General features: G+C 40.2%; 34 protein-coding genes, 5 rRNA genes, 1 pseudogene and 4 riboswitches (2 of these 44 running past the window's edge). Of the genes and pseudogenes, 10 read left to right on the top strand and 30 right to left on the bottom strand.

Features of this window, described 5'->3' with window-relative positions; translation table 11 throughout:
- The 12 genes from JFV29_RS29945 to JFV29_RS29890 all read right to left on the bottom strand — a co-directional run.
- Nucleotides 1-1,405, bottom strand: a 23S ribosomal RNA gene (locus tag JFV29_RS29945) (it extends 1,527 nt beyond the left edge of the window).
- 175 nt (nt 1,406-1,580) lie between these two features.
- Nucleotides 1,581-3,132 (bottom strand): 16S ribosomal RNA (locus JFV29_RS29940).
- Between the two features lie 654 nt (nt 3,133-3,786).
- A 5S ribosomal RNA gene (gene rrf, locus JFV29_RS29935) occupies nt 3,787-3,902 on the bottom strand.
- Nucleotides 3,903-3,963: 61 nt separating this feature from the next.
- A 23S ribosomal RNA gene (locus JFV29_RS29930) occupies nt 3,964-6,894 on the bottom strand.
- A 175-nt stretch (nt 6,895-7,069) separates the two neighbouring features.
- Nucleotides 7,070-8,620 (bottom strand): 16S ribosomal RNA (locus JFV29_RS29925).
- The 16S, 23S and 5S rRNA genes sit together here, the layout of an rRNA operon.
- A 452-nt stretch (nt 8,621-9,072) precedes the next feature.
- On the bottom strand, nt 9,073-11,142 hold the full coding sequence (gene ptsG, locus JFV29_RS29920) for a glucose-specific PTS transporter subunit IIBC (protein WP_201188411.1): 2,070 nt from the start codon (nt 11,140-11,142) through the stop codon (nt 9,073-9,075).
- 215 nt (nt 11,143-11,357) lie between these two features.
- Nucleotides 11,358-12,200, bottom strand: a complete 843-nt coding sequence (glcT, locus tag JFV29_RS29915; RefSeq protein ID WP_201188409.1) for a glucose PTS transporter transcription antiterminator GlcT — start codon at nt 12,198-12,200, stop codon at nt 11,358-11,360.
- Nucleotides 12,201-12,346: 146 nt separating this feature from the next.
- Nucleotides 12,347-13,678, bottom strand: coding sequence for an NCS2 family permease (locus JFV29_RS29910; RefSeq protein WP_053348900.1), 1,332 nt, complete (start codon nt 13,676-13,678; stop codon nt 12,347-12,349).
- A gap of 106 nt (nt 13,679-13,784) precedes the next feature.
- Nucleotides 13,785-13,886: riboswitch (purine riboswitch) on the bottom strand.
- Between the two features lie 280 nt (nt 13,887-14,166).
- Nucleotides 14,167-15,687: a glutamine-hydrolyzing GMP synthase gene (guaA, locus tag JFV29_RS29905; protein WP_201188434.1), complete on the bottom strand. Its 1,521-nt coding sequence runs from the start codon at nt 15,685-15,687 to the stop codon at nt 14,167-14,169.
- 178 nt (nt 15,688-15,865) lie between these two features.
- Nucleotides 15,866-15,967: riboswitch (purine riboswitch) on the bottom strand.
- A gap of 26 nt (nt 15,968-15,993) precedes the next feature.
- Nucleotides 15,994-18,198, bottom strand: coding sequence for a DUF4129 domain-containing transglutaminase family protein (locus JFV29_RS29900; RefSeq protein WP_201188407.1), 2,205 nt, complete (start codon nt 18,196-18,198; stop codon nt 15,994-15,996).
- A complete protein-coding gene (locus JFV29_RS29895; RefSeq protein WP_201188405.1) occupies nt 18,195-19,391 on the bottom strand; it encodes a DUF58 domain-containing protein in 1,197 nt (398 codons plus the stop codon). Before JFV29_RS29895 ends, JFV29_RS29900 begins: the two co-directional genes overlap by 4 nt.
- The gene (locus tag JFV29_RS29890; protein WP_053348904.1) at nt 19,391-20,347 is read right to left on the bottom strand and encodes an AAA family ATPase; all 957 of its coding nucleotides are present in this window, start codon (nt 20,345-20,347) and stop codon (nt 19,391-19,393) included. The genes JFV29_RS29895 and JFV29_RS29890 overlap by 1 nt, the downstream gene beginning before the upstream one ends.
- A gap of 201 nt (nt 20,348-20,548) precedes the next feature.
- Nucleotides 20,549-20,768, top strand: a riboswitch (cobalamin riboswitch).
- Between the two features lie 198 nt (nt 20,769-20,966).
- Between JFV29_RS29890 and JFV29_RS29885 the strand changes: the two genes are divergently transcribed.
- Both JFV29_RS29885 and JFV29_RS29880 read left to right on the top strand, forming a co-directional pair.
- The gene (locus JFV29_RS29885; protein ID WP_242486089.1) at nt 20,967-21,473 is read left to right on the top strand and encodes a hypothetical protein; all 507 of its coding nucleotides are present in this window, start codon (nt 20,967-20,969) and stop codon (nt 21,471-21,473) included.
- A gap of 3 nt (nt 21,474-21,476) precedes the next feature.
- The gene (locus JFV29_RS29880; RefSeq protein WP_201188401.1) at nt 21,477-22,427 is read left to right on the top strand and encodes an ABC transporter substrate-binding protein; all 951 of its coding nucleotides are present in this window, start codon (nt 21,477-21,479) and stop codon (nt 22,425-22,427) included.
- A 1,080-nt stretch (nt 22,428-23,507) separates the two neighbouring features.
- Here the strand turns inward: JFV29_RS29880 and JFV29_RS29875 are convergent.
- The gene (locus JFV29_RS29875) at nt 23,508-24,422 is read right to left on the bottom strand and encodes a nucleoside hydrolase (RefSeq protein WP_201188399.1); all 915 of its coding nucleotides are present in this window, start codon (nt 24,420-24,422) and stop codon (nt 23,508-23,510) included.
- A 592-nt stretch (nt 24,423-25,014) separates the two neighbouring features.
- Here JFV29_RS29875 and JFV29_RS29870 point away from each other — a divergent pair.
- Nucleotides 25,015-25,197 carry a hypothetical protein gene (locus JFV29_RS29870; protein ID WP_056523237.1) on the top strand — a complete coding sequence of 61 codons (183 nt, stop codon included), beginning with the start codon at nt 25,015-25,017 and terminating at the stop codon, nt 25,195-25,197.
- Between the two features lie 180 nt (nt 25,198-25,377).
- Here JFV29_RS29870 and JFV29_RS31300 read toward each other — a convergent pair whose 3' ends face one another.
- The 7 genes and pseudogenes from JFV29_RS31300 to hutP form a co-directional block, all read right to left on the bottom strand.
- A complete protein-coding gene (locus tag JFV29_RS31300; RefSeq protein ID WP_201188397.1) occupies nt 25,378-27,105 on the bottom strand; it encodes a glycine betaine ABC transporter substrate-binding protein in 1,728 nt (575 codons plus the stop codon).
- A 4-nt stretch (nt 27,106-27,109) separates the two neighbouring features.
- The gene (locus JFV29_RS29860) at nt 27,110-28,315 is read right to left on the bottom strand and encodes a quaternary amine ABC transporter ATP-binding protein (protein WP_201188395.1); all 1,206 of its coding nucleotides are present in this window, start codon (nt 28,313-28,315) and stop codon (nt 27,110-27,112) included.
- A 1,231-nt stretch (nt 28,316-29,546) separates the two neighbouring features.
- Nucleotides 29,547-29,657, bottom strand: a pseudogene (locus JFV29_RS31510) (hypothetical protein); the annotation flags it as partial.
- A gap of 119 nt (nt 29,658-29,776) precedes the next feature.
- Complete coding sequence (gene hutI, locus JFV29_RS29850; protein ID WP_201188432.1) at nt 29,777-31,075, bottom strand: imidazolonepropionase; 1,299 nt, start codon at nt 31,073-31,075, stop codon at nt 29,777-29,779.
- A 13-nt stretch (nt 31,076-31,088) separates the two neighbouring features.
- Entirely contained in the window at nt 31,089-32,747 is a 1,659-nt protein-coding gene (gene hutU, locus JFV29_RS29845) for a urocanate hydratase (protein WP_201188391.1), read from the bottom strand.
- Nucleotides 32,748-32,940: 193 nt separating this feature from the next.
- Entirely contained in the window at nt 32,941-34,452 is a 1,512-nt protein-coding gene (hutH, locus tag JFV29_RS29840) for a histidine ammonia-lyase (RefSeq protein ID WP_201188389.1), read from the bottom strand.
- Between the two features lie 317 nt (nt 34,453-34,769).
- Nucleotides 34,770-35,234 carry a hut operon transcriptional regulator HutP gene (gene hutP, locus JFV29_RS29835; protein WP_053348919.1) on the bottom strand — a complete coding sequence of 155 codons (465 nt, stop codon included), beginning with the start codon at nt 35,232-35,234 and terminating at the stop codon, nt 34,770-34,772.
- Nucleotides 35,235-35,916: 682 nt separating this feature from the next.
- Between hutP and JFV29_RS29830 the strand changes: the two genes are divergently transcribed.
- Nucleotides 35,917-36,237, top strand: coding sequence for a hypothetical protein (locus tag JFV29_RS29830; protein ID WP_201188387.1), 321 nt, complete (start codon nt 35,917-35,919; stop codon nt 36,235-36,237).
- Between the two features lie 512 nt (nt 36,238-36,749).
- Here the strand turns inward: JFV29_RS29830 and JFV29_RS29825 are convergent.
- A complete protein-coding gene (locus tag JFV29_RS29825) occupies nt 36,750-38,789 on the bottom strand; it encodes a sigma 54-interacting transcriptional regulator (RefSeq protein WP_201188385.1) in 2,040 nt (679 codons plus the stop codon).
- Between the two features lie 274 nt (nt 38,790-39,063).
- On the opposite strand from JFV29_RS29825, the gene JFV29_RS29820 reads away from it, so the two are divergent.
- Both JFV29_RS29820 and iadA read left to right on the top strand, forming a co-directional pair.
- Nucleotides 39,064-40,485: a YfcC family protein gene (locus tag JFV29_RS29820; RefSeq protein WP_201188383.1), complete on the top strand. Its 1,422-nt coding sequence runs from the start codon at nt 39,064-39,066 to the stop codon at nt 40,483-40,485.
- Between the two features lie 48 nt (nt 40,486-40,533).
- Nucleotides 40,534-41,706, top strand: coding sequence for a beta-aspartyl-peptidase (gene iadA, locus JFV29_RS29815; protein WP_201188381.1), 1,173 nt, complete (start codon nt 40,534-40,536; stop codon nt 41,704-41,706).
- A gap of 280 nt (nt 41,707-41,986) precedes the next feature.
- Here iadA and JFV29_RS29810 read toward each other — a convergent pair whose 3' ends face one another.
- Nucleotides 41,987-42,154: a hypothetical protein gene (locus tag JFV29_RS29810; protein ID WP_162878727.1), complete on the bottom strand. Its 168-nt coding sequence runs from the start codon at nt 42,152-42,154 to the stop codon at nt 41,987-41,989.
- A gap of 698 nt (nt 42,155-42,852) precedes the next feature.
- Here JFV29_RS29810 and JFV29_RS29805 point away from each other — a divergent pair.
- Nucleotides 42,853-44,487 (top strand): acetolactate synthase large subunit, encoded by a 1,635-nt coding sequence (locus JFV29_RS29805; RefSeq protein ID WP_201188379.1) that lies wholly within the window; start codon nt 42,853-42,855, stop codon nt 44,485-44,487.
- Between the two features lie 27 nt (nt 44,488-44,514).
- Complete coding sequence (locus JFV29_RS29800) at nt 44,515-45,948, top strand: aldehyde dehydrogenase family protein (RefSeq protein ID WP_201188377.1); 1,434 nt, start codon at nt 44,515-44,517, stop codon at nt 45,946-45,948.
- A gap of 328 nt (nt 45,949-46,276) precedes the next feature.
- Here JFV29_RS29800 and JFV29_RS29795 read toward each other — a convergent pair whose 3' ends face one another.
- From JFV29_RS29795 to JFV29_RS29765, 7 genes are all read right to left on the bottom strand, one after another.
- Nucleotides 46,277-47,458 (bottom strand): D-alanyl-D-alanine carboxypeptidase family protein, encoded by a 1,182-nt coding sequence (locus JFV29_RS29795; RefSeq protein WP_201188375.1) that lies wholly within the window; start codon nt 47,456-47,458, stop codon nt 46,277-46,279.
- Between the two features lie 536 nt (nt 47,459-47,994).
- Nucleotides 47,995-49,203 (bottom strand): M20 family metallopeptidase, encoded by a 1,209-nt coding sequence (locus tag JFV29_RS29790; RefSeq protein WP_201188373.1) that lies wholly within the window; start codon nt 49,201-49,203, stop codon nt 47,995-47,997.
- Nucleotides 49,204-49,283: 80 nt separating this feature from the next.
- Nucleotides 49,284-50,156, bottom strand: a complete 873-nt coding sequence (locus JFV29_RS29785; RefSeq protein WP_201188371.1) for a MetQ/NlpA family ABC transporter substrate-binding protein — start codon at nt 50,154-50,156, stop codon at nt 49,284-49,286.
- A 21-nt stretch (nt 50,157-50,177) separates the two neighbouring features.
- On the bottom strand, nt 50,178-50,828 hold the full coding sequence (locus JFV29_RS29780; RefSeq protein WP_098175930.1) for a methionine ABC transporter permease: 651 nt from the start codon (nt 50,826-50,828) through the stop codon (nt 50,178-50,180).
- Nucleotides 50,829-50,841: 13 nt separating this feature from the next.
- Nucleotides 50,842-51,864, bottom strand: coding sequence for a methionine ABC transporter ATP-binding protein (locus JFV29_RS29775; protein ID WP_201188370.1), 1,023 nt, complete (start codon nt 51,862-51,864; stop codon nt 50,842-50,844).
- A gap of 361 nt (nt 51,865-52,225) precedes the next feature.
- Nucleotides 52,226-52,337: riboswitch (SAM riboswitch) on the bottom strand.
- A 1,946-nt stretch (nt 52,338-54,283) separates the two neighbouring features.
- A complete protein-coding gene (locus tag JFV29_RS29770) occupies nt 54,284-54,535 on the bottom strand; it encodes a hypothetical protein (protein WP_201188368.1) in 252 nt (83 codons plus the stop codon).
- Between the two features lie 659 nt (nt 54,536-55,194).
- A complete protein-coding gene (locus JFV29_RS29765; protein ID WP_201188366.1) occupies nt 55,195-55,905 on the bottom strand; it encodes a hypothetical protein in 711 nt (236 codons plus the stop codon).
- A gap of 269 nt (nt 55,906-56,174) precedes the next feature.
- Here JFV29_RS29765 and JFV29_RS29760 point away from each other — a divergent pair, with 269 nt between their 5' ends.
- Together JFV29_RS29760 and JFV29_RS29755 are read left to right on the top strand one after the other, a co-directional pair.
- Nucleotides 56,175-56,354, top strand: coding sequence for a hypothetical protein (locus JFV29_RS29760; RefSeq protein ID WP_201188363.1), 180 nt, complete (start codon nt 56,175-56,177; stop codon nt 56,352-56,354).
- Between the two features lie 203 nt (nt 56,355-56,557).
- Complete coding sequence (locus JFV29_RS29755) at nt 56,558-56,725, top strand: hypothetical protein (protein ID WP_201188361.1); 168 nt, start codon at nt 56,558-56,560, stop codon at nt 56,723-56,725.
- Nucleotides 56,726-57,230: 505 nt separating this feature from the next.
- Here the strand turns inward: JFV29_RS29755 and gnd are convergent.
- Nucleotides 57,231-57,671: the 3' portion of a decarboxylating NADP(+)-dependent phosphogluconate dehydrogenase gene (gene gnd, locus JFV29_RS29750; RefSeq protein ID WP_201188359.1), read on the bottom strand. It continues 963 nt past the right edge of the window; only the last 441 of its 1,404 coding nucleotides appear in the window; its start codon lies beyond the right edge, outside the window; the stop codon is at nt 57,231-57,233.

Genomic DNA, 57,671 nt, shown 5'->3' with positions numbered 1-57,671 from the left:
GCCTCGGCTTAGGTCCCGACTAACCCTGAGCGGACGAGCCTTCCTCAGGAAACCTTAGGCATTCGGTGGAAGGGATTCTCACCCTTCTTTCGCTACTCATACCGGCATTCTCACTTCTAAGCGCTCCACCAGTCCTTCCGGTCTGACTTCAACGCCCTTAGAACGCTCTCCTACCATCGACACCATACGGTGTCAATCCACAGCTTCGGTGATACGTTTAGCCCCGGTACATTTTCGGCGCGGAGTCACTCGACCAGTGAGCTATTACGCACTCTTTAAATGATGGCTGCTTCTGAGCCAACATCCTGGTTGTCTAAGCAACTCCACATCCTTTTCCACTTAACGTATACTTTGGGACCTTAGCTGGTGGTCTGGGCTGTTTCCCTTTCGACTACGGATCTTATCACTCGCAGTCTGACTCCCAAGAATAAGTATTTGGCATTCGGAGTTTGACTGAATTCGGTAACCCGTTGGGGGCCCCTAGTCCAATCAGTGCTCTACCTCCAATACTCTCATCTTGAGGCTAGCCCTAAAGCTATTTCGGAGAGAACCAGCTATCTCCAGGTTCGATTGGAATTTCTCCGCTACCCACACCTCATCCCCGCACTTTTCAACGTGCGTGGGTTCGGGCCTCCATTCAGTGTTACCTGAACTTCACCCTGGACATGGGTAGATCACCTGGTTTCGGGTCTACGACCTCATACTCATTCGCCCTATTCAGACTCGCTTTCGCTGCGGCTCCGTCTTATCAACTTAACCTCGCATGAAATCGTAACTCGCCGGTTCATTCTACAAAAGGCACGCCATTACCCATTAACGGGCTTTGACTACTTGTAGGCACACGGTTTCAGGATCTATTTCACTCCCCTTCCGGGGTGCTTTTCACCTTTCCCTCACGGTACTGGTTCACTATCGGTCACTAGGTAGTATTTAGCCTTGGGAGATGGTCCTCCCTGCTTCCGACGGGATTTCTCGTGTCCCGCCGTACTCAGGATCCACTCAGGAGGGAACGAAGTTTCAACTACAGGGTTTTTACCTTCTTTGACGGACCTTTCCAGATCACTTCATTTACCCCGTTCCTTTGTAACTCCATGTTGAGTGTCCTACAACCCCAAGAGGCAAGCCTCTTGGTTTGGGCTAATTCCGTTTCGCTCGCCGCTACTCAGGAAATCGCATTTGCTTTCTCTTCCTCCGGGTACTTAGATGTTTCAGTTCCCCGGGTCTGCCTTCAGTACCCTATGTATTCAGGTAAAGATACTGTTCCATTACGAACAGTGGGTTTCCCCATTCGGAAATCTCCGGATCAAAGCTTACTTACAGCTCCCCGAAGCATATCGGTGTTAGTCCCGTCCTTCATCGGCTCCTAGTGCCAAGGCATCCACCGTGCGCCCTTTCTAACTTAACCGTTAAAAAAGATCTTACTGATGCTTTGAAAAAATTAATTGCCTTCTATCTATTATCTAGTTTTCAAGGAACAAAGAAGAAAGAATTCCATCACTACGTGATGAGATCTTTCGAATCTGAATGAATTACTCATTCAAAACTGAACAAAACAAAAGCGCTCTCGTATTTATCCTTAGAAAGGAGGTGATCCAGCCGCACCTTCCGATACGGCTACCTTGTTACGACTTCACCCCAATCATCTGTCCCACCTTAGGCGGCTGGCTCCATAAAGGTTACCTCACCGACTTCGGGTGTTACAAACTCTCGTGGTGTGACGGGCGGTGTGTACAAGGCCCGGGAACGTATTCACCGCGGCATGCTGATCCGCGATTACTAGCGATTCCGGCTTCATGTAGGCGAGTTGCAGCCTACAATCCGAACTGAGAATGGCTTTATGGGATTCGCTTACCTTCGCAGGTTTGCAGCCCTTTGTACCATCCATTGTAGCACGTGTGTAGCCCAGGTCATAAGGGGCATGATGATTTGACGTCATCCCCACCTTCCTCCGGTTTGTCACCGGCAGTCACCTTAGAGTGCCCAACTGAATGCTGGCAACTAAGATCAAGGGTTGCGCTCGTTGCGGGACTTAACCCAACATCTCACGACACGAGCTGACGACAACCATGCACCACCTGTCACTCTGTCCCCCGAAGGGGAACGCCCTATCTCTAGGGTTGTCAGAGGATGTCAAGACCTGGTAAGGTTCTTCGCGTTGCTTCGAATTAAACCACATGCTCCACCGCTTGTGCGGGCCCCCGTCAATTCCTTTGAGTTTCAGCCTTGCGGCCGTACTCCCCAGGCGGAGTGCTTAATGCGTTAGCTGCAGCACTAAAGGGCGGAAACCCTCTAACACTTAGCACTCATCGTTTACGGCGTGGACTACCAGGGTATCTAATCCTGTTTGCTCCCCACGCTTTCGCGCCTCAGTGTCAGTTACAGACCAGAAAGTCGCCTTCGCCACTGGTGTTCCTCCAAATCTCTACGCATTTCACCGCTACACTTGGAATTCCACTTTCCTCTTCTGCACTCAAGTTCCCCAGTTTCCAATGACCCTCCACGGTTGAGCCGTGGGCTTTCACATCAGACTTAAGGAACCACTATGCGCGCGCTTTACGCCCAATAATTCCGGACAACGCTTGCCACCTACGTATTACCGCGGCTGCTGGCACGTAGTTAGCCGTGGCTTTCTGGTTAGGTACCGTCAAGGTACCAGCAGTTACTCTGGTACTTGTTCTTCCCTAACAACAGAACTTTACGACCCGAAGGCCTTCTTCGTTCACGCGGCGTTGCTCCGTCAGACTTTCGTCCATTGCGGAAGATTCCCTACTGCTGCCTCCCGTAGGAGTCTGGGCCGTGTCTCAGTCCCAGTGTGGCCGATCACCCTCTCAGGTCGGCTACGCATCGTCGCCTTGGTGAGCCATTACCTCACCAACTAGCTAATGCGCCGCGGGCCCATCTATAAGTGACAGCCGAAACCGTCTTTCCATCTTCTCTCATGCGAGAAAAGAACGTATCCGGTATTAGCTCCGGTTTCCCGAAGTTATCCCAGTCTTATAGGCAGGTTGCCCACGTGTTACTCACCCGTCCGCCGCTAATCTCAGGGAGCAAGCTCCCATCGATTCGCTCGACTTGCATGTATTAGGCACGCCGCCAGCGTTCGTCCTGAGCCAGGATCAAACTCTCCGAAGAAATGTTTGACTTGCTCATTTTGCTTTTTGATAGTGTGTGCTCACTTAAAAATTAACGTTGGCGCTTTGTTTTGTTCAGTTTTCAAAGAGCAATTTTGTCGTCGTTCTTTCGAACAACTTGTTTATTCATCATAACACGCTATTGATTAGTTGTCAACTTCTGCGAAGTTTTTAACTTATTTTAAATCACTGTGTTTTTCAGCGACCATTTCATCTTAACATTTTTATAATAAGAAGTCAATAGTTATTATTTCTTTTAGTAATCTACCAAAAGTGGATGAAGTTTTTTGTTTGTCGTACTTGGTGCTTATTTATATTAATCCTTTCCTACCTTAAAGTCAACACATTATATATAAAAATTCATTTTTATTTTAAGCTCCATTTAGAATGCCCCTTATTAAGAAGAATCAATACCTATATTAGGTTCGTAAAAGTGTTTATCTATCGTGTTAAGTTAAACTTTTCAGAAACAAGATCAATAAAAAGCCTTCTTATTAAGTTTCATTTGACTGCTACTGAGGTAAGCTAGTCGTGCCCTTATGATACCTACTTGTATTCTGACCTTATAAAAGTCTTTATTTTTTTGCTAGATACTCTTTTCAAATTATATAAACGCAAAAAAAGACCAGCCAGAATGGCTGATCTTTTCAAATTGGCTTGGCGGCGTCCTACTCTCACAGGGGGAAACCCCCAACTACCATCGGCGCTGAAGAGCTTAACTGCCGTGTTCGGAATGGGAACGGGTGTGACCTCTTCGCTATCGTCACCAAACAACAAAGGAACGTTGTTCCTTCAAAACTAGATAATAAGAAGGTATTTCATTTTTTAAAGCGTGGTTAAGTCCTCGATCTATTAGTATCAGTCAGCTCCACATGTCGCCACGCTTCCACCTCTGACCTATCAACCTGATCATCTTTCAGGGATCTTACTAGCTTGCGCTATGGGAAATCTCATCTCGAGGGGGGCTTCATGCTTAGATGCTTTCAGCACTTATCCCGTCCGCACGTAGCTACCCAGCTATGCCTTTGGCAAGACAACTGGTACACCAGCGGTGCGTCCATCCCGGTCCTCTCGTACTAAGGACAGCTCCTCTCAAATTTCCTGCGCCCGCGACGGATAGGGACCGAACTGTCTCACGACGTTCTGAACCCAGCTCGCGTACCGCTTTAATGGGCGAACAGCCCAACCCTTGGGACCGACTACAGCCCCAGGATGCGATGAGCCGACATCGAGGTGCCAAACCTCCCCGTCGATGTGGACTCTTGGGGGAGATAAGCCTGTTATCCCCGGGGTAGCTTTTATCCGTTGAGCGATGGCCCTTCCATGCGGAACCACCGGATCACTAAGCCCGACTTTCGTCCCTGCTCGACTTGTAGGTCTCGCAGTCAAGCTCCCTTGTGCCTTTACACTCTACGAATGATTTCCAACCATTCTGAGGGAACCTTTGGGCGCCTCCGTTACTCTTTAGGAGGCGACCGCCCCAGTCAAACTGCCCACCTGACACTGTCTCCCACCCCGATAAGGGGCGCGGGTTAGAATTTCAATACAGCCAGGGTAGTATCCCACCAACGCCTCCACCGAAGCTAGCGCTCCGGCTTCTCAGGCTCCTACCTATCCTGTACAAGCTGTACCAAAATTCAATATCAGGCTGCAGTAAAGCTCCACGGGGTCTTTCCGTCCTGTCGCGGGTAACCTGCATCTTCACAGGTACTATAATTTCACCGAGTCTCTCGTTGAGACAGTGCCCAGATCGTTACACCTTTCGTGCGGGTCGGAACTTACCCGACAAGGAATTTCGCTACCTTAGGACCGTTATAGTTACGGCCGCCGTTTACTGGGGCTTCGGTTCAAAGCTTCGCTTGCGCTAACCTCTCCCCTTAACCTTCCAGCACCGGGCGGTGTCAGCCCCTATACTTCGCCTTGCGGCTTCGCAGAGACCTGTGTTTTTGCTAAACAGTCGCCTGGGCCTATTCACTGCGGCTTTTCTGGGCTATTCACCCTAAAAGCACCCCTTCTCCCGAAGTTACGGGGTCATTTTGCCGAGTTCCTTAACGAGAGTTCTCTCGCACACCTTAGGATTCTCTCCTCGCCTACCTGTGTCGGTTTGCGGTACGGGCACCTTACATCTCACTAGAGGCTTTTCTTGGCAGCGTGGAATCAGGAACTTCGGTACTATATTTCCCTCGCCATCACAGCTCCGCCTTAATGGAAACGGGATTTGCCTCGTTTCCGGCCTAACTGCTTGGACGCGCATATCCAACAGCGCGCTTACCCTATCCTTCTGCGTCCCCCCATCGTTCAAACGATGTATAGGTGGTACAGGAATATCAACCTGTTGTCCATCGCCTACGCCTTTCGGCCTCGGCTTAGGTCCCGACTAACCCTGAGCGGACGAGCCTTCCTCAGGAAACCTTAGGCATTCGGTGGAAGGGATTCTCACCCTTCTTTCGCTACTCATACCGGCATTCTCACTTCTAAGCGCTCCACCAGTCCTTCCGGTCTGACTTCAACGCCCTTAGAACGCTCTCCTACCATCGACACCATACGGTGTCAATCCACAGCTTCGGTGATACGTTTAGCCCCGGTACATTTTCGGCGCGGAGTCACTCGACCAGTGAGCTATTACGCACTCTTTAAATGATGGCTGCTTCTGAGCCAACATCCTGGTTGTCTAAGCAACTCCACATCCTTTTCCACTTAACGTATACTTTGGGACCTTAGCTGGTGGTCTGGGCTGTTTCCCTTTCGACTACGGATCTTATCACTCGCAGTCTGACTCCCAAGAATAAGTATTTGGCATTCGGAGTTTGACTGAATTCGGTAACCCGTTGGGGGCCCCTAGTCCAATCAGTGCTCTACCTCCAATACTCTCATCTTGAGGCTAGCCCTAAAGCTATTTCGGAGAGAACCAGCTATCTCCAGGTTCGATTGGAATTTCTCCGCTACCCACACCTCATCCCCGCACTTTTCAACGTGCGTGGGTTCGGGCCTCCATTCAGTGTTACCTGAACTTCACCCTGGACATGGGTAGATCACCTGGTTTCGGGTCTACGACCTCATACTCATTCGCCCTATTCAGACTCGCTTTCGCTGCGGCTCCGTCTTATCAACTTAACCTCGCATGAAATCGTAACTCGCCGGTTCATTCTACAAAAGGCACGCCATTACCCATTAACGGGCTTTGACTACTTGTAGGCACACGGTTTCAGGATCTATTTCACTCCCCTTCCGGGGTGCTTTTCACCTTTCCCTCACGGTACTGGTTCACTATCGGTCACTAGGTAGTATTTAGCCTTGGGAGATGGTCCTCCCTGCTTCCGACGGGATTTCTCGTGTCCCGCCGTACTCAGGATCCACTCAGGAGGGAACGAAGTTTCAACTACAGGGTTTTTACCTTCTTTGACGGACCTTTCCAGATCACTTCATTTACCCCGTTCCTTTGTAACTCCATGTTGAGTGTCCTACAACCCCAAGAGGCAAGCCTCTTGGTTTGGGCTAATTCCGTTTCGCTCGCCGCTACTCAGGAAATCGCATTTGCTTTCTCTTCCTCCGGGTACTTAGATGTTTCAGTTCCCCGGGTCTGCCTTCAGTACCCTATGTATTCAGGTAAAGATACTGTTCCATTACGAACAGTGGGTTTCCCCATTCGGAAATCTCCGGATCAAAGCTTACTTACAGCTCCCCGAAGCATATCGGTGTTAGTCCCGTCCTTCATCGGCTCCTAGTGCCAAGGCATCCACCGTGCGCCCTTTCTAACTTAACCGTTAAAAAAGATCTTACTGATGCTTTGAAAAAATTAATTGCCTTCTATCTATTATCTAGTTTTCAAGGAACAAAGAAGAAAGAATTCCATCACTACGTGATGAGATCTTTCGAATCTGAATGAATTACTCATTCAAAACTGAACAAAACAAAAGCGCTCTCGTATTTATCCTTAGAAAGGAGGTGATCCAGCCGCACCTTCCGATACGGCTACCTTGTTACGACTTCACCCCAATCATCTGTCCCACCTTAGGCGGCTGGCTCCATAAAGGTTACCTCACCGACTTCGGGTGTTACAAACTCTCGTGGTGTGACGGGCGGTGTGTACAAGGCCCGGGAACGTATTCACCGCGGCATGCTGATCCGCGATTACTAGCGATTCCGGCTTCATGTAGGCGAGTTGCAGCCTACAATCCGAACTGAGAATGGCTTTATGGGATTCGCTTACCTTCGCAGGTTTGCAGCCCTTTGTACCATCCATTGTAGCACGTGTGTAGCCCAGGTCATAAGGGGCATGATGATTTGACGTCATCCCCACCTTCCTCCGGTTTGTCACCGGCAGTCACCTTAGAGTGCCCAACTGAATGCTGGCAACTAAGATCAAGGGTTGCGCTCGTTGCGGGACTTAACCCAACATCTCACGACACGAGCTGACGACAACCATGCACCACCTGTCACTCTGTCCCCCGAAGGGGAACGCCCTATCTCTAGGGTTGTCAGAGGATGTCAAGACCTGGTAAGGTTCTTCGCGTTGCTTCGAATTAAACCACATGCTCCACCGCTTGTGCGGGCCCCCGTCAATTCCTTTGAGTTTCAGCCTTGCGGCCGTACTCCCCAGGCGGAGTGCTTAATGCGTTAGCTGCAGCACTAAAGGGCGGAAACCCTCTAACACTTAGCACTCATCGTTTACGGCGTGGACTACCAGGGTATCTAATCCTGTTTGCTCCCCACGCTTTCGCGCCTCAGTGTCAGTTACAGACCAGAAAGTCGCCTTCGCCACTGGTGTTCCTCCAAATCTCTACGCATTTCACCGCTACACTTGGAATTCCACTTTCCTCTTCTGCACTCAAGTTCCCCAGTTTCCAATGACCCTCCACGGTTGAGCCGTGGGCTTTCACATCAGACTTAAGGAACCACCTGCGCGCGCTTTACGCCCAATAATTCCGGACAACGCTTGCCACCTACGTATTACCGCGGCTGCTGGCACGTAGTTAGCCGTGGCTTTCTGGTTAGGTACCGTCAAGGTACCAGCAGTTACTCTGGTACTTGTTCTTCCCTAACAACAGAACTTTACGACCCGAAGGCCTTCTTCGTTCACGCGGCGTTGCTCCGTCAGACTTTCGTCCATTGCGGAAGATTCCCTACTGCTGCCTCCCGTAGGAGTCTGGGCCGTGTCTCAGTCCCAGTGTGGCCGATCACCCTCTCAGGTCGGCTACGCATCGTCGCCTTGGTGAGCCATTACCTCACCAACTAGCTAATGCGCCGCGGGCCCATCTATAAGTGACAGCCGAAACCGTCTTTCCATCTTCTCTCATGCGAGAAAAGAACGTATCCGGTATTAGCTCCGGTTTCCCGAAGTTATCCCAGTCTTATAGGCAGGTTGCCCACGTGTTACTCACCCGTCCGCCGCTAATCTCAGGGAGCAAGCTCCCATCGATTCGCTCGACTTGCATGTATTAGGCACGCCGCCAGCGTTCGTCCTGAGCCAGGATCAAACTCTCCGAAGAAATGTTTGACTTGCTCATTTTGCTTTTTTTGATAGTGTGTGCTCACTTTTAAAAATTAACGTTGGCGCTTTGTTTTGTTCAGTTTTCAAAGAGCAATATGTTCGCCGCTCTGTTAGCGACTTTATTATCATAACACCTTTCAAACAACATGTCAACAACAAGTTTCATCTTTTTTCTTTCTTGTCGTCGTTGTCTCAAGCGGTGTATTTAATATACTAGCACCTGCATACAGACAAGTCAATTTAATTTTGGATATTTCTTCATTTTATTTCATTGACTCTCATCTTCTTCTATATATAATGAAAATCCATATCATTCTTTATAGGTAAATAGGTTAAACTATCGGGTTTTTATCTCCTATCTTTCATCTTAACCTTAAAGACTTATCCTGTTAATCTGGATAAATTGAAACAGGGGGCAACTTATTACTGTTGCCCCCTGTTCCATAACCCTTATTTATTGAAAGAAATAATGTTAGCTTCTTCTTTATCTACTTTTCCACTCTTTTCAATCTTCACGCTTTCTCCTTCAGAAAGGTTGGTAAAGACGATTGGCGTGATTATAGAAGTGGCATTATTTTTGACATACTCAATATCCACTTTAAGTAATGGCTGTCCGCTTGTCACCTTATCTCCTTGAGCGACAAGTGCTTCGAAGCCTTTACCTTCTAATTTAACTGTATCTATTCCCACATGTATTAAGATTTCACGTCCCGCATCAGAAACAATGCCTATTGCATGTTTAGTCGGGAACAGATTAACGATCGTTCCATCTACAGGTGAAACAACTAACCCATCCTCCGGTACGATTGCAAAGCCGTCACCCATCATTTTTTCAGCAAAAACCGCGTCAGGCACCTCGGTAATCGGTTTGATTTCTCCTTTAATAGGTGAAATAAAACCCTCAGAACCAGTATCTGGCCGTAATGGTTTTGGAACAATGTCCTCAATTTGATCCTCTACACCCTTTTCAGGAGACACTTCAACTTTACGAGGTCTTTTTCCATCAATTATATCTTTCATTTGTCCTTTAATTGTTTCAGAACGAGGACCGAAGATGGCCTGGATGTTATTCCCTACTTCTAGTACCCCTGCCGCACCAAGTTTCTTCAATCTATTTTTATCAACGTTATCAATGTTATTTACTGACACACGCAGGCGGGTGATACATGCATCTAAGTGAGCGATGTTTTCTTTTCCGCCCATTGCATCTAAGATATCTCCAGGAAGACTTCCAGCTGTACTTGTAGACCCTTCTTCTTCATCCTCTTCTTCCACTTCACGACCAGGAGTTTTAAGATTAAACTTCCGAATCGCAAATCGGAATCCAAAGTAATAGATAAGCGCAAAGACTAATCCAACCGGAATAACAATCCAAGCATTCGTTTGAGGATTAATCAAACCGAACAGTACGTAGTCGATTAAACCACCTGAGAACGTCATCCCGATTTTCACATCTAGTAAATGCATAGTCATGAAAGAAAGACCAGCAAACACACAATGAATACCGAAAAGTATCGGTGCTACAAATAAGAATGCAAATTCAAGTGGTTCTGTAATCCCAGTCAAGAACGATGTAAGTGCAGCCGAAGCCATCAAGCCACCGACTATTTTCCTTCGTTCTGGTCGAGCTTCATGATAAATAGCTAAAGCAGCTGCTGGCAACCCGAACATCATAAATGGATACTTACCAGTCATGAAGGTACCAGCTGTTAAATTCTGTACTCCATCTTTAATTTGAGCCATGAAGATGGCTTGGTCCCCTCTGACTGGATTCCCACCAGCTTGAGGGATATAGCTGCCAAATTCAAACCAGAATGGGGAATAGAAAATATGATGCAATCCAAACGGAATTAACGCCCGTTCTACCACTCCGAACACGAATGCTCCAAGAGTTAGGTTAGCACCCAACATATTTTCCGAAAATGCATTTAACCCTGATTGTATCGTCGGCCAAACCAAAATCATCAACAACCCAAGTACAACTGCGCTTGCAGCTGTTACAATGGGTACAAAACGTTTACCGGCAAAGAATCCTAAATAAGAAGGAAGTTCAATTTCATAAAATTTATTATACATTATTGCAGCCATGACACCGACAATAATACCGCCGAAGACGCCCGTTCCCAAAGTTGGAATTCCAAGAACATTGCTATACACAGCACCATTGTTCTCAATGTCAGCAGCATCAATTCCAAGTACCGTTCCCATTGTTACATTCATAATCAAGAACCCGATGATCGCTGCCAGCCCGGCAACACCATCTCCACCAGCTAACCCAATTGCGACCCCCACAGCAAACAATAGCGGAAGATTTCCAAAAATAATATTTCCGGCATTCTCCATAACCGATGCGACCATTTCTACTCCACCACTTGCAAGAAACGGAGCGATATCCAACAAAGTTTCGTTTTGCAATGCATTACCAAACGCGAGCAAAATTCCGGCCGCTGGTAAAATTGCCACAGGAAGCATCAAAGCTTTTCCGATTTTTTGCAAAACACCAAACAACTTCTTAAACATAGGTTTTCCTCCTCTATACTGTTTTTAGGCTAATAAAAACGTTTACATTATAATGACTGAATTCATCCTCTTATGTGTCTGATTTTGGAATACAAAAAAGGCATAAGCAAAGATAGGATTGAAATGAAAATTCAGGTATATAATACCCTCTTTCAGAACAATCATTCTCCTCACTTATGCCTGATCGAATCAGTAACACGTAAGTTAATGTATTTTTATTTAATTTTCTTTTGCAATCGTTGAATATGCATCGTTAGATAGACAGCTTCCGCATCAAAAACCGGTTTGCCTAATTTCTGTTGCATAATTTTTATTAGCTTCCATGAAATATTGTAACACAATGGATATTCTTCTTTCAATAGCAATGCGATTTTTTCAGGTTCGTCTACCTCTTCCCCTGCCATTACACGGTCTATCATGAACCTTAAATGACGAACCAGACGCGTATAATCAACGCTATCCTTATTAATTTGTACTTCCAACTGTTCTTCAACGACTTGGATAAGATGATAAATTAGTTGCGAGTGCTGATTGACTTCCGAGAGGTCTTTATTCGCTATTGCACTATGAATATGAAGCGTAATAAAACCAATTTCACCTTGTGGCAGTCCTATACCTGTCTTATCTTCGATTAGGTCAATGACATCAACTGCAATATCATGTTCAAAAGGATAGAGGGTTATCGTTTCTTTTAAGAATGGGTTTTTAATAGTCATTCCTTGTGAAACACGCTGAAGGGCGAACAGTAAATGATCGGTTAATCCGACATGTATATGTTCATTAAGTTTCCCTGACACTCGATTGTTAATAAGATGAATGGATTCTATTATTGCTGCTTGCAGATTTTGATCAATCTTTGGCAAAAGCTTTTTGTAGCTTTCCTGTTCTTTCACATTTTTTAAAACAAACGTTTTCTCTGCAAGATCTGGACTTAATTCTTCGCCTTTCTTTCGGTTGAATCCTATGCCCTTTCCAATTGAAACGACTTCACCATACGACGAATGAGTGGCAATTACCACGTTATTGTTCAAAACCTTTTCAACGATAAAACCATTCATTATTCTCCCTCATTTTTTCGAAAAATCATCCATATGTCCTATACCGGATAAAATACTTGGTACTTTTACTATACACGAATTGACCTTTCCCTTACAACATGAAAGAAGGGCCCCATAAACGGGACCCTTCTCACTTGCTCTTATTATTACTTCAAGAAAATAAAGTATAGAAGGAAGACGACTCCAAGACCCCACATAATTGGATGAACTTCTTTCGCTCTCCCTTTCATTGACATCGTGATGGGATAAAAGATAAAACCACAAGCAATCCCTGTTGCAATCGAATATGTCATCGGCATCATGATAACTGTGAAGAAGGCTGGTACTGCCACTTCAAACTTATGCCAGTCAATGTTTTTAAGTGAGGATGCCATTAATACACCCACTATAACCAACGCTGGCGCAGTTACCGCTGATGTCACAACGGAAAGAAGCGGGAAGAAGAAAAGGGATAGGACAAATAGCAAACCTGTAACCACAGCTGCAAAACCGCTTCGGGCACCAGCAGCAACACCCGATGTTGACTCTACATAAGATGTTGTAGTTGATGTTCCTAGAATTGCACCTGAAACGATGGATAGAGAATCAGCAAGCAACCCTTTACCTACTCTCGGAAGAATATTATCCTTCATCAAACCTGCTTGCTGAGCAACAGCCACTAACGTACCTGCTGTATCAAAGAACGCTACAAATAAGAAGGTTAAAATAACGATTAACATTTGACCAGTGAATAGCTCACCTGGATTTCCGAATGCATCAAATGCAACTCCAAATGTTGGTGCAATGCTTGGAACTGCCCCGATTATTTTATCTGGAACCGGCACTTGTCCAAATATCATTCCTGCGATAGCCGTAATGACCATCCCTATGAACACGCCGCTTTTTACGCCTTTTGTCATTAATATAACAGTTACGACAATCCCGAACACAGCTAATAAAGTATTTCCTGATGTTAGGTCACCTAGACCGACAAGCACGCTATCATCATTCGTAATAATTCCTGCATTTTGGAACCCTACAAAGGTAATGAACAAGCCAATACCCGCTCCAACGGCATATTTCAATTCAACTGGAATTGCATTAATAATTTTCTCTCGTATTCCTGATAGAGACAGTAGAACGAAGATTATCCCTGAGATCAAAACTCCTGTTAGAGCTGTCTGCCATGGTATTCCAAAACCAAGTACAACGGTAAAAGCAAAGAATGCATTCAAGCCCATACCTGGAGCAAGAGATATTGGATACCTGGCTATGAGCCCCATCAGTATTGAACCTATCGCAGCGGCTAAGGCTGTCGCGGCAAAAACTGCTCCGTAATCCATTCTTAATTCATCTGGGTAGTCCTCGATGCTTTGTAAAGTTAACATCACAGGGTTTACAACCAGGATATACGCCATAGAAAGGAACGTTGTTAAACCACCCAGTATTTCCCGACGATAATTAGTTCCCAGTTCATTAAACCGAAAGTAATTCTTCATTATGAGTCTCCCCTATCATAGAATCGTAAGCCAAAAGGAAAATGCCCCATTCGCTTCCGAACCGGGCTTGACTACTAATATGTAAAGAAGTGGCAGTTATCCTAACTCACCAATTCATTCACATCGTAGTCAAGCTGTTAACGGCAGCTTGGTAGAAACTTTTGGGCCATATCCCCAATATTATACGACAATTATGTTTTTTATTATTATAGGTATAGTGTACCAGTCACAAAAATAATCGTCAATATCTTAAACGAATATTTTATATGTAATTTTAGACAATGTTCGCTTTTGGTCCTAATTATAATGATTATACACCCATAAACATACGTAAAATGTAAGCATTCAACCTATCCTTCCCCTTTTTCACTAGTCTAGGAAACCTATTTTAATAAACGAATCATGCTAAAACTGGATAAATAGAGCAACTTAACTTAAATAAAAAAATCAGTGAAGGTTAAACCCTTCACTGATCAGATGTTTTTATTCTATTCCCACTCAATTGTTGCAGGTGGCTTAGACGTAATGTCATACACGACGCGGTTTACGTGGTTTACTTCATTAACGATTCTTGTTGAGATGATTTCAAGTACATCCCATGGAATTCTAGCCCAATCTGAAGTCATTCCGTCAATGGATGTAACCGCACGAATACCAATTGTGTAATCATACGTACGAGCATCGCCCATTACCCCTACACTACGGATATTAGGAAGCACCGTGAAGTACTGCCAGATTTCACGTTCCAAACCATTATTTTTAATTTCTTCACGTAAGATATGATCAGATTCACGAACGATTTCAAGTTTTTCATCCGATATTTCCCCTAATACACGAATACCTAAACCTGGTCCAGGGAACGGCTGACGCCAAACGATTTCATCTGGAATCCCCATTTCACTTCCAAGTGCACGCACTTCATCCTTGAATAGAGTATTCAATGGCTCAATCAGTTTAAATTGCATATCTTCCGGCAGACCGCCAACATTATGATGCGATTTAATTGTTTGTGCAGTAGCCGTACCACTTTCAATAATGTCTGTGTAAAGTGTTCCTTGTGCAAGGAAATCAATACCTTCAAGCTTCGTTGCTTCATCATCGAATACGTAGATGAACTCATTACCGATAATTTTCCGTTTTTGTTCCGGATCGGAAACGCCAGCAAGTTTCGAAAGGAAACGCTCAGCTGCATCGACTTTAATTACGTTCATATTAAAGCCTTCACTGAATGTTTTCATTACACCTTCGGCTTCCCCTTTACGCAGCAATCCATGATCAACGAAAATACATGTTAACTGATCGCCAATTGCCTTATGGATCAATACAGCAACAACTGATGAATCCACTCCGCCGCTCAAAGCGCATAGTACTTTTTTATCTCCGACCGTTTGACGGATTTTTTCCATTTCGACTTCAATGAAGTTTTCCATGGACCAGTCGCCTTTGCAGCCACAAACGCCAAATACGAAATTTTTCAAAATATCATTTCCGTATACAGAATGACGTACTTCTGGATGGAATTGTACTGCATACAATTTACGTGACTCATCACTCATAGCTGAGATCGGGCAAGATGGGTTCGTTCCATCGATGGTGAAACCTTCAGGCGTTTCGACAACTAAATCACCATGGCTCATCCAGACAATTTGTTCTTTTGGCAGATCGCCGAATAACTTAGAATCATTTTGAATGGCAAGTGTTGCTTTTCCGTATTCACGGTTTTTAGCTGGCTCCACTTTTCCGCCAAAATGTTTCGTCATTAGCTGCATACCATAACAAATACCGAAAATCGGCAGACCTAATTCGAAAATGCGCTCATCGCACCCAAATGCAGATGCATCATACACACTGTTCGGACCGCCTGAAAAAATAATCCCAGTTGGATTCATTTTTAGAATTTCTTCTGCTGTAATTGTATGAGGATGAAGCTCACTGTACACACCAAATTCACGAATACGACGAGTAATCAATTGATTATATTGGCTTCCGAAATCAAGTACTACGATCATTTCCTGGTTTTTTTGCAATTCTGTTTTCCCCGGCACAAACGTCACCTCTATCAATGTAATTCACCCAAAAAATCGAGTGATAGTTTCTTATAAAAAATATTATCATAAAAAAAGAAAAACTAAAAATCCACCCTCAAAAATACACAAAAAGTACAGACGAAGGCAGATTTTCAGCTTTCCAGTTAAAATCCGCCTTCATAGTCAAATCATTTACGGTGATTCGGTAGAAACTTTCGATCCATATTATCGAGGATATATGAAGGATATATTAGTTTAAGTTATTGTATCAATATAATAAAAAGCTGGTCAAGAGCTAGTTTTTTTCATTAAGCTTTCCCAACCGATTTGTAAGTGCTCCCATTCGCCATTTTCAACGTCTCCACGGTAAATTATTAATTCGTAACGAGCTGTCAACTTCTGCATCTCATCTGTACCGTACACTGCATCCACATATGCGGCGTACTCCCTTAATGTTTGCCCTTCCGGACGTGCTAAACCAGCACGTTTTAATTGTTTCAATAATAATACATAGGCCGTCGTAAAATGAGAGCCAGATTTCTTTTTATAGCGGAGAATCTGCAGGTGCGGAATCCACTTCCTTCTAGAGAAATAACCAATTGTCACAAGCATCAGCAAACTTATGAGAGTGATAGAAGTCCATTTCAAGATTCCTTCCTGGCTTCCCACAAACCTGTCTCTAGATGATTGAGTATCCTTATCAGGGGTATCATGACGTTCACTAGTCTCCATCTTTTTCTGCTCTGCATTAGCTGGAGTGTCCGTCTCCGAATTCTTTATATCATCCTGTTTCAAGTCCGAATTGTAAAATTCAACTTCTCCAGTGAATCCCTTTGTTGGTTCAAAGGGAACCCAGCCAATTCCAGAAAAATAAACTTCTACCCAGGAATGAGCATTATTATTCGTTACCTTATAAACGGATTCACCCTTATAAATTGATTTTTCTCCTTCAGTATAACCCTTTACCCACCTAGCCGGTATATTGGCGGCACGTAGTAAGACGACCATTGCAGTTGAATAGTTGTCGCAATATCCAATCTGGGTCTCGAATAAAAATTGATCGACATAATCTTGATTTGCCTCCGGATACGCAACATCATCCTTTGAATAAACAAAATCAGGACCATCAAAATAATTTTCAATGGCTTTCGCTTTATCGTACCAATTTGTTTCATTAATTGTAAGCTGCGATGCCAATTCATATATTCGATTAGGTAAGCCCTCTGGAAGCTGAGTATTTTTATCCATTAAGACACCCATCGTTTCATCCGGCTCTGTGACCTTCCTTAGCTTAGCCATATCAAACCTCGGCATATCATAGGTCATTTCATATTCTTTCAATAGAAGGCTTTCGCCGTCTTCCTTTTCGGATATGATTTTGTCCATATCCTTATAAAACTTGAACTCTTTTCCTTTTTTACCCTTGACCTTTTTTAAATAACCTGACTGCGGATGAAGAATATGAGAATACAATTCCATCATGGATACTCTCGCTGACATTTCATCTGCTTTTACTATCTCCGGAATATCGTAAGTATTTAACGAAGTCATTTCCTGGCCGTTAGAAAAAGTAAAAAAGTCTATTCCCTCTAAGGAAACCCATCCTTTTCCAGTATAGACATCTTTGTTCTCCACTTTCCAGTAATGACCTGCAGGAGCATTGTTATAAAAGACAATAGAACTATCTGGCTCTATCGATCCGCCAAGTTCCGAATCATCTTCATCATACCCCACCCTTTTGTCTGTGGAACTACTATCTTCTTTCATCACTTTATCTGAATAAGAAGTAATATACGGAACTGGATCCCGCCATTGTGGAGAGAACTTAGGGGCACCAAAACCGAAAAGGACACTTATCAAAATCATCACCGTTAGGATCAAGATCCATTTCTTGATAGGAGCCCTTGAAAACCTAAGCTGCTCCTGAATGGACAGACGCATCAAGGCCAGCAGACCGAGCATTGCAAAACCAATTATGATGATTCTTATCATTGCCTTATCACCATCATAGGGAGTAAATGTATCAAGTATCGATATAAAAATCACCGTTAACATAAAAAAGAAAAAGATACTTTGCTTCACCATCACCCAGTAATGAATCAAATATGTCACAAGCCAAAGAAGCAAGAAAAATAGAAAAGTTCGAAATGGATTTGAAAGTAACTCCCATTTGCCATCGTATATATTTGATAGATTGGCTGTAAAATCAAGCAGATTGCCTTTAAACCATGAAAATTCAAATAAAGCGGTTTTCGAATGAAGAAACTGTACTGAAATCATTATATAAACACTTAAGAGGGTACAGCGGATTAGCCAATGGAAGTGGAAATAATGCAGTAGTAGGGAAAAAATCACAAACAGAACAAAAACAACAATATTCCCTGTATCCGTGAGTTTCTCAACAGGCCTTAACCATTCTGTGATCAACAACAGACCAAAGGTATACAGAAGAACATGCATCCACTTTTCCAACAAGGGGGTTGAAACATTCATTTCATCATCACCTCTCGTCTGTCGTGTTGCAGATACCCCTGTTCAAGAAAGCAAACCTTTATTCCCCGTGATACTGCTGCGGCTCTTGATTTTTTTTCCTCATCTGTAAAGTCTGCTGGGTTTTTCACACAAAACAACGTTAATCCTTGATTAGCGCGGAATGCACTCAATACTTCTACCTTTTCTAATGTTAATTCCGAGACAATGAAAATCACAGCTGCGTTGGCCGGCAGAATTTCCTTCCTTATGATCCCGATCCAAGTGGTTATCCTACTCGGTTTTTCTTTAGCAAGGCGGTAAAAAATCTTTCGTTTCTGGTTATTGCCTCCTCCAGTCGGTAAGATTTGCCTCGATCCCGTACTAGCGAAACCAATCTCTATGCCTTTTTTTAACATGGCATGTACAAAGGAAGCCGTCATTACAATTGCTTCTTCGAAGAAAAGCGATTCCTGATTATCAAGTATGATAAACACATCACGGTTTTTCTGAACTTCAAATTCCTTTGTCATGATTTCACTTGTTCTAGCCGTTGCCTTCCAGTTAATCCAGGATAACTGATCACCTGGCTGATACTCTCTAACTCCAGATACTACTGATTGTTCTCGCTGTGTTTTTTTTGTTGATCCCACTTGTCCCTGATTGAATACACGCTCAAGATCTCTGTAGGTAAGCTCATGATATGAAGGGAAAACAGTGATTTTTAAAGGTGAACTATATGTCGCTTCCTTTTCAAAGACGCCAAAAAAGTCTCCTGTCCTGAAACGGATTGTTTGAAATGTATGCTCACCCCGTGGCAAATTGTTCAAAGTATATGTCATACTGAATGTATGCCTGAAACCAGGAAAGACAAGTGTTTTTCTTTGCATCCCCCTATTTTCCAATTCCTTCGGCAACTCTTCCTCTACCATCAAATATAAAAGAGGCAGCCTGTTTTTACGGGTAACAGTTAAAGCTATTTCTACAGAATCGCCTGCTCGGCATTCTCTTTTACTGACCTTTCTCTCAACGATAATGTTATTAATCGGATAAAAAAGTAGAATCGTAGAGTACACAGCGAACGGCAAAAATGTATAAAAAATAAACCAACTGACAAAACCGCCTTGAAACATCGCAAAAGAAAAGGAAATCGCTATAAGTAATAACAAGCCAATCACACTCATGTTTTCCTTTAAGATGCTGATCAAGTTCCGCATTAGGTCACAGCTCTCTTCACAGGCACTTGAATCGTCGCGACAATCTCGTGAATCACCATGCCAGCATCCACTCCCTCATAATTCGCTTCTGGCTTCAGGATAAGTCTGTGGGCAAACACGAACGGTACTAAATATTGCACATCATCCGGTAGAACATAATCTCTGCCCTGCAAAAGTGCATAAGCTTGGGCCGCCTTCATCAATGCAATCGATCCACGTGGACTCACCCCTAAATATACTCTCTCATGCGTACGAGATCGATTAGCCAAATTAACAATATACCGCTTTATCGTGTCATCCACTATCACTGCTTTAGCCTCTTCCTGTAAAGCTATTAATTCCTCTAAAGTAATAACAGATTCTAACTCTTCAAGTGGTGCGGCATATTGAGCTCGATGCAAAACCTCAATTTCTTCGTCAACACCCGGATAGCCCATTTTCATTTTTAATAGAAAACGATCCAATTGCGCCTCTGGAAGTGGGTATGTTCCTTCGTACTCAATGGGATTTTGTGTTGCCATAACGAAAAAGGGTTTCTCCAATCCCCTTGTAACCCCATCAACCGTCACACTTGCCTCTTCCATTGCTTCAAGCAAGGCAGATTGTGTTTTCGGCGAGGTCCGGTTTATCTCATCGGCTAAAATAATATGGCCCATGATTGGTCCTGGTCTAAAAATAAATTCTTGTTCCTTTGGATTGAAAATTGAAACACCCGTTACATCTGAAGGTAGTAAATCAGGTGTGAATTGTATACGCTTAAAGTTTGCGCCTATCGATCTTGCCAGTGCTCTGACCATGACAGTCTTACCTACACCAGGAACATCCTCCAATAAAACATGCCCCCCAGAAAGAAGTGCTACGATGCTCAGTTCTGCTATATCTCGTTTTCCAATAATCACTTTTTCAATATTCCCTAAAATCTTTTCCAGTTTTTGATTTACCTGCTTATAAATCATACTCTACCTCCTGAGATTACCCTATTACTCTTATATAACACCTATTATATATTCTTTATACTCGATATGCGTTTTACATTAACATCCAATTAAACCTTACATTGTAAGTTTACTAGATAATTCGCAAACCATAAACGAATTTCTCTAAAAATATTCATACTGCTTTAGGAAAAAGGTATGGTAAACTGTTGCTAAGTGAATATAAACCTTGCAGAAAAAGGTGCTGACTTGTCAGCTTAATAGGGAATTTGGTGTAAAACCGAAGCTGTTTCCGCAACTGTAAGTGCTAATGAAATAAGATAAATACCACTGTTTGAGGATAAAGATTCACATCGATAACCATTCATCCTGTTCAAATGGGAAGGTTCTTAGAGTAAAATGACGCACGGGCCAGGAGACCTGCCTTTTTTATCGTATTATGCTCTTCGGAAGATAGGAGGATTGTACGGCAATCTTCCATCTTTTTCTGTTACAGATACATAGGTGATTGATGCCGACCAATGCCCTTGGTCGGCTTTTTCTTTTGCTGAGAAAAGCGATACTGAGGTGATTCATCTAACTATGAAGAGGAGGAAGAGTTATGGCAAAAAAGGATTTTCGTTTTTTATGCTATCCATACATGCGCGAATCCGAGTCTACCGTCGATTATGAAATACGTACCGACTCTTTGACGACACAAATTGGCTTGGCCGCCTCGCTTACAAAGGATGTTCCGGATGTATACCGAGATTTAATGGAATTGTTGCCGATGGCTTATCATTTAAATGGTTCAGTCCGTGGGAAATTGGCCATTACCGACAATGATCTGAAACGTCTAAGTGCCATCTACGACCATTATGTCGCAGAAGTTAAAGAGCATATTGAGACATTCGTGCTTCCGCAAGGTTCAACCGCCGCCTGTGTTCTGCATACTTGCCGTAGTGAAGCCAAAAAGTCGGTCCGTGCTTTACACAAGGTTAGTTTAGAAATAGAAATCCCTGAAATTCTCTTTGATTACGCCCATTTGCTTGCAAATGTTCTATTCGTGATGGCTGTCTACGTCAATAAGCAACATGGTATTGAGGAGATTCCTTTTATCAGTAAATCATACCCAACCAAACCCATGAAGAAGAAAACGGAGGAATAAATAATGAAGAGAAGCATACGATTTAGTTGGATTTCCACCTTGATACTTGCCCTTTTCCTTACCGGATGTGGAGTAACGGATGACCAGACGGCAAAGGAAAAGAAAGACACTAATAAGACAGAAGAAGTCAAAGCCTATACCGTTACCGATGATACTGGAAAGAAAATAAAATTTGATAAAGTTCCGGAAACAGTAGTTTCACTTCAACCAAGTAATACAGAAATTTTATTTGAACTAGGGCTGGGAGATAAGGTCGTTGGCGTGACCGACTTCGATAATTATCCAGAAGAAGCAAAGGATATTGAACATGTTTCCGATTCGGTGAATATCAATGCAGAGAAAATTATTTCCTTAAAACCAGATGCCATTATTGCTTATACCATTGGTGATGAAACGACGATGAAACCACTTGAAGATGCTGGAATCCCAGTATTCATTATTAAATCCGCGACAAATTTTGATGATGTATATGGGGATATTGGGCAAATTGCTGAAGTCATGGGCGTAGCTGAAAAAGGCGAAGAATTGGTGAAAGATATCCAAACCCAAATTACAAGTGTTGAGGAAAAAATTGAAACATTAGATGAAAAGGAACAAACCTATTTTGAAATTAGTCCAGCTCCAGAAATCTATACAACAGGAGCGGAAACCTTCCAACAAGAAATTCTAAAAACTGCAGGCATTGAAAACATCTTTGCCGACCAAAAAGGCTGGGTTAAGGTTTCAGATGAAGAAATTGTCAAACGAAACCCTAATGCTATCATTACAACTGCTACCTTTGCAGATGATGCTGTTGATGAAATTAAATCCCGTAAAGGCTGGGAAGATATCAACGCCGTGAAAAATGATCAAGTCTATCTACTTGATGAAAATATTATGTCACGTCCTGGGCCAAGGATTGGTGAAGCTGTAGAACTCGCAGCAAAGACCATTTATCCAGACTTATTTAAATAATGCGAAAGAAGGATGTTCCAAAGTTCTTGGATCATCCTTTCCTTTTTTACCTCTGCTTCCCTAAGTCCATCACTACAACCACACACTCTCCTGGAGCAGCTGCCCTCCATCGCTAATCCCTTATATTTCTCTTTTAAGGTCTCCCTTTGCAAATAACGAACCACCTGCTCTTCTTTCATCTTTATGCTAAGATGAATGCAATCTAATCATAAAAAATTCGAGGTAATGATCATGTATAAAAAATTCTTTATATGGGTCTTAGCAGTCGCCCTTCTTTTAGGAATTCTTAAAACCTTTCTAGGTATGTAGCAAAAAAACAGCCGTATGGCTGTTTTAAGAACACAGGTATTCACATACCTTTTAAAGCAATGTGAGAACTTCATTGAAAGTAAAAACACAGCTTATAAAAACATTAGTTTTGAAATTTATTTCAAAGGACCATTTAACTTTAGTTAAATGGTTTCCTTTTTATTTAGGCTCCGTTATACTACATTGTTGTTTTTTCCAAAAAAAGAAGACCACCCGAGTGCCAACTATTTTACATGTTTTATAAGTATAAAAACTTTATGCCCATGAATACGTGACTATTATGGAAAATACATTTCTTTTCCCCATAAAATAGTAACCTTAGACTTTCACTAATCCTTCCAATTATTTATTAATCAAACGATTGATTAAATTTTAAAAAAACAAAAAAGCCAATATCGTTTAAGTGTTTTCCCTAAAGAGATTGTAGTATTAAGTTGGACTCCACCCGCACTCTTAAAAATACTGTGCGTTACCTGTAATCAATTCTAGATCATAAAAATGTTTATTTTGAAACTGCTCATGAAAACATTTCAGAAAGAAAATCGAAAAAGGACATCCAAATGAAAGGATGTCCTTTTTCCAGCAAATATAATGCTGATTTATTACCTATAGCCGTTGATTAAAACGATCCTTAGGTGAATATGAAACGTTAAAACCGCTAACTTTGAAAAGTATCAAACGGAGCATATCTCTTAACTAGTAATCCCCATGCAGAGTAATCGATATTCTTTAAAGTTCAAAGCTAGAGCCTCACATCATGAGTCCATGTCCTTATATAACTCGTTCCAAGAAATGTTTCACAAATCGATCTGCATCTACTTTTGTACAGACGCGAATCCTTGCCACACCTTCATGTTGACCGATTGTTCTACCTGTCTCTTCTCCTTCAGTCACAACCTTAACGTTCATCCATTCTGTAGTCACAAAACTTGGATCAATCACAACTCCAACTGCGAGTGGATCATGAAGAGCACAACCTCCAATACCTGGATTGAAAGTTTCATAAGACTTCATATAAAATTCGGTCATTTCTGCAAAGAATTGGGCAGTCCCTTTTCCAGTCGAACGCCATTCATCAAGCTTTGATCTTAGTAAAAACGTTTGATGTGTTACATCAAGTCCCACAACGGTGACTGGTATCCCTGAGGAAAACAAATAATCAGCTGATTCAGGATCAGATACGATATTGGCTTCAGCGTAAGGCGTTACGTTGCCTGGTACTTTTACTGCACCACCCATTATCACTACCTCTTTAACAAGTGAAATAATTTCTGGTGCTTTTTTAATGGCCAAAGCGATGTTAGTTAATGGTCCAACTGCAATAATCGTTATTTCATGAGGGCGACTTTTCACCTGATTGATTATAAAATCGGTTGCATTTCCCGGTGATGCTTGAATAGTTGGTTCATTCTTAAGTGTATTTCCTAAACCGTCTTCTCCATGAACATGCTTTGGATACTTTTTCTTCATTCCACGCACCAATGTTTGATTGGCTCCTTTATAAACAGGAATATTCTTTTCTACCTTTTCCAAAACTGCCAGCGTATTACGAGTCGATTCAGCTACGGACACGTTACCAAAGCAAGTTGTAAAGCCTAGCACGTCCAATTCAGGAGAGTTTAATGCGTATGCCATCGCTAAGGCATCATCAACCCCAGTATCAACATCAAATATTATTGGTTTCATATATTTTCCCACTTTCTTTTTAAACGGATTACGATGATAGTACCGTTGACAAAATTTCTTATACAAACACTGGATCTTACAATACAGTTACTTTGGAAGCACCCTAGTGATTGGATACATCTACATCCGTTACATCCCATTTTTTCTTTTCTTATGTATTAGAGAAACCGGTTTTCCAACTAAATTTTAGCATTCAATTAAAGGTTATTCCACGGAAAGTTTAAGAATATTTATAATAGACAATTAAAAAGAAAAACAGATAATCCCCACAATTTAGCAGTAAATACATGAAAGAAATGATCCAAAATGGTACAACCTTGTTGGGTGATCCAGTTGGTGAACCTCACCTTGCCGGTTTTCATCTGATTTCTTAAAATATTTAAAGATATTTACTTAAATGTATTCTTGACTAGTAAATACTTATATTGGATTATTAATTCAAAGATATTTATTTAAATTCAATATCCGTGATTTCATTTTTAAAATAGGCCAAATAGTTGAAGGCTATAAATAGATAGTTAATATGAGGTTACCAGTATAAAGAAAGTTGTTACATTCTAATTAGTTAATGGATATTCAAGGTGGAAAAAAGATGAAGATGTTAAAGTTAATTGAAGATTATCCTTCTACGTACAAAAAGGGAACAAAGTTCTTTATTATTTCCGATTCAGAGTTCATAGGAGTGAAAAGCTATGTATTACTTTCCGAAGATTTGCGAGGTAAAATCGTGGTATCTGAAGAGGAATTGAAAAATAAATTTGTTTCTATTAATTAGGATTCGTTTATTCTTTTTCTCTTTATACACTTCCCTTTAGCCAGCAATCATTAATTAGTGCATGTAATTATTAAAGTTTAAACTCTTTTAATTCAACATTTTAGGCTCACTTCCTCCCTAAAACATTCTCATCACAAAAAAAACGAGGAATTTTCATGTCCGAAAATCCCTCGTTTTTTCTTATTTCAAATCTTCAATTGAATCAATATCGACATAATCTGGTACGACCAGACCATTTTTTGTTCCTTTTAGATTTGGTCCAAGGTCAACCATGTCATCTTTATACTTATTATAGTATTCAAGATGTGTACCCGGGAGCCATGCAGCCACCATTGCGTCCGCACTTCCGTTTGCAACGCCGGCAAACATTGGTCCGACTTCAACTTGACTTAATGTTACGTCATAACCATTCTGTTCCAGAACCTTGCCAATCACATTTGTGCTGGCAATTTCAGTGTCCCATGCAACATAAACCAGTTTGATTTTTTCACCATTTCCTGATTCAGCACCTTTGGTCCATTCGGATACTTTGTCCTGATTTTCTTTTATCCATTTTTCTGCTGCTTCTGAAGGAGACATACCTTCAGTAACTTTGACCATTACATCTTCCATATCTTTAGTATCCCAGAAGAATTGATCAAGAATTTTATAAGCGCCTGGGGCATCTTGCTCAAGGCCTTTTCTGGCAATCGAATTAATATTTTCAGCCCCGCCAAAGGATTCATTCGGATCTTCGAGATATTTCAAGTCATATTTCGAGAACATCCAATGCGGTGACCATCCTGTAACCACGATTGGTTCTTTTTTATCAATCGCTTTTTTCAATTCAGCAACCATTGCCGCTGAAGACCCTTCAACCAACTTCCAATCATCCAGCTTATAATCATCTATAGCCGTTTTAGTCAACTTCATCAATCCTGCTCCAGGTTCAATTCCGATGATTTCATAATTGGCTTTGGCAGCAAAACTATTTTTATCCCCTTTTACAGCCGTATCTTTTGTAAAAGTACTGAATAGTGCAGTACCCACAACTAGTAGGGCCAGTATTGTAAAAATGATTTTCCGGCTAACGATATGTTCGTAAGCTGGTTTACGAAGGTTTTGCGTGATACGATCGAGTATGATTGCAATGATTACGATGGATAAACCTGCTTCAAATCCTTGCCCAACATTTATTTGGCTAACAGCCCGGTAGACATCCGCCCCAAGTCCGGGTGCTCCAACCAATGAAGCTGTAACTACCATGGATAGTGCCAGCATGATGCTTTGGTTAACGCCTGCCATGATTGTTGGAGTAGCCAATGGTATTTGTACCTTGAATAACTTTTGGCTGCTGGTCGAACCAAAAGCATCCGATGCCTCGATCAAATCATTGGGCACTTCCTGAATCCCAAGATTGGTCATACGGATCGTCGGTGCGATTGCGAAAATGAATGACGCAATGATCCCCGGCACTACCCCTATTCCAAAGAATAATATCGAAGGAATCAAATAAACGAATGCAGGCATCGTTTGCATGAAATCCAAGATTGGGGTAACGATCTTGCGCACCGTTTTATTTTGGGCACACCATATTCCGATCGGTATCCCTATAAGGATGGTTAGGAATCCTGACAATATAACGATAGCCAGTGTTTGAATGCTCGATTCCCAATAACCAAGATTATCGATCAATAGTAAGCTAATAAAAGTAAATATCCCTAATGGCCATCTGCTTGTATAGGTAACCAGAAGGGTTAGGACGATGATTAACACGATGGATGGTCCCGCACTCATTACATCGACCAGGATATCCAATAGACCCTCAATCCCATTCGTAATAAGTGTAAATAATCCAGCAAATACAATAGTTATCCAATCCACTAAAGAATCGACCCAAGCTCCCAGTGGGATTTTCGGAATATTCATTGAATTATTCACTCTCCATTTCATTCAAGGAATCTTTATTACCTGCTAAAGCGCCAATTACGGCCCCACGAAGAAGAATTCCTTTAATTCTATTCTCATCATCAATGACTGATATTGGCAGACTTGAAGTTGCCATCACATCCATAAGGTTTCCAAGCAATTCATCCTCTTTAACAGTTGGGATATCAGTTGTCATTACTTCAGAAATCGATTGGTTATTGCTCATTGCCTGACGAGCCTGTTCAGCAGTCACGGCCCCCAATAACTTCTTCTTTCTATCCACAACAAAAATGCTGGAATACCCTTGTTTACGCATAATTTCCAGCGCAACCCTCGGACCTCTGTCTACTGCGATCTTCTCCGGCCGTATCATCACATGAGAGGCTGTAAGTACCTTAGATAGATCAACATCTTCAACGAACTTCTCGACAAATTCATTGGCTGGATTCATCATGATTTGTTCAGGTGTTCCCAATTGAATCACACTTCCATCTTTCATTAGAGCAATTCTATCTCCAATTCTTAATGCTTCATCAAGATCATGGGTAATGAAAATGATCGTTTTTTTGTACTGATCTTGGATTTCCAGCAATTCATCCTGCATATCTTTACGTATTAATGGATCAAGAGCACTGAAGGCTTCATCCATCAATAGAATATCAGTATCGCTTGCGAGTGCCCGAGCTAACCCAACCCTTTGTTGCATTCCGCCACTAAGCTGTGATGGAAGCTGATTTTCGTAGCCTTTTAATCCAACGGCTTCAAGAGCCTTCATCGCTTTTTCTTGACGTTTTGTTGGATCTACTTTTTGAATTTCGAGCCCAAACTCAGCGTTTTCCAATATCGTTTTATGCGGAAATAAAGCAAAGTTCTGGAAGACCATGCTTATTTTCTTTTGCCTGACTTCTCTTAATCGGGCAGCGTTCATCTTCACGATATCTTCATTCCCAATTAAGATTTCTCCAATTGTTGGATCAATCAAACGATTAAACATGCGGATTAAAGTTGACTTCCCACTTCCGGACAGCCCCATAATGACAAAAATTTCACCAGGGTAAATTTCAAAATTGACATTATTAACACCGACTGTTTGTCCTGTTTCTTTCAATATTTCTTTCTTTGTTTTACCCTGCATCAATAAATCTGTCGCTGCTTTTGGAGATTTGCCAAATATTTTCGAGACATTTCTGACTTCTACATACGGCTTCATCGAGTCACCTCATTCTAATATTTGCCCATATGATATTCAGTTTTGCTGAATTCCCCCGTTTTATGCGAGTAATCAATATAAAAACATAAGTACCTTGAAATAAATGAAAATGGCTATAAACGATACGTCCTATATTTTTCTCTGTCCCGTATCAGTTTTCTTAAAAAAAAGCGGACTTGACTCAGTTTAATGATCGCCAGCTTGCACTAGACACAAAGTGCGAAAAAATAATTTATAATTCCCATAAGTATATTGCTTGAAACATATATGTGTGATTAATTGAGCATTTTAAGTAGGGAAAAGAGGTGTAATCACATCTGGGGAAACTAGCAGGCACAGCATATACCAACTGAAATATAAATGATTTTCACTTAGAGTTTTCTTTGATCCAATCAATGGACTAAACATCTAACCCCTGAAGTACTTCATAACCTAAACAAAGGAGGAAGTGACGCTTTCACTTAACATAAAGCGCATAGGAAAAAAATTTATATTCCCATAAGTAATTCAATATGTGTCTAATAAATTGAGCATTTCAAGTAGGGAAAAGAGGTACAATTATAACTGAGGAAACTAGCAGACACAGCATATACCAACTGAAATATAAATGGTTTTTCACTTAGAGTTTTCTTTAGTCTTTGCACTTGACTAAACATATAACCCCTGAAGTACTTAATTACCTTAACAAAGAATGAATAGAAATTCAAATGACGTGGGGCGGAAAACTAGCGTATGCATGTTAGAATGGTGCCCCATATAAAAGGGCCACCTACCCTCTGTAAACCCTTATCTATCAACGGTTCAAGCCATTACCGAAACGTCAAAAGTAATTTCCTGCAAACTTTTTTAAAAAAATGAAATTGTCCCACAAGCGATGGGGACGCTTTGCGGTCACTGTTAAATAAATCTAGTGGGTATTGAGAGGGTCTTTAGGGGTGCACAATGGACTTCATCCGCCTATGTGTCTCCAGAACAACTACTTGCCTACACTCCTTCGTCTAGTCATAAAGAAGAGTCGGCTAAGTTAGACTCAAGGCCGAAAATAAAAAACGAATCAATAACAATGAAGTGAAGTAGTTATTTCTGTGCGTGTAATATGGAAGATGAAGCAAGAGTTTTGAAGCTAAAGAGCGCTCAGGCAAAAAAAAACGAACTTACACTTTTAGAAGTTCGTTTTTACTTTTTATGAAGAAACAGATACTTCTATATTAATAGCATTGAATACATTTGTAACACGTGCACCTTTTAACTCAATCCCTTTTCTCTTGGCTGCTTCTTCAATACAAATAGTGACTCCTTTAGCGGTAGCTGTTTCACGCCCTTGTGATCCGCCTAGTACAATAAGTTATTTAAACGAATAAAGCCCTAAAGCTAAAACAGATAAATAAGTTAAAACCGTATCCTATTCAATATGATACGGTTCTAACTAATGGCAAGCGCAGTCAATGAAAAGAAGGGCAATTATGTTGTGGATACGGGCACGTTTTGCAGAATTCCACCTTCTACGATCACTTTTCCACTTTTAAGAACAGTATCAACTAGATTTACTGCATAGTTATACTGTAACGTTTGGTAATTTGGTGCATCAAATAAAACAAGATCTGCCTTTTTTCCTACTTCGATACTTCCGATTTGATCAGCTCTTCCAATTGCATGAGCTGCATTAATCGTACAAGCCGTTAAAACTTCTGCTGGTGTCATTTTCATCGTCAAACATGCTAAGTTCATGACAAATGGTAATGACTCAGTAGGAGATGATCCTGGATTGCGATCTGTCGAAAGAGCAACAGGTACACCGGATTCGATCATTTTTCTTGCATCTGCAGGCTTTTCCATAAGAAAGAAAGCAGTTCCTGGTAATAAGACAGCAATCACTCCACTTTCAGCCATTTGCTTAATTCCTTCAGTAGAAGCTTGTAATAAGTGATCTGCTGAAACAGCTCCCACCTTTGCTGCAAGTTCAGCCCCACCAAATTGGACAATTTCATCAGCGTGTATTTTAGGCTTTAATCCGAAGTTCTTTCCTGCCTCAAGAATTCGCTCAGACTGCTCTATCGTAAAGACTCCTTCTTCACAAAAAACATCACAAAACTCAGCTAGGTTTTCTTCGGCAACCTTTGGAATCATTTCTTCGATCACAAGACGCACAAACTCATCTGGGTTTTCCTTATAATCAACCGGAATAGCATGAGCTCCCATAAAAGTAGAAACAAGGTCAATTGGATGCTGCTCGTTCAGCCTTTTCGTTGCTCGAAGCTGTTTCAATTCATCTTCAAGTGTCAATCCATACCCACTTTTAGATTCAACAGTCGTAACACCATATTGTAAAAAACGATTCAACCGTTTCAACGATTCTTCAATTAATTGTTCTTCGGATGCTTCTCTTGTACTTGTTGTGGTCTGAAGGATACCTCCACCGGCTTTTAAAATATCAATATACTTCGCTCCGTTTAACCGCATTTCTAGTTCTTTTTCACGGCTTCCGGCAAATACAAGATGTGTATGGGGATCGATCAACCCCGGGGTTAGGACTTTCCCCGAGGCGTCAATCGTTGATACTTTTCCATCTATAGTTGAAATATATTGTTCAGCTTCGACATCTGACCCAACAAATGTAATCGTTCCACCCTCTATAATAACGCTTCCGTTTTCAATGATACCGATGTCTGACATGGCTTGGCCACGCTTAGGTTCCTTACTGCCACCCTTAACCGTCACCACTTGCGATGCACGTTTAATATACGTAATTGATTTCACGATGCTTTCACTCCTCTTAATCTAATGATGGAATGTTCATACCCTTTTCTTTTGCAGTTTGAATCGCTAAATCATAGCCTGCGTCAACATGACGAACAACACCCATACCAGGGTCTGTTGTTAAGACACGTTCCAGACGTTGTGCAGCATCTTCCGTTCCATCTGCTACAACTACCATACCAGCGTGAAGAGAATAACCCATACCCACACCACCACCGTGGTGAACAGATACCCAACTTGCTCCTGCTGCTGTATTCACTAATGCATTTAAAATAGGCCAATCTGATACAGCATCACTTCCGTCTTTCATTGCTTCTGTTTCACGATTTGGTGAAGCAACAGAACCGGCATCTAAATGGTCTCTTCCAATGACGATAGGTGCTGAAAGCTCTCCAGATGCAACCATGTCATTAATAATTTTCCCGAATCTTGCTCGTTCTCCATAACCTAACCAACAAATACGTGCTGGTAATCCTTGGAACTCAATTTTTTCTCTAGCCATTTTGATCCAGTTACAAAGATGCGTATTATATGAGAATTCGCGTAGAATCACTTCATCTGTTTTGTAAATATCTTCTGGATCTCCTGATAAGGCAACCCATCGGAAAGGTCCTTTTCCTTCACAAAATTGAGGACGGATATAGGCTGGCACAAATCCTGGAAAATCGAACGCATCCTTCACTCCTTCATCAAGCGCTACTTGACGAATATTATTGCCGTAATCGAAAGCGATTGAACCTCTTTTTTGCATATCTAAAATGGCTTGCACGTGTTGAGCCATACTTGCTTTTGATTTTTTTACATACTCTTCTGAATTGTTGTTACGTAAAATTTCCCCTTGCTCTAAAGTAAACCCTACTGGTAAATAACCGTTTAGCGGATCATGTGCAGAAGTTTGATCTGTCACAATGTCTGGGATAAAGTTACGTTTAAGCATTTCTGGAAGAACTTCGGCCGCATTCCCTACTAAACCAATCGAAAGAGGTCTACCTGCATCCTTTGCTTCTTCAGCTAACGCAATCGCTTCATCTAAGTTTTCTAACACGACGTCACAATAACGAGTTTCAATCCGTTTTTCGATGCGTGATCGATCGACATCAATGCCAATCACTACGCCGCCTGCCATCGTAACTGCTAGAGGCTGAGCTCCTCCCATGCCTCCCAACCCTGCTGTTACGGTAATAGTACCTGCTAGATCGCCATTAAAATGTTGATTCGCACATTCAGCAAACGTTTCATACGTACCTTGTACAATTCCTTGACTTCCAATGTAGATCCAACTTCCTGCCGTCATTTGGCCGTACATCATTAATCCTTTTTTATCAAGTTCATGGAATTTATCCCAATTAGCAAATGCTGGCACAATATTTGAATTAGCTAACAGGACACGTGGTGCATCTTTATGGGTTTTGAAAACAGCAACAGGTTTTCCTGATTGCACTAATAAAGTTTCATTTTCTTCTAAGTCTTTTAAAGTTGACACGATACGATCAAATGCTTCCCAGTTACGTGCAGCCTTTCCGATTCCTCCGTATACAACTAGCTTTTCTGGATGTTCTGCTACTTCTGGATCTAAATTGTTCATTAACATACGAAGAACAGCTTCTTGCACCCACCCTTTAGTGTTTAGTTCTTTTCCACGAGGTGCTCTAATTACTCTTTGTTCAGTTTTCATTTATATTTCCTCCCCTATTAACATGAAAATATCTGAAACTAGATTCTTTGAATTTATAGAAACTAATAATTTCTTAGAAAAAACTATACTGAGACACAATTCATAAAAAGCATCATTTTTTATAAATTTTATGTTTAGGTGTCATAATTACCCTTTGAGAAACCCTATAAAAAAAAATATCCATGTAATTTTATTAATGCATCAATTGATAATTAACTTCCCGTACGTCCTCTTTTAGTAACTTAGCTAATCTTTCAATATCAAGTGAGAAGATACGATCTTGTGTAATAGTTGGAACAGCTTCTCTTATTTTTGAATAAACTCTTTTTGTCTCAGGTGCTAACTTATTTGAGCCTCTAAAATCTGCAGCTTGAGCAGCACAAATGGCTTCTATAGCAAGGACTTTACGACTATTCTGAATAATTTGGTAAGCATGACGTGCAGCCGTTGTCCCCATGCTCACATGGTCCTCTTGGTTAGCTGAGGATGGAATAGAATCTACACTAGAAGGATGAGCTAATGTTTTATTCTCTGAAACTAATGATGCAGCAGCATATTGGGTAATCATTAAACCTGATTGAAGACCAGGATCTGGACTTAAAAATGCTGGTAAATCATTTAGTTGAGGGTTTACCAATCGTTCAATTCGTCTTTCAGAAATACTTGCTATTTCTGACATTGCTATACCAAGAAAGTCCATTGCGAAAGCAATCGGTTGGCCATGGAAGTTGCCTCCAGAGATAACCTTTCCACTATCTGAGAATATTAATGGATTATCCGTTGCCGAGTTTATTTCAATGGTTAGTTTCTCTTTTACATAATTTAAAACTTGTTGAACAGCACCATGTACTTGTGGTATGCATCGTAATGAATAAGCGTCTTGTACTCGAATTTGTCCCTGAGTGGTTGTTAATTGACTACCTTCAAGATAAGAAAGAATTCTTCCAGCTACTTTTTGCTGTTCTGGATAAGGTCTTACTGAATGAGATTCTGGAGTGAAAGCGTCAACAATTCCTTGAAGGCCTTCTAATGTTAATGCAGCTATACCATCTGCAAGATCAGCAAGCTCTTGAGCTTCCATATATGCAACTACACCCACAGCTGTCATAGCTTGAGTTCCATTTATTAAAGCTAGGCCTTCTTTTGCTTGTAATTTTATCGGTTCAAGACCTGCTTGCTTTAGTGCTTCTCCCCCTGGCATTTTTTCACCATTGTAAATAGCTTCGCCTTCTCCAACTAATAGTAATGCTAGATGTGATAAAGGAGCCAAATCACCACTTGCTCCTAATGACCCTTGACTTGGAATAACAGGAGCAATATTGTGATTTAAACAATCAATTAGTAACTGCAGAGTTTCCAGACGAATGCCTGAAAATCCTTTTGCTAATGCATTCGCTCTGAGAAGCAGCATAACTTTGCTTACCTCCAAAGAAAATGGCTCCCCAAGGGCACAAGCATGACTTCGAATTAAATTGATTTGTAAGTCAGCTAAATCATCCTTTGAAATTACCGTATCACTAAATTTCCCAAATCCTGTGTTAACACCATAGATTACTTTGTTGTTGATAATACTTTCCTCAACTATATTTCTGCTTTTCTTTATATTTTCTAGAGCATCACTACTAATTTTAACGGAATAACCCTCATGAATAACTTGATGAATTTGATCATACGTTAATGAATTCCCGTCTATTTGAATAAACATTATCATCACTCCTTTATATAATAAAATCACCTTACTTTTTGAAAATAAAAAGGGGGCTATATCAAAAGAGAAATGTATTCCTCTTTTGATATAGCCCCCTATAATCTATTAACTATGGGCTTTAACTATAAGTTTAAACATTGAAATCAATCCTAAATAACTATAAAACCTAAATGACTATATACTTTAAGGTGTACGACTTAAAGTATAACTAGTATGGCACCTAATAAGAGTATCGCCTTATCTGAATGTTTTGTCAATTGTTTTTCTAAAAATATTAAAAATTATTTGAAACTTAAATAATTTGGGTCGTTTTTTTATATATGATTAAATCCAAATCCTAATGCATCATGTTCGAATCCTTTTTTTGGAGCACCTATAGTTCCATATACAAATACACTAATCCATTCTCCATTGTATCCAGAAAAGTCAATATTTCCTCTAACAATTGAAAATGTTAAACCAACAGTACGCAAAATATCGCCTAATTGTAGGGTTCCTCTGCTTACTCCTTGCATCGCCTCTAATATTGCATGATAAAGAGCATGAACCTCTCTATACGAATTAGAATTTATTACATTGTTTGTTTTAGCACTCGTCTCAATCGCGGAAACTACTTTAGATAAATCCATGGCACCAACTTTTCCAACTGTATACTGACACCCTCTAGATATAAGTTCTTGTTCAATTTCTTTTACCATTTCAGTATTATGCATGAGAACCAATAAAGAAGTTAATTTCCCCATAGAAAAATTATTGATCTGGCTAACTTGATTATTCATAGATGTCCCTCCCCTTTATTTTCCCTAAGACTCAATAAGTATATACTTTAGGATACATAAGTTGTCAATCTGTATATGACCATACTCATGTGAGCGCATACATAACGATGTTGACAACTATTTATTCAATAGATATAATCTAGTCGATTCTGAAGTTTCAGATAACACAGCCTTTAATGACTGATTTACATTTATAAATACCTAAATTGGAATTAGAAAAAAGAGTATCACTGCATCTTATGTTCAGAATTGTTTCCGAAAGAATAGAACAAATACGGGCCGAAAAAAAGTATAATTCATCTGAAGATTTTTGAATTATTATTTTGAAATTTTCAATTACTAGATATTTGAGTTACTTTAGAATACTCAAGTAAATAAAACAAGAATCCAATTTAGTTATTAGTGTATAGAATGGAACTTGGCATGAAGAAATCATCGTATTTCTTTTTTGCGAAGTTTTTTTGCTTTTGTGAAATATCTATTTTAATTGGGAAAGGAAATCACGAAGTTGAAAAAGTTGTTTTATGTTTCACTTGCAAATGTTGGAGTAACTAAAACTAAAGAAAAAAGGATGCAAAGTGTTGATAAAATAATATTTTTTCACAAAATTAACCTATATTTCTATATTATGTATTTTTCTTATATAATTATATAACATAAAATGAAATGTGAGGTGGTTTATTTGAAACAAAATCATGATTATTATCAAAATCTATTAAAAAGACTTTGTAAAGCTCAAAATATTTCTCCCCGAAAACCTAGATTTGAAAATATTGAAGATGTAGTAATTATTCATGTTAAAAATCATTTGAAAGAAGGAGTAGATTTAGAATGTTTTAAAATTTTAAATCTTATTTATCAAACAGTCGTACCTTTAGGTATAAAATTCAATCAACAATTATTTTTATATCCAAATGGAGATAGACTAGATAGAGTAACGATATCCTTTAACAAGAATGATTATATGGTTTTAAACAAAAAACTAGAAGAAGGAGATATATAAATAATTAATACATATTGGAGATGTCCCCCAAGCTATTTTTTTAGGTTTTCCCTCGAAAGGGTTTCAATCCTAACATGGATCGTACTCGTTTTTTGATCAAGCAATGACACGTTCTACAACATTTCTTAGATATCAAATTTTTCAAAATAAGACTTATGGAATCAAAAAATTGAGTTTCCAATGTCTTAGAATTCCATCCTGACTATATTGTGTTGATATTATGGAAAGGAAACCCCGAAGCATCTGATTTTTACTCTCCCCTAGCAAAAGGACGGACCTTTACTTGCAACGAGAATTCCCCTAATACTTGCGCTGACTTAAACTCATCAGCCATAAATCGTATAGGGCAACTGACGCCAGCTTTCTCTTAGCAAAACGCCTCAGTCCCTTTAAATTATGATTCATGTCTATCTCATTTGCACTGCCTATCGTTATATCCAACTCAATCAATTAATGGATGTTTATCTCATTTTCATCCAAAAGCAACATGCAGGAATCATTTTTCTTTAGCACTACACTGAACACTTCGACTTAAGAAAATATAAATACTCTATTCCGGCAGCAGTTATCTTCGTGCCGGCCCGTCCTCTACCTTTGACCACAAATCCTTCGCCTTCTAAAATATCCAAGCGGCGACGGACCTGCTGAGGGGACAAGACAAAGTCCGATTCTTTGCTTTGACTTGATATTAGCTCTCTGCTCGCCGTTCTTCCTTTTTCATTGTATTGCTTGATTACTTCCAAGATGAAAGCACGCTCCTGCATTTCCAGCATACTTTCACATGCGGAATATTCGGACGTCACACTGTCTCCCGCTTGTCCGTGCATGAACGGAAGGTCACTTTTCGTCACAACATTTCCCTCACAAACCGTCAGCATGTAATCAATTGTGCTTTTCAGTTCCCTTATGTTGCCGGGCCAATTATATTGCATGAAATACTCCAGTACGTCTTGCTCTACCTTTACCCACTTCCCACTCTTTGTGATGAGATGCTTTATCAAAAGCGGAATATCCGCTCTTCTCTCATTGAGTGACGGAATGTAGAGATTGAGTACATTCAGCCGGTAAAACAAGTCTGTTCTGAATGAACCGTCACGCATCTTTCCTTGAAGATCTTTATTCGTTGCAGTAATCACTCGAACATTAATGGGTATGATTCTTCTGCCGCCAATTCTGCGGATTTCCCCCTCCTGCAGAACGCGCAGCAGATGTGATTGAACTGTGAGACTTATGTCGCCAATTTCATCCAAAAAGATGGTCCCGTTATCCGCCAATTCAAATAAACCTTTCTTGCCTCCCCTTTGCGCTCCTGTAAATGTTCCCTCTTCGTAGCCGAACAATTCGCTTTCAAGTAAAGTTTCTGTTAATGCGCTACAGTTCACAGCCAGAAATGGCCCGTTTTTTCGCAATGAATGTTCATGAATAGCATGAGCAAACAGTTCTTTTCCTGTTCCTGTCTCACCCTGAATCAAAATCGGATGCTCTGACAAGGCAAGCTTCTTAGCAATCTGCTTACGATCTTTCATTACATCATCCTCACCGATAATATCATCAAAGCAGTATTTCGTATAAAATCCTTTATTTCGCATTTCTCTTTGTGCTGTCTTTTCTATTTCAAAGGCTTGATGTACACTCTTGAAGGTTACGACAATTGTATTTTCTTTCATCATTTGCAACCGAAAAATTACGACGTCCACGCCGTTTATGTCGAAGAACTTGCTTTCATCCCTACCGTCCATGATGAAATCGGTAATATCCCGGCGATTCATTACATGCTCTAAATACTTATTAACCACATCTTGTGCATCCACATGAAACAATGCTGCAAGCCGATTATTGAATACCGTAATCCGTCCTTCCTCATTGACGACCAATATTCCATCATCGACAGTTCCCAACACATTTTGGATGTGCTCGCTCATCTGCTTGGCATCCCGCTCCGCAAATAACAGCTTACGTTGTAATTCAATGATATTGCTAATATACCTTTCTGAAATCTTAGAGGATATATCCTTGTTCAAACCGCAGCATTCTACAACTTCCAGAATTGTTGTTATATCAAAAAGACGAACGCCTATATCGATTACTTCTTTTATGTAAGAGGGGCACAGATGTGTTTCCCCTGGTGAAACGGCAATTTGGACATCCTCATAAAACAATATCCCCTTCCGAAATGGGATAAATTGAACATGATCGACACCAAGCTGATATAAGGATTCAATAAGACTTATAGTGGCATCATCATCATCATTCACCACCAAAACTGCTGAACCATCAGGTATTCTTAATAGTTTGTCAATGTATTCATGATTAACTGTTCTCTTTCCCACAATTATTTTCTCGGCATTTACGCTATACATAGCATTTGAATTATCATAAGCGGTATCTGATGAATACAAGATAATTCTATCTTCCAGTGACTGTGGCATTCCCTCATCGGTAGCATGGCTTTTAACATGAACATAATCGCCAAGCAATTGTTCCAGCTGTTCCTGCAAGGCTTGCTTTGTTTTTGCACTTCCCGCTATAAGAGTAAGTGAGGATTTTGACATAAAAACACCTACCTGTCTTTAAATTGGTTCTATTATATCACCAAAAAGAACCAATAATGACCTTAAACTATAATCCAACCCTAAAGTTTTCATAAAAATCAATCTACCAATATTGGCACAGATTTTGCATATATAAATCAGTGAAGTGCCTATGGATTTGAAAAGGAGGAAAACAGCAGAATACGAGAAAAAAAATTGATAGTCTCTAGGCCGGAATTATTTTGTAAGCGTTTTAGTTCCATGCATTTATTTTAAAGACAAAGGAGAGACACGTATGAGCCAACCACAAGAAAAGATTGTTTCGCTTGGAACAGCGGGAAAAAAAGAGAGAAAAATCAATGTTTTTGTATTACTGCTCTGCATTCTCGCAATAGCAACTCTATTCACTTACATTTTGCCGGCTGGGGAATATGCAAGGATTGAAGCGGATGGACGAGCAACTGTAGACGCCAATTCTTTTAAATGGATAGAATCTGCACCGGTCGGATTGTTCGATATGATAAAAGCCATTCACACAGGAATGGTAGAAGCCGGAAATATTATCTTTTTCTTATTGATTATCGGAGGGTTTTTCGGTGTTTTAAGAGCAACAGGTACGGTTGATGTGCTTATCGGGACAATGGCTCGGAAGTTGGCGACGCGTGAAAAGCTATTGATTCCTGTCGTGATGCTGTTTTTCGCTGTAGGCGGCTCCTTAATGGGGATGGCAGAAGAAACACTGGCTTACCTTCCACTTATCATTCCCCTGGCGTTGGCTCTGGGATTCGATACAATTACAGGAACCGCCATTGTCATAGTAGGGGTAATGTCAGGATTTACGACTGCCGTCATGAATCCATTCACAGTTGGACTTGCCCAAGGAATCGCAGAATTGCCGATGTTCTCAGGCATAGGGTTCCGCCTTATTTTATTTGTTATTGTCTATCTGGTTTCCGTTCTTTATATCTATCGTTACGCAATGAAAGTAAAGACAAATCCTTCTATAGGAATCTACGGAAAATATACAAAAGAAGAAGCGAAAAACCTGCTGCAATCAAGTGCGAAGTTAACAGCGAGACATAAGCTCATCTTAGTAGCTTTTTTAATTAACTATATCGTCTTGGCGTTTGGAGTCATCAAGTTCCAATGGTACATGACAGAAATCGCTGCCTTATTCATTGTATTGACAATCGTAATTGGAATCATCGGAAAACTGTCTGCAGATCACATTGTCAACTCCTTTACTAATGGATCTGCTGCCTTGCTCGGCGGCGCTTTGATAATCGGCGTATCACGTGCCATTCTTGTCGTATTGAATGAGGGCCATATCGTCGACCCTATGTTGCATCAAGTAGCTGAATCTATCCAGCATATCCCGGCCTTTTTAAGCGTTGCCGGCATGTACAGCTTCCAAACTCTAATTCATTTTATACTAGCGTCCGGCACCGGTCATGCGATGCTGACAATGCCAATTATGGTGCCGCTCGCAGACTTATTGGATATTACACGCCAAACTGCAGTGTTGTCTTTCTCTTTTGCGGACGGAATCGGAAATATGATTTTCCCGACCGCTACCACCTTAATGGCGGGCTTAGCAATCGCAGGCATTCCTTGGACAAAGTGGGCGAAGTGGATTTTGCCGCTTGTGCTCATTCAATATCTCATCGGATTAATAGCTGTTATCATAGCCCACTTCATCGGGTATGGTCCATTCTGATAGCAGTATTTACAAGAAAGAAACAGTATTTACAGGAGGAGAAACGAATTGCTTACTTTAATTAAAAATGGTGAGATATACTCACCCAATTACTTAGGACGGAAAGACATATTGATTACAAACGATAAAATCGCATTTATAGATGACAGAATCGAGATTCCTGACAACTTTGCCCCTATTCAAATCATTGATGCGACTAATCTTTTGGTTGTTCCGGGTTTTATAGATTCACATGTTCATATTATCGGTGGAGGGGGCGAGGGCGGATTCAAAACCCGCACCCCCGAGCTGATGCTCACTGATATTACTACTTCAGGTATTACAACGCTGGTCGGCTTACTTGGTACGGACGGAACTACCCGTAGAATGGAAAGCCTTCTTGCCAAGGCGCGGGCGCTTGAAGAAGAGGGGATTTCCTGCTTTATTCATACAGGCTCCTATCAAGTGCCAGTAAAAACATTGACGGGAAAAATCGAAGACGATATTATTTTAATCGATAAAATTATCGGTGTTGGAGAGATTGCAATCTCCGACCATAGATCATCAGAACCCACATTTGAGGAACTGACTAAAGTCGCCGCTGCGGCACGCAATGGCGGTATCCTGTCAGGAAAAGCTGGGATATTAGAAGTTCATGTAGGGGACGGAGATGGAAAGCTTTCCTTGCTGCATGAAATTGCAGATAAAACCGACATTCCGATTCGGCAGCTCCATCCGACACATATCAATCGAAATGAAGAATTATTCAGGGCGGGAATTGATTACGCGAAGCGAGGCGGATATGTAGACTTTACCACAAGTACCATTCCTCAGTTTTTGGAGGAAGGCGAAGTGAAGTGCAGTATGGGCTTGCGCATGATGCTTGAAGAAGGGGTTCCCGTCGGACACATCACCTTCTCTTCAGACGGGCAAGCAAGCCTTCCCTTCTTTAACAGCCATGGGGAGTATGCAGGCCTACAAGTAGGAAAAGTATCGTCGCTATATTACGAAGTGCGTGATTCTGTTTTAGAGGAAGGCATCCCGCTGGAAACGGCTCTGAAGGTCATCACCACGAACCCCGCACAAGTGCTAAAGCTTTCGAGCAAGGGCAGCATCCAAATCGGCAAGGATGCCGATATCGTATTTTTGCAAAAGGAAACATTGACAATCGACACAGTAATGGCAAGAGGACAAGTGATGGTAGAAAAGCAGGTTCCGCTAATAAAAGGAACGTTTGAATAAGAATAGATCAAGATTTTTTAGGAGAAAAGCAGGTTCTGAGCGATGCCACTATGTTTACAAAACTACAGGCATACAAAAGTGTATCTCAACTTTAACGAACGTAAAATCTACCTATTTTAAACAAAAATACCCGTTCAAAAAAGTTGTACTTTTACGAACGGGAAATATTTAAATGTCTAAATATTTTGATGGGACACAAGCCTTGTTTTATCAATCTAATTAGCGATTATTCCACAAATATCTAACCATTGTATTCCACCCGATTAATTTGCTGAGTAAATTAAGGCATCTCGTCCTCTTTTTCCCGATTTTTAAAAGCTTCATGTGTAACAATATCTTCAATCTGTTCATACTGTCGACTGTGTTCCTTCTCTTCGCTTATTCTATTATTAGGTAAGTTTCCAGGATGTCCTTTTTCTTTGTGATTAAAATTTTTACCACGACTCATACTTATTCTCCCCTTTCTATTCTTGCTCGTTTAGTTTTCTCCAGCGAAAAAAAATTATGATTTAATTTCACTGTTTACTAACTTACACCTATTTTCTAACGGATTTAATGAATCCACGCGCAATATTTACGAGATCAGCTCCCATCGAAAAGCAATCACAAACCTGCCAGGGGTGAACAGCTTACCTGAAGCGATATTTTTAGTACGCTTCTACATGCAATATGGAAGCAGACGATTCCTCATCCCCCCATTTTCCTCGCACTGCGAAAAAAGCGGATCCTTCAATAAGATATATCTTTTGGTTATCAGCTTTGTTTATCTATCGTATTTTTTCTTCTTCGGCAAATTTTGGCGACCTATCATTCCAATAAAAAGGGCTTCTTCATCAATAAAACCACGCGTAACTACTTCTCACATATACTTTGAGCATTTACGATATTTTTGTAGTAATTCCTTTAAAACAGCTTCCCTTCATTATCACCATTAAAAGAATAGTGCCGCATTTCTGGACCGATTTTTGCTGAAAAATACTAATCTTCCTAGTACTGAGTAATTCCGTAGTATGGCGTGATGCTTCTGAATTTGTCAAAGCATTCATAAATAGACGAAATGGTTTTTAAAACACTCAGGTACATAATATTTCATAAGCAGTGCCAACATATAAGGAAAGAAATTGAATTGGTTGAGGAGGGAATAGTTTGAAGGCATCAGATTTGTTTGTACGATGTTTAGAGAATGAAGGAGTTAAGTATATTTTTGGAATACCTGGTGAGGAAAATACGGATTTAGTTGATTCTCTAATAGGCTCTGATATTAAATTTATCTTAGTTCATCATGAACAAGCAGCTGCTTTTATGGCAGACATCTATGGTCGGCTAACTGGAAAGCCAGGTGTTTGTTTGGGCACATTGGGACCGGGTGCAACCAATTTATTAACCGGGATAGGCAATGCTTATCTGGATTATTCACCTGTTGTCGCCATCACAGGTCAGGCGGGCCTTGATCGCATTCATAAGGAGTCGCATCAATATGTGGACATTATTGGAGTTTTTGAGGAAGTAACGAAATGGAATCAACAAATTAAGGTGCCACATACGATTCCGGAAATTATCCGTAAAGCATTTAAGACAGCTGTCATTGAAAAGCCAGGAGCTGTTCATATCGAGCTCCCTGAAGATGTGGCAATGATGGATACAGAAGGTGAACCACTACCAGTTACACCAATGCCAAGATCCCGCCCTGCCGAAGCAGAAATCAAAAAAGCCGTAGAATTAATCAATCGCGCTAAAAAGCCGATTATTCTAGCTGGCAATGGCGTGATCCGTGATGGAGCTACAGAGGCCTTGCGGAAATTTGCAGAAGCGAAGCAAATTCCAGTTGTGAATTCGTTCATGGCCAAAGGGGTTTTACCTTCCGACCATCCATTGACCCTTTATACAGTAGGGATGCAAGCAAGGGATTATGTTCTATGCGGGTTTGATTTGGCCGATCTCATTATCACCGTTGGCTATGATTTCGTCGAGTACTTGCCAAAATATTGGAACGATGAGGCGATGAATCCGATTATTCATATTGATGCCAGACCAGCTGAGATTGATGCTTATTACCCTCTTCAAGCTGAATTGGTCGGTAATGTTACAGAGTCACTTGAAGCCTTGACTACTGAAGTTGAAGAAAAAGAGCTTTGGCCAGAAGTGAAAAGGTTAAGGTCTCAGATTATTGAAAAGCTTCATTCTTCAGATGAAGTATCAGGAAGCCCTATCATCCCTCAGCGAATTATCGCCGATTTGAAAAAGGCGGAAAAAGGGGAAGCCATTGTCATTTCGGATGTGGGTGCCCATAAATTATGGATTGCCCGGATGTATCAGCCGGAAAAACCTAATCACACCATCATTTCTAATGGCTTTGCATCAATGGGTATTGCGGTTCCCGGTGCCATTGCGGCCAAACTGGCAAAACCTGATAAACCTGTCATTGCGGTCACAGGTGATGGTGGATTTCTGATGAATGGTGTTGAATTGGCAACTGCTAAACGTCTGGGTCTTGCCTTCGTGATTGTCATTTTTCATGATTCAAAATTCGGACTAATCGAGTGGAAGCAATTGAATAAGTTTGATCGTACGAATGCGATTGAATTTACAGACCCAGACTTTTTAGAATTCGCTAAAAGTTTTGGTGTTAAAGGGGTTAAAGTAACCCATTCCGATGAATTGCTTCACACATTAGAAGAAGCTGTTGCGAGTAAGGAGATTGTCTTGATAGATGTAGATGTCGATTACTCGGAAAATGTAGAGCTTTCGAAAACACTGGGTGATTATATTTGTAAATTATAAAACCATGTATTATTGGAGGAATGTCAGATGAAGCAAAAGTGGCAATTGTGGATCGGTGGCAAATGGCGTGAGGCTAAATCGTATGAGCCGTTATATAATCCCCATTCAAATGAAGAAATTGCACAAATCGGACAGGCTGAACCAGCGGATGCCATTGAAGCAATTGTTGAGGCAAATTCCGCTTTTCAGAAATACCGATCCTACCCGGCACACGCACGAGCCGAAATTTTAGTAAAAGCTGCTGCGATCATGGAAGAACGTAGTGAAGAACTTGCGAAAATCGTTTCTCTAGAGGCTGCGAAAACAATTCGAAATGCTCGTGAGGAAATCAATCGTACAGTTCAGACCTACCGTTTTTCTGCAGAAGCGGCTAAGAACAATTATGGAGAACAAATTCCGATGGATGCGGCACAGGGTGGAGTAAACCGTTTTGGCTTCACAATTCGTACCCCGATTGGCGTCGTAACGGCAATTACCCCATTTAACTTTCCATTTAATCTTGTCGCCCATAAAGTTGGTCCAGCTATTGCGGCTGGAAATTCAATTGTATTAAAACCTGCCGAACAAACGCCTCTTAGTTCACTCGTGCTTGCAGAAATTTTTAAAGAAGCAGGCCTTCCAGAAGGAGTATTGAACATCATTCCGGGCAAAGGGGATGTCTTAAGTGAAGCTTTGACAACCCACCCTCATGTAAAAAAAGTGACTTTTACTGGCAGTGTGGAAGTCGGACACCTTATCCAGCAGCAAGCAGGCTTTCGTAAGCTTACCCTTGAACTCGGATCCAATTCGCCGTTCATTATTGATGAAGGAGTCGACATCGATAAAGTCATAGAACGAAGTGTGATGGGCTCTTTTACAAATAATGGGCAGGTGTGTATCTCGATTCAAAGAATTTATGTCCACAGTTCACTGTACCAACAATTTTTGGAGCGATTCGTCAGTAGGACAAAACGGCTTGTCATTGGATCCCCTCTCGAGGAAAGCACTAATATTACTGCGGTCATTTCGAAAAAATCGTTGGAGCGGTTACAAAGTTGGATCGACGAGGCAGTACAGGAAGGAGCAAAAATTGAGTGTGGCGGTACAGTGGAAGGCAATGTTCTCTTACCTACCGTCTTAACAGATGTAAATCGTGACTCAAAGGTATTTCGTTTCGAAGTATTCGGTCCGATTGTCTGTATATTTCCATTCGATACGCTGGATGATGCTATCAAGGATGCAAATGATTCACGTTACGGATTGAATTCAGGAGTGATGACACCGAGCATAGAACGTGCTTTTTATGCGGCGGAACGCTTGGAAACGGGAGGAGTCGTCATTAATGATATCCCGACCTATCGGATTGATAATATGCCATATGGTGGCTGGAAGGACAGCGGTGTTGGCAGAGAAGGCGTCAAATATGCGATGGAAGAAATGATGGAGCAGAAATTCATTAGCTTTAAAATAAGTGACAACTGATTATAAATAAAAAGAGGAAGTATTTTGTTCAATATAAATCGTAGTGTATGTAGAGGGCGATATCCTAAAGATGTCGTCCTCTAGTATTCGTAAGAAGTAACAATGTATTAGTATCAACATAACTATATACCCCTAAAAGAAAAACCCTGTCCTGGAATTATCAATACCTAAATCATAAAAAGCCTTTAAAAATAAAGGAGTATACATATTAGTCATGTATAATATGTGTGCTCCTTCGTTCTATTTATTAAATTAAAGCCACCCTTAGTGGCTGATTTTAGGGAAAAGTATAAGGCAACAACGCCTCTGGTTGCCAGTCGGTTTTTCTTTAGTAACGAGTTCTAAAATCACTTCGTTTTTTTCTTTTCTTTAGAAAAACCGTTATCAGAATGATAAGAATGACACAGCCTCCCCATCCTAGAGATGGGACAGAAAATTTATTAGCTTCCTCATTGATTGTTTCTTTTTTAAACGAGGCCGGCACTTCTGTGTTCCTAACATCTGCGACCGTTTTAAGATCAAAGGATTCTATGGTGCTCCCTTCTTGGTTCATGATTGAGAGAATTCCATCATTACTGGTTTTTAGACTAGGTTCATCACTAATTAGATGGGTATAGTATAAGTCTTCGTTCAGCGTGTAGGATTTAGAGTGATCCGCTGAATAAAGTATGCTTTTTTTATCAATTTTGGCTGATTTAAAGTTTTCAAAGCCATAGCTGAATAGAAGCTCAGTATCAGAGTAGGCATCCTTGTCTGAAGGAGCTTTAAGAGTGACCGCAATCAAGTCCTGTTCTCCTCTTGTAGCAGTAGAAATCAGGGTGTAGCCAGATTTACTAACAAAACCTGTTTTCCCACCGGTTATTCCCTTATAGGGGAGTTCGCCTTTTAAAATTTTATGATGGGTAACTAGAGTTGTGTCCCATGTTTCCACTTCCCATGGTAAATCCTTCTTCCCAAAATATTCACGGAAAATTTCATTTTTCATTGCATATTGGGTAATTTTCGCAAGGTCACTGGCTGTAGTTACATGGTTTTTGTCAAACAATCCATGGGGGTTCGTAAAATGAGTATCGGTGACGTTTACTTCTTTCCTTAAAAACTCATTCAAATCCTCCATGAACAGTTTTTCACTACCAGACATATGCTCGGCAATTGCGATAGCTGCATCATTTCCGGAGTTGATGAGCATTCCTGCAATTAATTTGGAAAGCTCTATTTTCTCCCCAGGTTCAATAAATACCGAAGAGCCGTCTGCCTCAGCCGCTTTTTTGCTAACAGTCACTAGTTCATTCTTATCCCCGTGCTCAATAGCATATATAGCAGTAGCAACTTTCGTTAGACTGGCTGGATACATTTTTTTATTTGTGTTTTTTTCGTATAACACTTTCCCACTTTTCGCATCAATAATGATCCCAGCTTCACTAATGAGAGGTAAGTCTGATTCTGCACTTACAGTCGTAGAGGCGAAGGGGATTAAAGCCAAAATGAAGATAAAGAAAAACTTTTTCATATACCTCTCCTTTAATGATAAATCCTATATAGTCATAATAAAATAAATCTGAATGTTTAGAGATGTTTTATTGAAATTGAAATAAAACAGTAATTACCCTTTAATAATCATGGAAACATTTCGGATAAAAACCTTCTTTTACTTTCCTTAAATAACTTTATAAGGGTTCTGACCCTTTTAGTGGGATGCTCCATTTAAATGAAAAAAGAATCCCCATTTAAATAGATAGGGATTTTTTTTATACCATTGAATTAGGGTATCACCGACATTTCGCATATAAACTACGCTGATACATTTTAGGGAGAGGAATAAAAGTGAAAAAAGGTAAGAAGGTGATTTGAGGCATTGGTAGCTACGACTGATTCCACATTTGACGATTTACTGGAAGCTTCTCAAAAAGCTAGAAATAACAAAAACAGAAGCCAAGGGGCTTCTGTTTTTCTTTATCTGACCTATATATATCGTTTTGTCTAAGCTAATGCACTTCTTATTTTATAGATTTGGAGAAGACCAACTACCATTGCTATCCGATTTATTTATATTTCCTTTTGCTTCGCTTCATGAAAAGCTGTTTTAACCTTATCCAACAGATCTTTATCCGAAATCAACCGGTAGCCAGTAAGAGCAAGAGATTTTGCACCAGTGAGGATGGCTTTGTCTCCTTCTTGAGATTTAGCACAGTCGCGGAATTCATTTGTATGGGCAATCAAATCATCTGGTCCAATTTTTATATATGGATGGGCTGTCGGAACTATATGGCTTACGTTCCCCGCATCAGTCGAACCAAAACCACTATCTTTTCTAGGAGCTACCGTTTCTCCTAATTGAGTCAGTTCTTCCTTTAACAGTTCATCAAGAACTGGATTTATGACAAAATCAAGCACTTCATTTTGGAAACGTTCGACTTTAACTGTGCTTCCTGTGGCAAGTGCAGCCCCTTCAGCAACATCACGTATTTTACGCGATACATCCTGGCATAGCTTCCATGTTGTTGCTCTAATGTAAAATCGGGCAGAAGCATATTCAGGAATGATGTTAGGTGCTTCTCCACCATTGGTTATTATTCCGTGGATTTTGACCTCAGATGGGAGTTGCTGACGTAAAGCACTAATGCCATTAAATAGCTGAATAACCCCGTCAAGAGCATTTACACCTTGCTCAGGCGCAGCAGCTGCATGTGCTGATTTTCCGTAAAAATGAAAATCAAGTGGATCTACAGCCAAAAATGGACTTGTTACACCAGTTTGACCAGCTGGATGGATAATGATGGCTGCATCTACCTCATCAAACAAACCGTGCTTCGCAAAGCTGCCTTTTGCACTTCCATTTGGCCCTCCCTCTTCAGCAGGTGTTCCGAAAACAATCACCTCTCCGCCTGTTTCCTCTAGTACTTGAGATAGTGAAATTCCTGCTGCGACACTCGTAGTGCCAATGATATTATGGCCGCAAGCATGTCCTAGACCTGGCAATGCATCATACTCAGCTAAAAAGGCAATTTTGGGGCCTTTCTTTGAGGAGGCCTTTTTGGCGATGAAGCCAGTTTCATGCCCAGCTATATCACGGGTTACTTCAAATCCTGCATCTTGAAGTAATTTGGTCAACGTTTTCGAAGCAAAGAACTCTTGATTCCCAATTTCGGGGTTTGCATGGATGGCTTGACTCGTTTCAATATATAATTCGGAATGAAGGTCGATGTGATCTTCAATGATCTGCTGATGCTGCTTCTGCAATAATTCTCTCGCCATATTCTTAACTCCCCTTTTGGTTTAAAAAGCCGGACAGGCACCTTGAATCCATCCGGCATTCCTTCACTTTGTTCTATTCATCATTTTTCATTGGCTGGTTTTGTCCAAGCATCTTGGTAATTCACTAATTCGTCTACAGAAACATATGCAGGAATGGTGTTTCCTTTAAACGTTTTTTCAATGAACGCTTCCACTTCTTTCGATTGATAAAGCTCCACTAATTTTTGTAGCTCAGGACGGTCGGCATTTCCCTTTTTAACCGCAATGATATTAATATATGGTTTCGCCGTTTTACTTTCATGGAATAATGCCTCTTTTAAAGTAAGGCCTGCTTCAACGGCAAAGTTATTATTAATGGCTGAAGCATCGGCATCATCCAATAGACGCGGCGTATTGCCGGCAGCAACAGGTTTGATTTTCAATTTTTTCGGATTTTCCTTAATGATTTCCAATGATCCCGATCCATTGAATTCCTCTTTCAATGTAATCAATCCAGCTTCTTGAAGAAGGAGTAATGCACGGCCAAAGTTTGTTGCTTCATTCGGAACGGCTATCGTAGCGCCATCTGGAAGATCTTTGAGATCTTTGTGTTTTTTCGAATAAAGGCCCATAGGTGCAATAACAGTTGATCCGATGGCCTCTAATTTCAAATTTTGATCGTTAACAAATTCATCGAAGTAGGCAACTGTTTGGAATGAATTCGCATCAATTTCTCCTTCACTTAACGCAAGGTTCGGTTGGATATAATCATTAAAAGTAACAAGTTCGATATTCAGCCCATCCTTTTTCGCTAAGTCAACAATGTATTCCCATGTTCTCGTATCCCCGCTGCTGACACCGACTTTCACTGTTTTCACATCATCCGAACCGCCTGATGCACCCTCTTCGTTCCCGCATGCTGCAGCCACAATGGCCAATGCCAATACCATGATCGTTAATAAGATTTTCTTCATTTCTCCTACCTCCTGTTATTTTTATCTTCTTCTGATTTTTCTTGAAACAAAATTCCCGGTGGATTGCAATAATTGAACGATGATCACGAGCGCCGCTACTGTGACGACCATCGTCATCGTATCGAACCTTTGATAACCGTAAGCTAAGGCTAAATCTCCTACCCCACCTGCACCGACAGCACCTGCCATGGCCGTAGATCCAACAAGGCCAATTGTCGCTGTTGTAAATGTAAGGATCAACGAACTAAGTCCCTCGGGAATCAAAAAGCGATAAATGATTTGCCATGTCGTCGCCCCCATCGCCTGAGCTGCCTCGATGATCCCTTTGTCCACTTCCAACAGGGAGTTCTCCACAAGCCGGGCAATATAAGGAGCCGCGTAAAAGATTAGCGGAACAATGGCCGCATTCGTTCCGATCGCACTGCCGACAATCATTCTGGTAAACGGAATAAGTGCTACAAGCAAGATGATGAAAGGAACCGACCGCAATATATTGATGACCGGGTTCAATACATTAAAGATCCATTTATTCTCCAGGATGTGACCCTTTCTTGTAATGACAAGTAAGATTCCTAGCGGAAGTCCAATCAGCCCGGAAAATATCAATGAGATGGCTACCATATAAAGTGTGTCACCGAAAGCTGTCGACAGCTGGTCTGCCGTTATTTCCATTCCCCAAAGCGTATTACCCATTTATCTGCACCTCCTGGACGAGAATCCCCTCATCTTTAATATATTGATAAGCCTTGTCCACCTCTTTTTTGTTCCCTGTCACTTCAATAATTAAATTTCCAAAAGGTGTTTCTTGAATTTCAGAAATATTAGCTGATAAAACACTTAAATGAACATCATATTTTTTCGAGATGGTTGAAAGTAAAGGATTGCCTGATGTAGTACCAATAAAGTTAATTTTCCAAATAATCGGAATATATGATCCGGTATTTTTCAGGAAACTTTGTGGGATCTCGTCGTGAATAACAGTTCGTACAAAGTTTTTTGCGATACCTGTTTGGGGCTTCGCAAAAACTTCGAAAACCGAACCTTGTTCAACCACGCGTCCGCCTTCCATGACCGCAACCTTATTGCAAATTTCCCTAATTACAGACATTTCATGAGTGATTAGCAAAATGGTAATATTGTATTCTTTATTAATTTTTTTTAAGAGCTGCAGTACAGCACTAGTTGTTTGTGGATCCAATGCTGACGTCGCTTCATCACACAAAAGAATCGATGGGTTGGTAGCCAACGCTCTAGCAATCCCTATTCGTTGCTTTTGACCGCCAGACAATTGTTCCGGATAACTCCTTGCTTTACTTGATAAGCCAACGAACTCTAACAACTCGCCTACCCGCTCTTTGATTTCTTTACTAGGGGTTCCCGATAAAACTAGCGGCATGGCAATATTATCAAAAACTGTCTTTGAGTTAAGTAAGTTAAAATGTTGAAAAATCATGCCAATTTTTTTCTTTTCTGCCCGTAATTCCTTCGGGTTCAATTTGGTTAAATCCTTCCCCCCAACAATAACCTGTCCATCTGAAGGGTGTTCGAGTAGATTGACTAACCGAATCAACGTACTTTTTCCGGCTCCACTATAACCGACAACACCAAAAATATCGCCTTTTTCAACTGTCAAATTAATTCCTTTCAAAGCTTCAACAGTCTGTTTCTTTGTTTTATATACCTTTTTAACATTTTGAAATTCAATCATTCTGTCTCCCCCCACGCTGTTTATTTGTACGAATTCATTATCCAGAGAAGAGCTTTGCAAAGTTTCATAATGATAGGGTTAAATTTTCGAAACTCACGAGTAATTGCTCACAATTCACGAGTAAATGTGTGAAACTCACGAGTAATTGCGCGAAACTCACGAGTTAATCTGTCAAACTCACGAGTAATTGCTTATAATTCACGATTAGTGCGCAAAACTTACGAATAATTACACCAATTCTCCAAATAACCATATACATTCTGAATAAACAAAAGAGGCCTCTTCCGTCATCAGACAGAAGAGGCCTCTTTTAGAAATAAAAAAGAGTAAACTCTTAATTTAATTATCTAAGAAAAGCTCCTTCTTATCTTTCAAACTTTCGTCCGTTGGAATTAGCACAGTATTTTTACAAAAGTAAAAACCCGCTGCCGAGGTATCATAGGGCCAAGTCCCTCCACATCTCTTGATAAGAAATAACGTATTTATTTAATTATGTTCCTCACTATATATTCAAATTTTACTAATGTCAACTCTATTTTGAATAATCTAAAATATTTTTACAGTATAATTTTTAATCGTTCATTTAACTATACCTTAAGACAGGTCAGATTTTGCCCTGCATACCATGTATACGGGTAACCTAGGCATAGACTCTATTACAAAAAAACGAAAACATTACGAAGTCAGTCAGGATCAGGACTTCCTTCCTCATAAGGAAAGCTCTGTATCTTGATGAAATAACGGCAAACCTTTGGCAAACTCACTATTCAGGTTGCTACTCACGGTCTGCCTTATCCATGCGGGGAGCTCCCTGCGCCCCCCACTCTTATAATCTTTTGATTGGGGTTTACGTTTATTTTTGAGTTTTTGACCATTTTTTGATAGCAAACTTTCGGTACGTTTAGTATCAAAAAAGAAAAAACAATAATAAATAGTACCATATATATGCGGTTATAAACTTTTTTGCATCTGTTTTAAATGTGTGAGGACCCTTTGCCCTCATATCTGTAATAATAAAAGTTATTTATTATTACAGCGAAGGAAGATTACACATGTGTTTTTTCATCTTTAGCACTATTATAAAAGCTCTTTCCTTAGAAGAGTTTATTTCTTTTAATTAAAAAACACTCGGTAGAGTTTGATTTCTATAGTATGTCTACTTATCAGCAAAAACAAATCGCTATTTAGAAGCTTCTAATTTTGTCGATATCTACTCAGAATTTGTAGATATTTCTCGGGAAATTGTTGAAATTTGAATTTGGTGATTCCGAATAGTTGGAACAAAGGAATCTCTACTTTTGATTTGCTTGCCTTAGGTTTAAATAGTTATTAACGCAAATTAACATCTTAATATCGTAAAGGAGACTAAAAAAAAGGTAATAAAACCTTTTTCTTATTGCAGTAATGTTTCGTAATGGGTTCTTTGTTGTTCAGTTTTAACTATGACATATCGTTTGTCAGTTAGATGTTCATTTCACGCGGAGCTGCGAGTTCATTGGTTAAAAATTAAGATCTCTTTTAATTGAATGGGAACATGGGTTAAATAAATTGTCATATATATCGGGTATCGTTATCTCTTTTAAAGCTTCTAATTTTGTCGATATCTACTCAGAATTTGTAGATATTTCTCGGGAAATTGTTGAAATTTGAAAATGGTGATTCCGAATAGTTGGAACAAAGGAATTTCTACTTTTGATTTGATTGCCTTAGGTTTAAATAGTTATTAACGCAAATTAACACCTGAATATCGTAAAGGAGACTAAAAAAAAGGTAATTAAACCTTTTTCTTATTACAGTAATGTTTCGTAATGGGTTCTTTGTTGTTCAGTTTTAAGCTATGACATATCGTTTGTCAGTTAGATGATCATTTCACGCGGAGCGCGAGTTCATTGGTTAATAACATTAAGATCTCTTTTAATTGAATGGGAACATGGGTTAAATAAATTGTCATATGTATCGGGTATCGCTATTTCTGTTTCATTGGTTCCTACCAATCTTTCTTTTTCTTGATACAAGGGTTCTTCTCTCTATCGTCTAGGGGATTGCCCGTATCGCGTAACGCTATAAGCGTTTCGATATCGGATTGAACGAAGATATGCCAATCGCTATCTTTTAACAGCTCCTATCCATATCGCTCTAAGTTTTAAACATACTTTCAAACAGTGGATTTTGTATCTCCACTTCTTCTGCCACTTCCTTGGAAGAGGATGCTCATTCATTCGGATGTATATCCTGTCGCATATCGGCTCCCTCTTTCTATTAAAGATGAAGGTTCTGTAGATTTATTTGCATGTTATATCGCCCCGCGATACGAAACACACAAAAGAACCGATCAGCCCCTTTCTTGAGGAACATTATTAAGGACATGGATCTTGCTGGGGCTGGGAAACTGTTGTTTTAAGCTGAGGCATATCGTTTGTCAGTGGCCATTCATTTCACGCGTAGCTGCGAGTTCATTGATTAAAACAATTAAAATCTCTTTTAATTGTTCGGGATTATGGATTGAATTGTCAAATTTATCAGGTATCGCTATCTCTGTTTCATTAGTTTCTTCTAATCTATCTTTTTGTTGATACACAAGGTCTTTAGCTATATCGTATAGGGACTTGTCCGTATCGCGTAACGCTATGAGCGCTTCGATGTCGGAGTGAATAAAGATAGGAATCACCATCTTACAAACTCATATCCGTTTCGTTCTAAGTTTTGACCATACTTTTGAACAGTGGGTGTTGCATCCCCACTTCTTCTGCCACTGCCTTAGAAGCGAATACTCGTTCATTCGGATGTATATCATGTTTGTAAATCTAACCCAGCTTTTCTATTAAACCTATAGGTTTTGAATTTATTTGCATGTTATATCGCCCAGCGATACGAAACATACAAAAAGGAGACGGTCAACCCCTGTCTGGAGCAACTATTAAGGAGGACTCTTGTTTTTGAATGCAAGTTTTCAACCTCCTCAACTCCCTTTTTATCAAGCATGCCTTTTTTGCTTGCTTGTGTATTTTGTTTTAGTTGCATATCGCTTAAACAAATCTCCAATGAATTTCAATTGAGCCTTCGTTTGCCTTTAGAACGTCAATACATTGGTATCGCCGAGCTCTTACATAGCAGGTACCAAATCCTGTAAAGTTAAAATACTCTTTCTTAAATTCTGTGTTTCAGCTACGCGAATCATATGGCTCTATGTTTTTATTAAAGTTTTGTGGATTGGCATCTCAATGCTTTTATCCATCATTATATATTTAAAAAAGATTTATCAAATGTTTCTACATCTAATTTGCTTCCAAGAATCATTACACAGTTGGGCAAAAAAACTTAACGGTCGCCTTATTTTCTGAATATGGAGAAAAGCCCCCACCATTTTTCTGAACGTTTTTGTATCGCTATTTCTAAACGTTTATTAAACTCATTTTGGGAAGTCCATTCTTTTTTCTGTTCGACCCGCATATTTTGTATTTCTTTTTGTAAGAGTTCACTTTTTTGTTTTTCTTGTTGTAGCAATGTTTCGTAATGGTTATTTTGTTGTTCAGTTAATTGTTCAATTTTAGCATTAGTTCTTTGCGCTGAATTTCCAATACTAGAACTTATAACATGATGATCTTGCTGGAGCCGGGAAACCTTTGTTTTAAGCTCTGACATATCGTTTGTCAGTTGGACATTCATTTCACGTGTGGCTGCGAGTTCATTGACTAAAAACATTAAGACCTCTTTTAATTGATTGGGGTCCTGGGGTAAATTTTCTTCATATGTATCGGGTATCGCTACCTCTGTTTCATAGGATCCTTCTAATCTTTCTTTTTGTTGATATACAAGGTCTTTAGCTGTATCGTCTAGGGGCTTGTCCGTATCGCGTAGCGCTATAAGCGCTCCGATGTCAGATTGAACAAAGATACGTCGATCTCCATCTTTCAAAAACTCATATCCATTCCGCTCTAAGATTTGACCATACTTTCGAACAGTGGGAGTTGCAATCCCCACTTCTTCTGCCACTTCCTTGGAAGAGAAAGCTCGTTCATTCAGTTGAATATCACGTCGCATATCGGACCTCTTTTCTATAACTAGTTGTATCTGTAGTCTACCTGACCTTAAATTTTCTGTCTAGATAAGTGTAGACTATCCAGAAATTATTAGGGATACCGATAAAATTTCCTTTTCCTTTCTTCTACTTCCATATACGTTTTAGATTCTCTATTGGCTTACCTTCCTTCTCTTGCATAGCCGCCGCTATCTCCTATCCATCCTTATCCATTGTTTGTGTTACATCTGGTCGGTCTTGGCGCCTTGCCCCGTGCCAAGCATGGGTGGGGTTGATAGAAATTCAACAACGATTAGGACATACAGATATTCAAACACCGATGAACTTCTATGCTCATACGACTGACTACATGAAAGAAAAGGCCTCCCAGCAGTTCAATAAACTGATGGAAGACCTTCACTATAAAAATATTTACATGTTAGGTGAGCATCCATTTCTAAATCCTCGTTAAATCCCTATATTTCAAGGGATTTAAGCAATGATTACATCATAAACAACTTCACTTAATGTCATGATATTTCAATGTCAGGTGAGCATTTTAAATTAATTTTTTATAAATTACTATATGAAAAATTCGAAAAAAGCCCAACCCTATTAAAAGAGAGTACATATTTTTTAAATAAACCTAATTCATTATACCGGAAGGAGATTATCATGAAAATTAAAAAGTCCTTAAATCGAATTCAAGCTGCATTATTAAAGAAACACATAAATGAGTTTAAAGAAAAAGATGGCATTTTAGAAGGAACAGAAGATTTGATTTTTTATGTCTATGAATTTGAATCTCCCAGCAAAACTGTGAAAGGTGCAATATTATTATAATAAAACTAAGAGGAGATTAATAAAAGAGCTTTCAAAGGGTTCTTAATGGGTGTCTTGTTTTATTACTTGGGTTGAATGTTTCAGCTTGTGGGTTTGATCATGTTATAGGGAATGGAGAAGTTACTGATCTTGATTTGAAGGAAGTAAAGTCATTTATAGCCGATAAAAAAACAGGCTTTTAAATTGTCTTAACGTATATTATCCGCTTTTTGTCGGCAGAACCCCTTTATGTTAAGGGCCAGATTGTTGATAAAAGATTGGATTGTGTTTTATTGATAAGTATAATATTAAGCTCGGTGAACCGTATCATAAGTAAATTAGGTTTTTATGTTGTAAAGAAAAGCAGAAATATACAAAGTCATTGAATTGGCTATGTATATTTCTGCTTAAATTAATTAAGAAATCATTATACTTTTTTACTGATTTTTTAAGAGTTTATCAAATTTCTTCATCTCAAATTCATGAACGGTTATTGAAAAATGACTGTTTCTTTTGTCACTTTCTATCACTGCCAGTTTGTGTGAAAGACTCCTGCTAAATCACGTCGTTCATAGGTATGTGCACCAAAATAATCACGTTGTGCTTGCAAAAGGTTTGCATTTGAGATGCCTGTTCGATAACTATCGTAATAAGTAAGTGAAGCACTTAAACATGGAAACGATATACCAGAATTTATTCCTTCACAGACAACCTTTCGCAATCCTACCTGGTAATCTGTAACCTTTTCAGCAAAATATGGTGAGATTAATAAATTAGCCAGATTCGGCTGCTCTTGATAGGCTTCGCTAATGACGTTTAAAAATTCTGCACGAATGATACAACCTCCGCGGAAAATCAGCGCAATATCCTTTAAAGGCAAATCCCAACCGTAAAGTTCAGAAGTCATTTTATATTGAGTAAAACCTTGCGCATACGCACAAACTTTTCCCATATATAATGCTTGTCT

The sequence above is a fragment of the Peribacillus sp. TH16 genome (genome assembly GCF_016651095.1).
GTDB classification, from domain to species: Bacteria; Bacillota; Bacilli; order Bacillales; family DSM-1321; genus Peribacillus; species Peribacillus butanolivorans.
Note: the sequence above shows the minus strand (reverse complement) of the source record. Positions and strands in the feature narration are given on the sequence as shown.

Excerpts from the sequence above, each read along its gene's own strand:
- JFV29_RS29795 (WP_201188375.1), bottom strand. The coding sequence starts at position 47,458 with ATGAAAAAGTTTTTCTTTATCTTCATTTTGGCTTTAATCCCCTTCGCC.
- JFV29_RS29755 (WP_201188361.1), top strand. The coding sequence starts at position 56,558 with ATGAAAATTAAAAAGTCCTTAAATCGAATTCAAGCTGCATTATTAAAG.
- JFV29_RS29880 (WP_201188401.1), top strand. The coding sequence starts at position 21,477 with ATGAAGAGAAGCATACGATTTAGTTGGATTTCCACCTTGATACTTGCC.
- hutH (WP_201188389.1), bottom strand. The coding sequence starts at position 34,452 with ATGTTTATTCAAATAGACGGGAATTCATTAACGTATGATCAAATTCAT.
- JFV29_RS29775 (WP_201188370.1), bottom strand. The coding sequence starts at position 51,864 with ATGATTGAATTTCAAAATGTTAAAAAGGTATATAAAACAAAGAAACAG.
- JFV29_RS29780 (WP_098175930.1), bottom strand. The coding sequence starts at position 50,828 with ATGGAAATAACGGCAGACCAGCTGTCGACAGCTTTCGGTGACACACTT.
- JFV29_RS29910 (WP_053348900.1), bottom strand. The coding sequence starts at position 13,678 with ATGAAGAATTACTTTCGGTTTAATGAACTGGGAACTAATTATCGTCGG.
- JFV29_RS29810 (WP_162878727.1), bottom strand. The coding sequence starts at position 42,154 with ATGAGTCGTGGTAAAAATTTTAATCACAAAGAAAAAGGACATCCTGGA.
- JFV29_RS31300 (WP_201188397.1), bottom strand. The coding sequence starts at position 27,105 with ATGAATATTCCGAAAATCCCACTGGGAGCTTGGGTCGATTCTTTAGTG.
- JFV29_RS29870 (WP_056523237.1), top strand. The coding sequence starts at position 25,015 with ATGAAGATGTTAAAGTTAATTGAAGATTATCCTTCTACGTACAAAAAG.
- JFV29_RS29890 (WP_053348904.1), bottom strand. The coding sequence starts at position 20,347 with ATGATTTATAAGCAGGTAAATCAAAAACTGGAAAAGATTTTAGGGAAT.
- JFV29_RS29790 (WP_201188373.1), bottom strand. The coding sequence starts at position 49,203 with ATGGCGAGAGAATTATTGCAGAAGCAGCATCAGCAGATCATTGAAGAT.
- glcT (WP_201188409.1), bottom strand. The coding sequence starts at position 12,200 with ATGAATGGTTTTATCGTTGAAAAGGTTTTGAACAATAACGTGGTAATT.
- JFV29_RS29900 (WP_201188407.1), bottom strand. The coding sequence starts at position 18,198 with ATGAATGTTTCAACCCCCTTGTTGGAAAAGTGGATGCATGTTCTTCTG.
- JFV29_RS29825 (WP_201188385.1), bottom strand. The coding sequence starts at position 38,789 with ATGTCAAAATCCTCACTTACTCTTATAGCGGGAAGTGCAAAAACAAAG.
- hutU (WP_201188391.1), bottom strand. The coding sequence starts at position 32,747 with ATGAAAACTGAACAAAGAGTAATTAGAGCACCTCGTGGAAAAGAACTA.
- JFV29_RS29785 (WP_201188371.1), bottom strand. The coding sequence starts at position 50,156 with ATGAAGAAAATCTTATTAACGATCATGGTATTGGCATTGGCCATTGTG.
- JFV29_RS29860 (WP_201188395.1), bottom strand. The coding sequence starts at position 28,315 with ATGAAGCCGTATGTAGAAGTCAGAAATGTCTCGAAAATATTTGGCAAA.
- JFV29_RS29770 (WP_201188368.1), bottom strand. The coding sequence starts at position 54,535 with ATGGTGATTCCTATCTTTATTCACTCCGACATCGAAGCGCTCATAGCG.
- JFV29_RS29875 (WP_201188399.1), bottom strand. The coding sequence starts at position 24,422 with ATGAAACCAATAATATTTGATGTTGATACTGGGGTTGATGATGCCTTA.
- hutP (WP_053348919.1), bottom strand. The coding sequence starts at position 35,234 with ATGAATAATCAAGTTAGCCAGATCAATAATTTTTCTATGGGGAAATTA.
- JFV29_RS29895 (WP_201188405.1), bottom strand. The coding sequence starts at position 19,391 with ATGCGGAACTTGATCAGCATCTTAAAGGAAAACATGAGTGTGATTGGC.
- JFV29_RS29885 (WP_242486089.1), top strand. The coding sequence starts at position 20,967 with ATGCGCGAATCCGAGTCTACCGTCGATTATGAAATACGTACCGACTCT.
- guaA (WP_201188434.1), bottom strand. The coding sequence starts at position 15,687 with ATGATCGTAGTACTTGATTTCGGAAGCCAATATAATCAATTGATTACT.
- ptsG (WP_201188411.1), bottom strand. The coding sequence starts at position 11,142 with ATGTTTAAGAAGTTGTTTGGTGTTTTGCAAAAAATCGGAAAAGCTTTG.
- JFV29_RS29820 (WP_201188383.1), top strand. The coding sequence starts at position 39,064 with ATGAGCCAACCACAAGAAAAGATTGTTTCGCTTGGAACAGCGGGAAAA.
- JFV29_RS29800 (WP_201188377.1), top strand. The coding sequence starts at position 44,515 with ATGAAGCAAAAGTGGCAATTGTGGATCGGTGGCAAATGGCGTGAGGCT.
- JFV29_RS29765 (WP_201188366.1), bottom strand. The coding sequence starts at position 55,905 with ATGCGACGTGATATTCAACTGAATGAACGAGCTTTCTCTTCCAAGGAA.